The organism is Achromobacter veterisilvae, assembly GCF_900496975.1.
Classification (GTDB): domain Bacteria; phylum Pseudomonadota; class Gammaproteobacteria; order Burkholderiales; family Burkholderiaceae_B; genus Achromobacter; species Achromobacter veterisilvae.
In genome coordinates this window covers 55,301-99,551 of the sequence record NZ_UFQC01000023.1, presented here as the reverse complement: position 1 = coordinate 99,551, position 44,251 = coordinate 55,301, and the positions used below count along the sequence as shown (strand labels likewise).

Here is a 44,251-nt window from a genome sequence, read left to right as displayed (position 1 = left end):
GGCGCCGGCCGCGCGCGCGGAACAGCGCCCGGCCAGGCCGGCCGCCGCGCCCGCCAAGCGCGCCAAGCCGCGCGCCCAGAACGAGCCGCGCAAGCTGTTCGTCCTGGATACGAACGTGCTGCTGCACGATCCCAGTTCGCTGTTCCGCTTCGAAGAGCACGACATCTTCCTGCCGATGATGACGCTCGAAGAACTGGACCACCAAAAGAAGGGCATGTCGGAAGTGGCGCGCAACGCGCGCCAGGTCAGCCGTTCGCTGGACGCGCTGGTGCAGGATGCCACGCAGCTCGACGAAGGGCTGGAACTGGCCAAGCTGGGCAACAAGGACGCCACCGGGCGCCTGATGTTCCAGACCACCGCCATCCACAGTACCCTGCCGTCCGACCTGCCCATGGGCAAGGCCGACAACCAGATCCTCGGCGTCGTCCGGGCCCTGCAGGAAAAGTACCCGCAGCGCGAAGTCGTGCTGGTGTCCAAGGACATCAACATGCGCCTGAAGGCGCGCGCGCTGGGCATGGCCGCCGAAGACTACTTCAACGACCACGTCCTCGAAGATTCGGACCTGATGTATTCGGGCGTCATGCAGTTGCCCGAGGACTTCTGGAACAAGCACGGCAAGGACGTCGAATCCTGGCAGCAGGGCGGCACCACCTTCTACCGCATCCACGGGCCTTTGTGCTCGCAGTTCGTCGTCAACCAGTTCGTCTACTTCGAAGGCCAGATGCCGCTGTACGCGCAGGTGCGCGAGGTCAGCGGCAAGATGGCGGTGCTGGCCACGCTGCGCGACTATACCCACGGCAAGAACAACGTCTGGGGCATCACCGCGCGCAACCGCGAGCAGAACTTCGCCATGAACCTGCTGATGAACCCGGAGTGCGACTTCGTGTCGCTGCTGGGCCAGGCGGGCACCGGCAAGACGCTGCTGGCGCTGGCCGCGGGCATCACGCAGGTGCTGGAAACCAAGCGCTACACCGAAATCATCATGACCCGCGTCACGGTGCCGGTCGGCGAAGACATCGGTTTCCTGCCCGGCACGGAAGAAGAAAAGATGCTGCCCTGGATGGGCGCGCTGGAAGACAACCTGGACGTGCTGAACATGGGCGACGGCGAAGGCAACGGGGACTGGGGCCGCGCGGCCACCATGGACCTGATCCGTTCGCGCATCAAGGTCAAGTCCCTGAACTTCATGCGCGGCCGCACCTTCCTGAACAAGTACCTGATCATCGACGAGGCGCAGAACCTGACGCCCAAGCAGATGAAGACGCTGGTGACGCGCGCCGGCCCGGGCACCAAGGTGATCTGCCTGGGCAACATCGCCCAGATCGACACGCCCTATCTCACCGAAGGCAGCTCCGGCCTGACCTTCGTGGTCGACCGCTTCAAGGGCTGGCCGCACTCCGGCCACGTCACGCTGCAGCGCGGCGAACGCTCGCGCCTGGCCGACTACGCGGGGGATGTTCTGTAACCCCTTGCCCGCAAAGGGAAAAGCCCCTTGGAGCAATTGCTTCAAGGGGCTTTTTTTATCGCTGGCGACGGTTATTTGTCGGCGGCGTTGGTGATGGCGTTGCCGGCCTTGGACATGTCCTTGCCCATGCCCGCGACGGTGTTGCAACCGGCGAGGACAAAGCCGAACACGACGAAGGCGGTCAGCACGATCTTGCTGCGCATGCTGGCGCTCCTGTAGTGGTGAAACGGTTCCGGCGCGTACTTTAGACGATTTCGACGCGGAGTTCACCCAGGCCTTCGACGCCGCCGGTGATGACGTCGCCCTGCAGCACGGCGCCCACGCCTTCCGGCGTGCCGGTGAAGATGATGTCCCCGGGCTGGAGTTCGAACAGGCCGGACAGGTAGGAAATGCTCTCCGGCACGTTCCACAGCATCTGCGAGATGTCGCTGGACTGCTTGCGCTGGCCGTTCACGTCGAGCCAGATGGCGCCCTTGTCCAGGGTGCCGACGACGCTGCGCGGGTGGATCGGGCCGAGCGGCGCGGACAGGTCGAACGCCTTGCCGATTTCCCAGGGGCGCCCCTGCTTCTTCATTTCGCCCTGGAGGTCGCGGCGGGTCATGTCCAGGCCCAGCGCATAGCCCCACACGCATTCGTTGGCCTTGTCGACCGGAATGTCGCGGCCGCCCTTGCCCAGCACCACGACGAGTTCCATCTCGTAGTGCAGGTTGGAGGTCTTGGGCGGATACGGCATTTTGCCGGTTTCGCCGTCGGCCACGCTCAGCACCGCGTCGGCGGGCTTGCAGAAGAAGAACGGGTCTTCACGGCCGGTGAAGCCCATTTCCTTGGCGTGCTCGGCGTAGTTGCGGCCGACGCAATAGACACGGCGCACCGGGAACAGCGCGGCGCTGCCGGCAACGGGAACCGCGATGGGCGGCTGGGGGGGCAATACGTAGTCCATGTTCACTCAACCTATGACGAATACGTGACCGGAAACCGGAAAAGCAAGTTACCCCGGCGCCGCGCCCGCTTGCGTGGACGGGGCTGCCCCCCAAGGAGGCGGTTTCCCCCAGGGGCGGCCCGGCAATGAAAAACCATTCGCGAGTTTATCCCTTTCCGCGCGGCGCGGCGCGGCCCACGCGCGTTCAGGCGAACGTAGGGATTTCCCCGTCGTACACCACCAGGCGCTCGATGAAGCCGGCCATGTAGGCCTTCATCTCCTGGTGCGCCGGCGACACCTGGTAGCGGTCGTGCGCGGGGCTGTCCGCGAATGCCGCCACCACGGCGTGGGTCAGGCCGTCCGAGCGGCCGGCCTGGTTCGGCCGGAAGGCGTATCCCTTCACCCCATCGCACTCGGCCAGGATCCGCTGGCAATAGCCCTGGACCCGGTCATGGAACCGCGCGTCGGCGGCTTCGGATAGTTGCAGCATTACGACATGCAAGAACATCAGGATTCCTTTTTCGCGCGGGTAAGGGCCAGCCAGGCGCGCGCGACCAGCCCCATGATGCCGTCGCGGAACAGCAGAACGCAGAGGACGAAAATCGCGCCCTGGACGATGAGCACCCAGGATCCCAGCGGCGCCAGGTAGTTCTGCAGCGACACGAAAGTGAAGGCGCCGGCCAGCGGGCCGAACACCGTGCCGATGCCGCCCAGCAGCGCCATCAGCACCACCTCGCCGTTGGCGTGCCAATGCACGTCCGTCAGCGACGCCACGCCGAACACCAGCACCTTCAGGCCGCCGGCCAGCCCCGCCACCGACGCCGACAGGGTGAACGCCATCAGCTTGTAGCGCGAGGTGGAATACCCGAGGGAGCGGGCCCGCTGCTCGTTGTCGCGCACCGAGCGGATCACTTCCCCGAACGGCGAGTTCAGCACGCGCAGCACGAAGGCATAGCCCAGCGCGAACACCAGCAGCGTGAAGTAGTACATGGGCATCACGCCTTCCAGGTCGAACAGGCCGAACAGCTTGCCGCGCGGCACGCTCTGCAGGCCGTCCTCCCCGCCGGTGAAGCCGGCCTGGACGGCGATGAAGTACACCAGTTGCGACAGCGCCAGCGTGATCATCGCGAAGTAGATGCCCTGGCGCCGGATGGCGATGGCGCCGAACGCCAGGCCCAGCAGGCCGCCCGTCACCACGCCGGCCAGCAGGCCGAGTTCGGGCGTGGCGCTCAGCAGTTTCATGACGATGCCGGTGGCGTAGGCGGCCGCGCCGAAGAACGCGGCATGGCCGAATGACAGCAGGCCGACGTAGCCCACCAGCAGGTTGAAGGCGGCCGCGAACAGCGCGAAGCACAGCACCTTCATCAGGAAGGTCGGGTAGATGAACCACGGCGCCACCAGCGCCGCGACCGCCAGCGCCGCCATCGCCACGCGCATGCCGCGGCGGCCCAGTTGGACCGGTTCGCGGGTCGCCTCGGCGGCCAGCACGTTCTGCACCTGCAGGGGCTTGCCGAACAGCCCGGCCGGCTTGCACAGCAGCACCAGCACCATGATGATGAAGATCGCCAGGTTGGCGGCCTCGGGATAGAACACCTTGGTCAGGCCTTCGATGATGCCCAGCCCGAATCCGCTGACGATGGCCCCCATGATGGATCCCATGCCGCCGATCACCACCACCGCGAACACGATCACCACCAGGTTGGAGCCCATCATCGGGCTGACCTGGTAGATGGGCGCGGCGATCACGCCCGCCACCGAGGCCAGGGCCACGCCGAGCGCGTAGGTCAGCGTGATGAGCAGCGGCACGTTGATGCCGAACGAACGCACCACCGTGGGGTTTTCCGTGGCGGCGCGCAACATGGCGCCCACGCGGGTCTTCTCGATCAGCACCCAGACGGCCAGGCACAGCACCAGCGACACGGCCACGGCCCAGCCGCGGTACCAGGGCAGGAACATGAAGCCCAGGTTGATGCCTCCCGTCAGCGCCTTGGGGATGGTGTAGGGCAGCCCCGACACGCCGTAGGCCTGGCGCAGGCCGCCTTCGATCAGCAATGCGATGCCGAAGGTCAGCAGCAGGCCGTACAGGTGGTCCATGCGGTAGGTGCGCGAGATCAGCAGGCGCTCGACCACGATGGCGAACGCCGCCATGATGAGCGGCACCAGCACCAGCGCCGCCCAATAGTTCACGCCCAGGTAGTTCAGCAGCATCCAGGCCAGGAACGCGCCCGCGGTGTACTGCGCGCCATGGGCGAAATTGATGATGTTCAACAGGCCGAAGATCACCGCCAGCCCGATCGAGAGCAAGGCGTAGAACGAACCGTTGATCAGGCCGAGCAGCAACTGGCCGAATAGTGCCGTGGACGGCACGCCGAAAATTTCGAACACGTGGATTCTCCCCTCAGACACCCAGGCGGCGCGTGATCCGCTCGGGATCGTTGCGCGCCTCTTCCGCCGACAACTGATCGACCACGCAGCCATGCTCCATGACGTAGTGGCGGTCGGCCACCTTGGTCGCGAACCGGAAGTTCTGCTCGACCAGCACGATGGTGAAGCCCCGCTCCTTCAGGGTGCGGATGGCCTGCCCGATCTGCTGCACGATGACGGGCGCCAGGCCCTCGGTGGGTTCGTCCAGCAGGATGAGCTGGGCGCCCGTGCGCAGGATGCGCGCGATCGCCAGCATCTGCTGTTCGCCGCCGGACAGGTTGCCGCCGGAACTGGCGCTGCGTTCGCGCAGGTTGGGAAAGAGGGTGTAGATCTCGTCCAGCGACATGCCGCCTTCGGCCAGGCGCGGCGGCAGCATCAGGTTTTCGGTCACGCTCAGGCTGCGGAACACGGCCCGCTCTTCCGGGCAATACACGACGCCCAGCCGCGGAATGCGGTGCGGCGCCATGTTCACGGTCTCCTGCCCGTTCAGCCGGATGGAGCCGCGGCGCTTGTCCAGGATGCCCATGATGGCGCGCAGCGTCGTCGTCTTGCCCGCGCCGTTGCGGCCCAGGATGGTGACGAGTTCGCCGCGGTTCACGTCCAGGTTCACGCCGTGCAGCACGTGCGATTCGCCGTACCAGGCGTTGAGGTCTTTGATCGACAGCATCTCAGTGCGCCTCCTCGTCCGAGCCCATGTAGGCCGTGATGACGCGCTCGTCGCGCGATACGGTGGCGTAGTCCCCCTGCGCCAGCACCGCGCCGCGCGCCAGCACCGTGATCGTGTCGGACAGGTCGGCCACCACCGAGAGGTTGTGCTCGACCATCAGGATGCTGCGGTTGGCCGACGCGCTGCGGATCAGCGCGGCGATGCGCGTCACGTCCTCCTGGCCCAGCCCCGCCATCGGTTCGTCCAGCAGCATGATTTCCGGCTCCAGCGCCAGGGTCATCGCGATTTCCAGCGCGCGCTTGCGGCCATAGGGCAGCAAGGCGGCGGTGGTGTCCGCCAGCGCGGACAGGCCGACCGCGTCCAGCAGTTCCATCGCGCGCCCGTTCAGCCGGTCGATGCTGCGGCGGCTGCGCCAGAAGCGCCAGCCATCGCCATGCTGGCGCATCAGCGCCACGCGCATGTTCTGCAGCACCGTCAGGCCCAGGAACACCGCCGATATCTGGAACGAACGGACGATGCCCAGCCGCGCGATCTGCTCCGGCGCCAGCGCCGTGATGTCGCGGCCCCGGTAGTGGATGGCGCCCGCGTCCGGCGTGAGGAATTTGGTCAGCAGGTTGAAACAGGTGGTTTTGCCCGCGCCGTTGGGGCCGATCAGGGCGTGGATGGAGCCTTCGCGCAGGGACAGGGACACGTCGTCGACGGCATTGAAACCGCCGAACCGCTTGACCAGCCCCCGGGCGGACAGGACCGCTTGGGTGTTCATGGCGGCGCTCCTACATGCGGGCCAGCAGGCCGCCGTCGATCGCCAGGACGTGTCCGTTGACGAACGACGCGCCCGGCGACGCCAGATAGACCACGGCCGGCGCGATGTCTTCCGGCGCGGCCCAGCGGCCGGCGGGCACCGCCGTGGACAGGAAGGACTGGAACTGGGGGTTCTCTTGCAGCCCTTGCGTGAAATCGGTGCGCACGAAACCCGGGGCCAGCGCATTGCAGGTGATGCCGCTGGCGCCGTGCTCCACCGCCAGCGCCCGGGCGAAGGCCGCGATCGCGCCCTTGGCGGTCGCGTAGGCGGCGATGTTCGGCATGGTCGCCTGCCCCGCCACGGACGACATCAGGACGATGCGGCCGAAGCCGCGCTTGCCCATGCCGGGCAGCACGGCCCGCGCGCAATGGAAAGCGCCGTTGACGTGGACGTTCTGCAGCGCCTGCCATTCGGCGGGGCTCATCTCCACCACCGGCTTGCGGTTCTGGTTGCCGGCGTTGCTGACCAGCACGTCGATCGCCAGCCCCGCGTCCTCCAGCCTGGCCACGGCCTCGGCCACCGCGCGGCCGTCGGCCACGTCGAAAGGCGCGCCGTGGGCCTTGATGCTCTCTTGCGCCAGGCGTTCGCAGGCCGCCTCGCAGGCGTCCGCGGAAAGGTCGTTGATCACCACCTGCGCGCCCGCCCGGCCCAGGGCCTGCGCAATGGCGTAGCCCAATCCCCGTGCCGCGCCGGTCACCAGCGCGACGCGCCCCGCCAGACCGAACGTCCGGTCCAGATAGTCGTGTTTCAAGCTTGTCTCCTAGATCTCGTATGCGACCGGATCTCTGGGCCCGGCCTGTGTCGCTTCGCGTTTCCCCTTCGTGAAAACGCAATTGACATAAATCTCAATATACGCGACTATTTGCTAATACTCAATAACAAGATTTTTTCTTGATCTCTTATAAAGAGTTTTGGTTAGGAGACAATCATGGCCCTCGAAACCCCCGGCTGCCCCGCAGCCAACGCGCTGCCGCCCTTGGCCTCGCGCTTCCTGAAAGTCGCCGACCTGCCGTGGAAACCCACGCAGGTCGAAGGCATCGATATGAAGATCCTGATGCAGGACAAGGAGTCCGGCCTGCTCACCGCCCTGTTCCGCTGGCAGCCCGGCACGGAACTGCCGCTGCACGAGCACGTGGAGGTCGAACAGACCTACGTGCTGGAAGGCTCCATCGTCGACGCCGAAGGCGAGGTATGCGCCGGCGACTACGTCTGGCGCCCGCGCGGCAACCAGCACGTGGCGCGCTCGCCCAACGGCGCCCTGGTGCTCAGCTTCTTCCTGAAACCCAACCTGTTCATCGACGCCTACGCCGGCCAGACGCTGGAATAAGCCCTTTTTTGCCGCCAGGCCGCCCTAAGGCAAAAAGCGCCCCTTCGGGGGCGGCAAGCCGAAGGCGCGGCGTGGAGGCACTTTTTCGCGCGACCGTCCGGCACAGGCCGGCGCGCAGGAACCGAAGCCCCCCGAGGAGACATCCCCCATGAAGACCCGTTTGAAGAACAGCCTTGCCGCCTGCGTGCTGGGCGCCCTGTCCGTGTCCGCCCAGGCGCAAGTGTCGGATGACGTCGTGAAGATCGGCGTGCTGGGCGACCAGTCCGGCATGATGGCCGACCTGTCCGGCAAGTTCGGCGTCGAAGCCGTGAAAATGGCCGTCGAGGATTTCGGCGGCACCGTGCTGGGCAAGCCCATCGAAATCGTTTCGGCCGACCACCAGAACAAGGTGGACATCGGCGTGTCGACCGCCCGCCGCTGGTACGAGAACGACAAGGTCGACCTGATCCTCGACGTGCCCAATTCCGCCATCGCGCTGGCCGTGCAGGACCTGACCCGCCAGATGAAGCGCGTGGTGATCTTCACCAGCGCCGGCTCGGCCGACCTGACCGGCAAGGCCTGCTCGCCCAACGGCATGCACTGGACCTACGACACCTATGCCTATGCCACCGGCGTGGCCAATGGCGTCATGGAGGACGGCGGCAAGAGCTGGTACTTCATCACCTCCGACTATGCGTTCGGCCATTCGCTGGAGCGCGACGCGATGGCGGTGGTCAAGTCCAAGGGCGGACAGGTGGTGGGCAGCGTGCGCCACCCCATCGCCAGCGCCGACTTTTCTTCCTTCCTGCTGCAGGCGCAGGCTTCCAAGGCCCAGGTCATCGGCCTGGCCAACGGCAGCGGCGACACCATCAACAGCATCAAGCAGGCGTTCGAGTTCGGCATCATGGGCAGCAAGCAGCGCGTGGCGGCGCTCTTCATGAGCATCGTGGACGTGCGCAGCGTGGGCCTGGAGTACGCGCAGGGCCTGAACCTGGTGGAACCTTTCTACTGGGACCAGGACGACAAGGCCCGGCAATGGTCCGAGCGCTATTTCAAGCGCACCGGCCGCATGCCCTCGATGGTGCAGGCCAGCAACTACAGCGCGACCATGCACTACCTGAACGCCATCAAGGCGGCCGGCACCGACGGCTCCGAGGCGGTCCTGAAGAAAATGCATGACACCCCCATCAACGACTTCATGACCGAGAACGGCCGGATCCGCGAAGACGGCCGCGTCATGCGCGACCTCTATCTGTTCCAGGTCAAGAAGCCGTCGGAATCCAAGCGCGACTGGGACTACTACAACCTGGTCCGCAAGATTCCCGCCGAACAGGCGTTCCGTCCGCTGAAGGACGGCGGCTGCCCGCTGGTGAAGCCGTGATGGACGGCGCGCCTGGACTGCTGGCCGGCAAGCGCGCCATTGTCACGGGGGGCGCCAACCCCCGGGGCATCGGCGCCGCCGTCGCGGAATTGTTCATCGCCCAGGGCGCGGCCGTCGCCGTGCTGGACCGGGCCTATCCCGAAGGCGCCGCCGCGGCGCTCGCGGCGGGCCGGGTCGAGCTGCATTGCGACGTGTCGAGCGCGGCATCCTGCAAGGCGGCGATCGAGCGGGCGAAGGCCGCGCTCGGCGGGATCGACGTGCTGGTCAACAATGCAGGCATCGTCGCGGCCACCCGCATCTGGGACCTGCCCGAAGACGAGTTCCGCCGCATGGTCGAGGTGAACCTGACGGGCACCTACAACATTACCCACGCGGCGCTGCCGGCCCTGCTGGACAGCCCGCGGCGCCCCGCCATCGTCAACCTGGGCTCCACCGCCGCGCTGCGCGGCGGCGGCCTGCTGGGCGGGTCGCACTATGCGGCCTCCAAGGGCGGCGTCATCAGTTTCACCAAGGCGCTGGCCCGCGAACTGGGCCCACGCGGCATCCGGGCCAACTGCGTGGCGCCGGGCATCATCGAAACCGATATGACGCTGGGCAAATTCGGCGAAAATTGGGAACAAGAACTCAAACAGGGCATTCCGCTGCAACGTTTCGGCTCGCCCGCCGAAGTCGCCCAGGCCATTCTTTTCCTGGCCTCGGACCTGTCCTCCTATTCAACCGGCATCGTGGTCGACGTCAATGGCGGCTTCCACATTCACTAGGCGCGCCATCCCGCAATGAGCACTCCAGACCGCATGTTGTCCATTCTCGACCTCTTTCGCGACGACACCACCGCCGCGTTCCAGGAAGACGTCATGGCGCATCTGGAGTGTTCGCGCGCCACGGCGTACCGCTACCTGAAGTCGCTGACCGAAAGCGGCCTGCTGGCGCCCACCGCGGGCGGCGCCTACGTGCTGGGATCGCGCATCATCGAACTGGACCGCCACCTGCGCCAGCACGATCCCCTGATGCGCGCGGCGCGCGGCGTCATGCGCGCCACCGGCGACGAGCTGCACGCCAACCTGATGCTGTGCAGCTACTACGGCGACAAGGTCATGTGCGTGGACCGCTACTGGACGGACGATTCCATCGAGTCCAGCTATGCCCGCGGCCGTCCCTACACCATGTTCCACGGGGCCACGGCCAAGCCCATCCTGGCCAACCTGCCCCCCTACCAGCTACGCAACCTGATGCTCTGGCACAGCGCGGAAATCCGCGAAGCCGGACTGGGCGAAGACTGGGACGAATTCCGCGCCAACCTGAAGCGCCTGCGCAACGCGGGCGTATACGTATCGCACGGCGAGATCGATCCCGGCCTGATCGGGATAGGCTCGGCGATCTTCAGCCCCGAGCAGAAGGTGGTCGGCAGCCTGGTGTTCATCGCCGCCGAGGCGCGCACCTCGGCCGAGCGGCTGGAAATCCTGCGGGCGCGCATCCAGGTCGCGGCCGCGGAGGTTTCGCTGAATTTGCAGGCCCCGCAAAGCAACGGCGCGGCGGCGATCGGCATCATGCCGTCGCGGCCGCGCCGCCTGAAAGCGCCGGCCGGCACAGCGCCGGCTCGACAAAAGAAATAGCCCCCACGCTGCGCCTTCGGCTTGCTGCCCCCCGAGGGGGCGCTTTTTGCCTTGGGGCGGCCCGGCGGCAAGAAATAACCTGATCAGCCCTTGGCGTAGCGCTCGGCGCTGCGGACGATTTCCTCGTGCGCGGCGTCCAGGCCCTTCCAGCCCTTGACCTTGACCCACTTGCCCTTTTCCAGGTCTTTGTAGTGTTCGAAGAAATGCTGGATGCGGGCGATGTCTTCCGCCGGCAGGTCTTCGTAGGACTTGATGTTGCGGTACGGGGGATACAGCTTTTCGATCGGCACGGCCAGCAGCTTGGCGTCGCCGCCCGACTCGTCGTCCATTTCCAGCACGCCGATGGCGCGGCAGCGCACGACCGCGCCGATCTGGATCGGGAACGGCGTCAGCACCAGCACGTCGGCGGGGTCGCCGTCTTCGGACAGGGTTTGCGGGATGTAGCCGTAGTTGCACGGATAGTGCATGGCCGTCAGCATGAAGCGGTCAACGAAAATCGCGCCCGAGTCCTTGTCGACCTCGTACTTCACCGGGTCGGCGTTCATGGGGATTTCGATGATGACGTTGAAGTCTTCCGGCAGCTTCTTGCCAGGGGAGACGCGATCGAGACTCATGATTCAACCTTGTTGTTTGTCTGAAGGAATATTCAAATCGAGCCGTCGTCCTTGAACGGCGGCTTGGTCGCCGGCACGGGCGCGGCGGCGGGCGCGGGCTTGGGCCCGGCGGGCGGAGCCGGCGCGTACGTGGGCACGGGCTCGTCGAAAGCCGCCGCCGGGATCGGGGCGCTGTCGAAGTACTCGTCGATATCGGCGGTGCTGCCGCCGGCCAGCGGCGCATCCTCGGGCGCGAGCGCGCGTTCGCGCTGCTCTTTGCTGACGCGCGCGTCCGGGTCCAGCACGTAGTCGGAGGCGGACGCCGCCACGGCCGGTGGCAGCGCCGGATAATCGCCGCCGACGTCGGTATCGCTGTCGGTGTCGGACAGGCCCACCGCATAGCCGCCTTCGGCATCCACGCGGTAGGGATCCGAACCGGTGTCCGCGGCCGGCAGCGCGGCGTCCGACGCCAGGACCGGCAGCGCCATGCTGGCCGCCGTCGCAAGGCGCCAGTGGCGCACGGCGTCGGCGGGACGGTCCAGGCGGTCGTACAGGCTGCCCAGCAAGGCATGCGTCTGCGCGTCGCTGCGGCGGCTGAGGGCGCGCAGCAGATAGCGTTCGGCCTGGCCCCACAACTGCCCGTTCAGGCACAGCATGCCCAGCGCGGTGAGGAGGTCGGGGTCGGTGGGACGCTGCTGCAGCCAGGTCTCGGCGCGGGCCAGCCGGCGCGACACCTGATCGGCCTCGCAGCGCGCATAGGCCGCCACCAGGGCCGGGTTGAACTTCACGGCGATCGCGGCTTCGAGCACGCGCGCCGCCTCGTTGGCTTCGCCGGCGGCCTCGAAGGCCGCGGCGCCGGCCAGCGCGATCTCGGGCAGGAGCCGCTCTTCGGCCTTCAGGTCCTTCCAGATGGCGCGCCAGGCCTCGCCGCCGGCGGCGCGCAGGCGCGCCGCGCCCGAGGCGTCGACCAGATGGTCGGCTTCGGCGCGGGCCAGGGCATTGCGGCGCACGAGGCCGCGGGCCAGCGTGAAGACCTGTTCGTCGTGGTGCAGCGCGGTGTGCGCGCGCAACAGCAGGCGCATCGTGTGCAGATGGCGCGCGCCGCCGTCGGCCAGGGGTTCCAGCACCGTCAGCGCGCGCTCGGCGCGGCCCTGGTCCAGGAGCATGTCGGCGGAGACGGTGGCGGTGGCCTCGACCAGGCCGGGATCGGCGCCCGCCTGTTCCTGCGCCATCGCCAGCAGGCGGTCGCGGCGGTCGAACTCGCCCAGGCCGTGCGCGGCGCGGGCGGCGGACAGCGCCGCCAGCACGCGGCGGGTCTGGACCTTGGTCTGCTCGAGCAGCTTGGTCAGATCCTTTTCGGCGGTGGTGTAGCGGCCTTCCAGCAGGCCGATCCAGCCGCGCTCCAGCAATTCATGGTCGCGCGCCTGCGCGCGCTTGCCGCGCCAGGCCCGCACGCGGTCGGGGATGGCCAGCAGCCATGCCAGCAGGCGCAAGCCCACGTACAGCACGATGAAGGCCGCCACGATCAGCAGGACGGCCAGCGTCAGCGACATCCCGATGCGCCACGGCCAGACCAGCAACAGCACGTTGCCGGAATGCGTGCGCAGCACCACCGCCAGGGCGACGGCGACAACGGCCAGCAGCAGAGTCCAGAACCAGGTACGCATAGGCCTCAGTCCTGCTCGCTAGTCTTGAAACCCGCCGCCCGCAGCGCGGCCACGGCAGCCAGGCTGTCGGCCACGTCCGGCAGGCGCACGGCAATGTCGGTCTGCGCCAGTTCGTGCGCCAGCCCCTGGGCGGCGACGGTGTCGGGAGACCGGTTGTCGTAGTACTTGGCCAAGGTCGTGCCGACGTTGTCGAGTTCGCTCTTCCAGACCGCGGACTGGCGCATCAGCATGGCCAGTTGGGCGGTCAGCAGGCGCTGGCGCAGCGCGCCGCGCACCAGATCGGCCTGTTCGGGCGACAGCAGCAGGGCCGCGGGCTCGTCCACGCGCTGGATCGTGATCAGGCCGCCCAGTTCGTGCGCCAGGGCGGAACCGGCGCGGCCGGGCCACGAGGCCATCTCGGCGCGCCAGCGCTGCCACCAGGGCGCGTCGGCGGGCAGGCCGGCCTGCGGGTCGATCGCGGGCGCGGGGGCGGCGGGCCGGGTCTCGCCGGCGGGCGTGACGCCCGGGGCGGCGGCATCGGGCACCAGCAGCGGCGCCTTGCCGACCAGCGCCACGAGGCGCTCGATGCGGGCCGATTGGGCGGGGATGTCCACCGTGGACACCGCGCGCAGGCGGTCCAGGTCGCCGTTGATGGATTGCTGCAGGCTGGAGAAGCGCGGCCGGTCGGCGCGCGCCAGGCGCGATTGCGCGGTTTCGAGGGCCACGATGGCGTTGGAGACGTTTCCCGCCAGGCGCAGTTGCTGGCTGGCGATGGTCAGCAGGCGTTCGACGTCGTTGGCCAGCAGTTCGTCGCTGGCGCTGTCGTTGAAGTTCTGCCAGGCCAGTTGCAGCGCGTTGTACTGGCTTTGCGTTTCGCGCACGGTGTCTTCGAGCTCGGCCACCCGGCCGGCCTGCGCCTGCGCCAGGGCCAGGGCTTCGCGCGTGTCCTTGCGGGCCTGCGCCACGTCGGAGGCCAGCGTGTCGAGCCGCGAGGCGACCTCGCGGCCGGCGGACACGAACTGCGTGCGCTGCTTCCACAGGGCGTAGCCCAGGCCGACAGCCAGCAGGACGACGATGATCAGGGCGGTGACCAGGGGGCCACTGCCGCGTTTGGCCGGACGGGCCTTGACGGGGTCGGCCGGGGCCGATGCGGGCGCGCTTGCGCCCGGAACGGCCGTCGGAACGACCGGATCGGTAGCGGGAGTCTTGTCTGTCATGACGCGATTGTATTCGGTGTCGGTCCGAAGCAACGAATCAAGCAGCAACAAAGGCCTGGAATATCGACTCGTCGTTGGGCAAGCAGATTTTTACCATTGCGGAGGCGCCGGCGTCATGACGGACCGCCGGCACGCGCCGCGCCAGGGAGGGATGCGTCAGCACGAAGCCGCACTGCTCCCACCAGGCCGCCAGGCCGGCCTCGTCCAGGCGGGCCCGCACCGCGTCCGCGCCCTCCCCGCTGGTGATCAGCCAGGTGGCGCGCAGCCCGGCGCCGGCCCACTGCCGCAGCAGGGCCACCTGGCCGGCGTCCCAGTCGGCAGGACGGCGCAGATAGGCCGCATGGCGCGTCACGGCCGCGCCGTGCGCCTCGAGCTTGTCGCCCAGCCAGTCCCTGCCCTGCGTGCCGCGCACCAGCAGCACGCGGGCCGGCAGGCGGGGCAGCCCCCGCAGCACGTCCCACAGGGCCTCGGAATCATGGCTGGGCGCGCTTTCGGGAGGATGCAGAACTGTTGTATTCGCGCCAAAACAGGGGGATTCGCGCAGCGCCTGGGCGCTGGCCGGACCCACGGTGGCGGCGATGACGCCCGCGGGCCAGGCGAAAGGGCCGTCCGCCTGGACGCACTGGTCCAGGTATTGCCGGGCCGCGTTGCCGCTGACGAATACGACCATGTCGTAGTCGGCCGGACGGGGCAGCGCCTGCACCGCGGCCGGCAGCGCCTGGATTTCCAGGGCGGGCAGGATGCAGGGAAGCCAGCCGGCGGCGCGCAGGCGGGCGGCAAGCGCCTCGTTGCGCCCTTCCGGCCGCGTCAGGACGGCGACTCGCGGCGATTCGGCGGCTGCGGACGCCATGGCCATCAGTCCGGCCGGGCGTCGTCTTGCAGCAGTTCGCGGAGGATGGCCTGCGCGCCCGCGTCCAGCAGTTCCTGGGCCGCGGCTTCGCCGATGGCCAGCGCATCGGCCACCGGACCGCTGCGCGCGGCATGGACCATGCGCGCGCCATCGGGCGACGCCACCAGCGCGCGCAGCGACAAGGTGCCCGCCGCGATCTCGGCATACGCCGCCAGGGGCACCTGGCAGGAGCCGCCCAGCTTGCGGGACACGGCGCGCTCGGCCACGACACAGGACGTGGTGTCCGCGCTGGCCAGCGGCGCCAGCCAGGCGCGCACGTCGCCGCGGTCTTCGCGGATCTCGATGCCCAGGGCGCCCTGCCCGGCGGCGGGCAGGCTGTCGGCCGGATCGAGCAGGCTGCGGATGCGCGAGCCCAGGCCCAGGCGCTCCAGGCCGGCGGCGGCGAGCACGATGGCGTCGTATTCGCCCTTGTCCAGCTTGCCCAGGCGCGTGTCGAGGTTGCCGCGCAGGGGCTTGACCGCCAATTCCGGGTAGCGCGCGCGGATCTGGGATTCGCGGCGCAGGCTGGACGTGCCGACCACCGCCCCGGCGGGCAGGTCGGCCAGCGTATCGTAGCGGTTGGAGACGAAGGCATCGCGCGGATCCGCGCGGTCAAGGACGGCGCAGAGTTCGAACGGGGCCTGCAGATCCACCGGCACGTCCTTCAGGGAGTGGACGGCGAGATCGGCGCGCCCGTCGAGCAGCGCGTTTTCGAGTTCCTTGACGAACAATCCCTTGCCGCCCACCTTGGACAGCGTGCGGTCGAGGATCTGGTCGCCCCGGGTCGTCAGGGTAAGGAGTTCAACCGCGCACGCCGGGTACAGCGTGCGCAGCCGGTCGCGCACATGCTCGGCTTGCCACAGGGCAAGCCGGCTGGCGCGGGTCGCGATGACCAGGCGTTGCGGTAGGGACACGAGGCGTCATCAAACGAAGTTGGAGACGATGACCGTCGCGACGACACCGAGGATGGCCAGCACGAACAGGCCCTGGAGCAGGCTCAGGCCCGATTCGGATTGCTGGGGATCGGCGGATCTACGCAGACTCATGTGCTGATTCCTTGGAGGTGGTTTTGCGGCTTGCCAGCCACCGTCCAACGACAACAACGAGCAAGGCGCCAATGATTTCTGCGCCGATTTTAACCGCAGTCGGCTGAACGCCGAATTGACGTTCGACAATAACGTCGGTGACCAGCATGCCGCCGGCGATCCAGCCGAGCAGCGCCGCGCCGAAGGTGACGACCAGCGGATAGCGGTCGATCAGCTTGAGGACCAGGGTGCTGCCCCAGATGATGATCGGCACGCTGACGATCAGGCCGAAGGCGACCAGGCCGATCTGGTGGTCGGCGTGGGCGTTCTGGGCCGCGCCGGCAATGGCGATCACGTTGTCCAGGCTCATCACGAAGTCGGCGATGATGATGGTCTTGATGGCGGCGACGATGGACGTGCCGCCCTTCACGTTGCCATGCGCATCGTCTTCGGGAATCAGGAGCTTGATGCCGATCCAGAGCAGCAGCGCGCCGCCCACGACCTTCAGGAACGGGATCGACAGGAGCGTCAGGGCGAAGGCGATCAGCACGACGCGCAGGATGATGGCGCCCGCGGTGCCCCACAGGATGCCCTGCATGCGCTGCTTGGGCGCCAAGTTGCGACAAGCCAGGGCAATCACGACCGCGTTGTCGCCGCCGAGCAGGATATCGATGAGGATGATCTGGAATACCGCTGCCCAACTCAGCGTCTGGAAAAACTCAAGCACTATGAACCCCCGGAGAACATTATGAAAAGAATGGCCGGTCCCGAGCCGGCCAGCCCGCCGCGCAGGGCGCGGCGGGGTCATTCAATACAACGTATTAGTATAATTCAGCTTTCAGTCAGCTTTCTGGCGCATCAGCAAAACTTTGCCGATGGCCAGGACCAGCACCGCGCCCAGCGCGCCCGTCATCAGCGCGAAACTGTGCTGCGTCACGCCCAGGGCCGCGTCGATGCGCGCCACCGGTTCCTGCAAGGCCGGGTCGCCCACCAGCAGTTCGCCGGCGATGAAACCCAGCAGCGCCGCGCCCACCCAGACGATGACCGGGAAGCGCTCGATGACCTTCAACAGCAGCGTGCTGCCGAAAATGACCAGCGGAATACTGATGGCCAGGCCCAATACCAGCAAGGTCGTGTCGCCCATCGCGGCGGCGGCGACAGCCACCACGTTGTCCAGGCTCATGACCAGGTCGGCGATCATGATCGTGCGGATTGCCGTCAACAGATTGCCCTGCGTCTTGCCCGCGCCGCCTTCCTCGCCTTCCGGCAACAGCAGCGTCACGCCGATGTAGACCAGGAGCAGCGCGCCGATGAGCTTGAGCCACGGCAGCAACAGCAGCTTGGCGGCGACGAGCGTCAGCACGATACGCATGATGATCGCGGCGGCGGAGCCGATCACGATCGCTTTCTTCTGTTGGGCCGGGGGCAGCGAACGCGCTGCCAGCGCAATGACCACGGCGTTGTCGCCCGATAGCAGGATGTTGACCCAAATGATCTGGAGCAACGCTATCCAGAATGCCGCTGAACTAAGTTCCATGCCTCTCTTTCCTAGGTGTGATCCCCCTAGGACGAACCAAATGAATGGGTGAATAAGATGAAAACGTACTGACCGTCTTGGTGCGAGCCCGACGGCATTCTTGCTGGGTACGCGATGGATTTGCTGTCATTATAGTTTCGTTCAGCTTTCCGTATGGTTTCCAGGCCGCGACATGGACACGGGATTACCCTAGGATTGCCGAAAAAAAAGCCCGCCGAAGCGGGCTTTTTCTTGCGCGAAACCGAGAATTACAGCACCGACTTGAGCAGCTTGCCCATTTCGGAGGGGTTGCGCGTGGTGCGGATGCCGCAGGCTTCCATGACTTCCAGCTTGGCGTCGGCCGTGTCGGCGCCGCCCGAGATCAGCGCGCCGGCGTGGCCCATGCGCTTTCCGGGAGGGGCGGTGACGCCGGCGATGAAGCCGACGACCGGCTTCTTCATGTTGTCCTTCGCCCATTGCGCGGCGTTGACTTCGTCCGGGCCGCCGATTTCGCCGATCATGATGACGGCGTCGGTGTCGGGATCGTCATTGAACATCTTCAGCACGTCGACGTGCTTCAGGCCGTTGATGGGGTCGCCACCGATGCCGACGGCGCTGGATTGACCCAGGCCCAGCTCGGTGACCTGCGCCACGGCTTCGTACGTCAGGGTGCCGGAGCGGCTGACGATGCCGATGCGGCCCTTGCGGTGGATGTGGCCGGGCATGATGCCGATCTTGATTTCGTCGGGGGTGATCAGGCCGGGGCAGTTCGGGCCCAGCAGCAGGGTCTTGCTGCCCTTGGCCTTCATGCGGTTCTTGACTTCCAGCATGTCGCGGACCGGGATGCCTTCGGTGATGCAGATCACCAGATCCAGTTCGGCCTCGACGGCTTCCCAGATGGCGGCGGCGGCGCCCGCGGGCGGCACGTAGATGACCGACACGGTCGCGCCGGTGTCGGCCTTGGCGTCTTTCACCGAAGCGAAAATCGGCACGCCTTCGAAGTCTTCACCCGCCTTCTTGGGGTTCACGCCGGCCACGAAGGCAGCTTTACCATTGGCGTACTCACGGCACATGCGGGTGTGGAACTGGCCCGTCTTGCCCGTGATGCCCTGGGTGATGACTTTGGTGTCCTTGTTGATCAGAATCGACATTTGTGAATCCTTGGAATTTTTACTTGACGGCTGCTACGACGCGGGTGGCGGCTTCGGCCATCGTGTCGGCGCTGATGATCGGCAGACCCGAGTCGGCCAGCATCTTCTTGCCGAGTTCTTCGTTGGTGCCCTTCATGCGGACGACCAGCGGCACGTTCAGATTGACGGCCTTGCAAGCAGCGATCACGCCTTCGGCGATGACGTCGCAGCGCATGATGCCGCCGAAGATGTTGACCAGGATGGCCTTCACGCTCTTGTTGCCGAGCATGATCTTGAAGGCTTCCGTGACCTTCTCGGCCGTGGCGCCGCCGCCGACGTCCAGGAAGTTGGCCGGCTCGCCGCCGAACAGCTTGATGGTGTCCATGGTGGCCATGGCCAGGCCGGCGCCGTTCACCAGGCAGCCGATGTTGCCGTCGAGCTGGATGTAGGCCAGGTCGAACTTGCTGGCTTCGATTTCAGCCGGATCTTCTTCGTCCAGGTCGCGGTAGGCGACGATTTCCGGATGGCGGAACAGGGCGTTGGAGTCGAAGTTGAACTTGGCGTCCAGGGCGATGATGTTGCCCTTGCTGTCGCGGTTCAGCGGGTTGATTTCGACCAGCGAGGCGTCGGTGTCCATGTAGCACTTGTAGAGCTTCTGGAACACGTCCACGGCCTGGGCGGTGGAATCGGCGGGCAGGCCGATCGCGTTGGCGATCTTGGTGGCCTGCTCGGCCGACAGGCCGGTCAGCGGATCGATGTATTCGGTGATGATCTTTTCGGGCGTGGAGTGGGCCACTTCCTCGATGTCCATGCCGCCTTCGCTGGAGGCGATGAAGGCGACCTTCTGGGTGGCGCGGTCGGTGACCAGCGACACGTAGTATTCCTTCTGGATGTCGGCGCCGTCTTCGATGTACAGGCGGCGGACCTTCTGGCCTTCCGGACCGGTCTGGTGCGTGACCAGTTGCATGCCCAGGATCTCGGAGGCCAGCTTGCGCACGTCGTCGATCGAGCGGGCCAGCTTCACGCCGCCGCCCTTGCCGCGGCCGCCCGCGTGGATCTGCGCCTTAACGACCCAGACCGGTCCACCCAGCTTTTCAGCGGCAGCCACGGCCTCGTCGACGGAAAGAGCGGGAATCCCGCGCGGCACGGGGACGCCAAATTGCTTCAGCAGTTCCTTGCCTTGATACTCGTGGATTTTCATGTGTTACCTGTCAGGACGTATGAGTAAGAGAAGGTGAATCGGTAGACGAATCGGCCGATGCCTCAGCGCTATCCCCCGTGTACCACTTGGGATAGTGCTCAGCCACCACCGGGCCGCCGGTGCTGAGCGCATGGCAGCCGTCCAGTTGGAATGGACGCCGGTTCGGGTTGTTTTCCTGCCGCCGGCGATTGGCCATGGTCTGGACCGCCGCGGTGGGAAGCACCTGCGACAGCTCGGTCATGTGCGTACAGCCCTCCACGTGCCCGAACCGCTCCTTGACCTGCTGGCGGAACCCCTTGAGCAGGTTCATGCCGATGAGATCAGTGTAAGCCGGCTCGATGGCCATGCAATGCGCCCCATAGGGGGCGGCGTCATAGACGGCCTGCGCGGCCACGATCGAGAAATTCTCGTCGATGGTGATGCGCAGGTGCATATGGTGGATGGGTTGGCCGGCCTTGAACATCTCGCCGTCGCGCTTGGGAAAATCGTACGCCTTGACGTCGATCAACTCGGCTTCCAGGTCCCATAGGCCATCATCACGCGCATACGATTGCACGCGTATGGAACGCGTATGCAGTGGCTGGCGAGGATAGTCCGGCGGTGGCAAGGGCATGCTGGGGGGCCTGCGAGGCGAAGAGGGCCTGCGCATGGTGCGCGGCAACAAAACCTTGAAAGTATAGCGCAGGCGGCTCTTCATCGACCGCCAGGGCTTGCCGCCTCCGGAGGGCCGGTTTCCGCCCCGCGGCTCTCTCAAGGCAAAAAAAAGCTTGCGCCACGATGGCGCAAGCCGGTCTTGCATGGCCGCCGCCCGGCGCCGCGGCGCCGGGCGTATCGGCTAGGCCGCCTGGCGCAGGGCGCGGGCCGCCTGCACCATGCCGATCAGCGCGGCTTCGGTTTCGGGCCAGGCGCGCGTTTTCAGGCCGCAGTCAGGATTCACCCACAGGCGTTCCTTGGGCAGGCGCGCGGCCGCCTTTTCCATCAGGCCGACCATCCAGTCCACCTCGGGCACGTTGGGCGAGTGGATGTCGTACACGCCGGGACCGATGTCGTTCGGGTAGCGGAAGTCCTCGAACGCCTTCAGCAACTCCATATTGGAGCGCGAGGTTTCGATGGTGATCACGTCCGCGTCCATGGCGGCGATCGACTCGATGATGTCGTTGAACTCCGAATAGCACATATGGGTGTGGATCTGCGTTTCGTCGCGCACGCCGGCGGTCGACAGGCGGAAGCAATCCACGGCCCAGTCCAGGTAGGCCTGCCAGTCGGCCCGGCGCAGCGGCAGGCCTTCGCGGATGGCGGGTTCGTCGATCTGGATGACGCTGATGCCGGCGGCTTCCAGGTCCACGACTTCATCGCGCAGCGCCAGCGCCAGTTGGCGGCAGGTCTGCTCGCGCGGCTGGTCGTCGCGCACGAAGGACCACTGCAGGATGGTGACCGGGCCGGTCAGCATGCCCTTGACCGGCTTGTCGGTCAGCGACTGCGCGTAGGACGACCAGCCCACCGTCATCGGCGCGGGGCGGGCCACGTCGCCGAAGATGATCGGCGGCTTGACGCAGCGCGAGCCGTAGCTTTGCACCCAGCCGTTCTTGGTGAAGGCGAAACCGGCCAGCAGTTCGCCGAAGTATTCCACCATGTCGTTGCGTTCGGGTTCGCCGTGCACCAGGACGTCCAGGCCCACCTTTTCCTGGAAGCGGATGACTTCCTCGATTTCCTTGCGGATGGCGGTCTCGTAGGCCGAATCGGTCAGCGCGCCGGCCTTCCAGTCCCGGCGCAGGGCGCGGATTTCCGCGGTCTGCGGGAAAGAGCCGATCGTGGTGGTCGGATAGGCGGGCAGGCCCAGTTGCTCTTGCTGGCGGGCGATGCGGCCGGCGAACGGTGCGCGGTCGCGCGACACGCCGGCGGCGGCGGCCATCCGCTGGCCGACCACCGGATTGTGGATGCGGGCGGAGGCACGCCGGGCGGCCAGCGCGGCGCGCTGTTTCGCCAGGCCGTCCTGCACGGAAGCGTCCGTCGCGCTGTCCAGCGCGCGGCCCAGCAGGCTCAGTTCATCCAGCTTCTGCGCGGCGAAGGACAGCCAGCTCTTGAGTTCGGCGTCCAGTTCGGTTTCATGGGCCAGGTCCACCGGCACGTGCAACAGCGAGCACGACGGCGCCAGCCACAGGCGGTCGCCCAGTTGCTGCTTGATCGGGGCCAGCGTGGCGATGGCGGCATCCAGGTCGGTGCGCCAGATGTTGCGGCCGTTGATGATGCCGGCCGACAGCACCTGGTCGCCGCGCAGGCCGGCCACCACTTCCGCCAGTTGCTCCGGCGCGCGGACCAGGTCCACGTGCAGGCCGGCGACGGGCAGGCCCAGCGCCGTGGGCAGGTTGTCCTTCAGTCCGTCGAAGTAAGTGGCCGCCAGCAGCTTGACCGGGCTGGCCGACAGCGTGGCGTAGACCTCGCGGAAGGCGTCGCGCCAGGCTTGGGGCAGGTCCAGCGCCAGGATGGGTTCGTCGATCTGCACCCATTGCACGCCCTGCTTGGCGAAGCGCGCCAGCACGTCCTGGTAGACGGGCAGCAGCGCGGCAAGCAGCTTCAGCTTGCCGGCGTCGGCGGCGCCTTCGGCGAACGCGTCGCCCTTGCCCAGGTACAGCCAGGTCAGCGGGCCCGGGATCACGGGCTTGACCGCGTAGCCCAGCGCCTGCGCTTCCTGGATCTGTTCGAACAGCGATTCGCGGGCGATGCGGAAGGTCTGGCCGGGGACCAGTTCCGGCACGATGTAGTGGTAGTTGGTATCGAACCACTTGGTCATTTCGCAGGCGGCGGCGGGCTTGCCGGACGGCGCGCGGCCCCGGCCCATGCGGAACAGGGTGTCCAGCGACACCGGCTCGCCGTCCTTCTGGCCGAAGCGCGCGGGCACGGCGCCCAGCAGCGTGGTCCATTCCAGGATCTGGTCGTACCAGGCGAAGTCGCCGGCGGGCACGAACTTCAGGCCGGCGTCGGCCTGCAGCTTCCAATGCCGGGCGCGCAGTTCGCGGCCGGTCTGTTCGAGCGCTTCAGCGGTCTGCTTGCCCGCCCAGTAGGCCTCGACGGCGCGCTTCAGTTCGCGCTGGGCGCCGATGCGGGGGAACCCCAAATTATGAATCGTAGTCATGTGAATACCGTCGTAAGACAAAATTTGTTCAAGTGACGGCTATTCTGAGGCCAAACCAACATGAATCAAAATCAATGTCTACATCCATAACATGAGAGAATCTCATAAAATATAAGCTCATTTCCCAACCCTGCAATCCCATGCTCGAAATCCGCCACCTAGAAACGCTGACGGCCATCCGCGAAGGCGGCAGCCTGCAAGAGGCCGCCGAACGCCTGCACCTGACCCAATCGGCCCTGTCGCACCAGTTGCGCGACCTGGAAACCCGGTTGGGCACGCCCCTGCTGAACCGCCGCACCCGGCCGGCCCGCCTGACCACCGCCGGCCTGCGCGTGCTGGCGCTGGCGGACGAAGTGCTGCCCCGCATCCGCGCGACCGAACGCGAACTGCAGCGGCTGGCCGCGGGCCGCACGGGGCGGCTGCACCTGGCGATCGATTGCCATTCCTGCTTCCAGTGGCTGATGCCGGCCCTGGACGCCTTCCGCGCACAGTGGCCGGACGTGGCGCTGGACCTGTCGGCGGCGTTTTCGTTCGCCCCCCTGCCCGCGCTGGTGCGCGGCGACCTCGACCTGGTCATCACCTCGGACCCGCAGCCGCTGGACGCCGTGGAATACCTGCCGTTGTTCAGGTACGAACTGGTGCTGGCGGTATCGGACTCCAATCCGCTGTCCGGCAGCAAATTCGTCACGCCCGAGCAACTGGCCGACCAGACGCTCATCACCTACCCGGTGGACAAACAGCGCCTGGATATCTTCACGGCCTTCCTGGACCCCGCCGACGTGGAGCCGGCCGCCGTCCGCAAGGCGGAGCTGACGCCGATCATCGCGCAACTGGTGGCCAGCAACCGGGGCGTGGCGGCGCTGCCCAACTGGGCGCTGACGGAATACATGAACCAGGGATGGCTGCGCCTGTGCCGGCTGGGGCCGCAAGGCGTGTGGCGCACGCTGTACGCCACGGTGCGCAGCGAGGACACGGACGCGTCGTACATCGACGAATTCCTGACCATCACCCGCGACGTCTGCTTCAAGACCTTGTCGGGCATCAAGTCCGCGAAATAGAAAGGTCTAATCGAGGGATGATGGCGCCTCGGGGTGAAGGTGTCTGGTGGCGAAGGTGTCTGACACCCGTGAAGCGTACGGACAAATTGAAGCGCATCTCGCCTGGGTGTCAGACACCCGGGGGAGACCGCAGGCGAGGTGTCTGACACCCGTGAAGCGCACGGGCAAATTGAAGCGCATCTTGCCTGGGTGTCAGACACCCGGGGGAGACCGCAGGCGAGGTGTCTGACACCCGTGAAGCGTACGGGCAGATTGAAGCGCATCTCGCCTGGGTGTCAGACACCGGGGGGAGACCGCAGACGAGGTGTCTGACACCCATGAAGCGCACGGGCAAATTGAAGTGCATCTCGCCTGGGTGTCAGACACCCGGGGGGAGACCGCAGACGAGGTGTCTGACACCCATGAAGCGTACGGGCAAATTGAAGCGCATCTCGCCTGGGTGTCAGACACCCGGGGGAGACCGCCGGCGACTCGCCCCCCGGCGCCGAAACGCTCAGTCGTCGTCGCCTTCGCCCAGGATGCGGCGGATAACGTCGTGCGCAAAACCGCGGCTGGCCAGGAAGCGGGCCTGCTTGGCGTAGGCCGCGCGGTCGTCGGGCCTGGCGTCGAAACGTTTCTTCCAGACCTCCAGCGCGCGGTCGTATTCGGTGGCGCGCAGTTGCTCACGCAATTCGGCGACCTGGCCGTCGTCCACGCCGTGCTGGCGCAGTTCCTGGACGATGCGCGCCGTGCCCTGGCGCGATGCGCGCCGATGGACCAGGCCCTGGGCAAAGCGTTCATTGGACAGCCAGCCCTCTTTTTCCAGGGCGTCGAGCACGGCCTCGACTTCGGACGGGTCTTCCGCATGGGCGGCGAGCTTGCGGGCCAGTTCGCCGCGGGCGTGTTCGCGCCGCGACAGATAGCCCACGGCCCGCATCTTCAGCGACGGGCCTTTGCGGGCGGACTTGCCGTCGTCGCCGGCCTCATCGCCTTCGGCGGCGGCGGCGCGGCGGCCGCGCCCCGCGCCGCGCTCTTCGGAGCTGCGCTGCCATTGATCCCGCGGGCCGGCGGGCGCCGCCGCCTCCTGCTCGCGGCGCGCATCCGAACTGCGGCGCAAGCCCTGGGGCTTGGCGACGGTTTCGAACTCGTCATCCAGCTTGGCGCGAAGGCGGTCGGCTGACGCGGGGGGCGGTTTCCAGCTCATGCGTTTCCTGCTTGCTATGCACAACGGCAGGCCCATCGAGGCGCCTGCCGCAAGCGGTCGGGCCAAGCCCGCGCGATGTGCGGGCCGTCGGCGGAAACCCGCGGGCGGCCCGAGACCGTCTCGATTACTCGGCGGTGTCTTCCGCCGTGGGCACGAACTCGGCCGCGCGGCTGACGATGCCCTGGTTCTCGCGCACGCGGTTCTCGATCTCGATGGCCATGCTCTTGTGCTCTTTCAGGTATTCGCGGACGTTGTCCTTGCCCTGGCCGATGCGGTTGCCGTTGTAGCTGTACCACGCGCCGGACTTGTCCACCACATTGGCGGCCACGCCCAGGTCGATGATTTCGCCTTCGCGCGAGATGCCGGCGCCGTACATGATGTCGAACTCGGCCTGCTTGAACGGGGGCGCCACCTTGTTCTTCACGACCTTGACGCGGGTTTCGTTGCCGACCACCTCGTCGCCCTTCTTGATCGAGCCGATGCGGCGGATGTCCAGGCGCACGGACGCGTAGAACTTGAGCGCGTTGCCGCCGGTGGTGGTTTCGGGGTTGCCGAACATGACGCCGATCTTCATGCGGATCTGGTTGATGAAGATGACCATGCAATTGGTGCGCTTGATGGTGGCGGTCAGCTTGCGCAGCGCCTGGCTCATCAGGCGAGCTTGCAGGCCGGGCAGCGAATCGCCCATTTCGCCTTCGATTTCGGCCTTGGGCACCAGGGCCGCCACCGAGTCGATGACGATCAGGTCGACCGAGCCCGAGCGCACCAGCGCGTCGGTGATTTCCAGCGCCTGTTCGCCCGTGTCCGGCTGCGAGATCAGCAGGTCGGTCAGGTTGACGCCCAGCTTGGAGGCGTACTGCACGTCCAGCGCGTGTTCGGCGTCGACGAAGGCGCAGGTGCCGCCGATCTTCTGCATTTCAGCGATGACCTGCAGGGTCAGCGTGGTCTTGCCCGACGATTCCGGACCGTAGATCTCGACCACGCGGCCCCGCGGCAGGCCGCCGACGCCCAGCGCGATGTCCAGCCCGAGCGACCCCGTGGAAACCACCTGGATGTCATGCGAGACCTCGTTGTCGCCATAGCGCATGATCGAGCCCTTGCCGAACTGCTTTTCGATCTGCGAGAGCGCGGCGGCAAGCGCCTTGGCCTTTTCCGATGCGGCGGCCTTGGTGGTTTTGTCGTCCATGTAGAGTCCTGTCTGTAACGTATCTGGTGTCGAAGGGGATTGCGGTCTGGCTGGCCGGGTTTGGCTGACCGGGGCTGGCGAATGCTTTGAGCTACGGATCAGATTATGGCACCGGATTATACTGTATAAAAAACCAGTGTGCCAGTATTTTGCACGTATACCCTGAGTGGCAAGTGCAAGGCCGTATGCCAGAATGCCAGACGAATCCGGCGCTTCATCCCCTTTTTGCGCCGCGGCGTTTCTTCTTACTGTAGCCCATGCGTATCCTGATCGCCGAAGACGACAGCATCCTGGCCGACGGCCTGTCCCGCTCGTTGCGGCACAATGGCTACGCCGTGGATGCCGTGCGCGACGGGCTGGCGGCCGATTCGGCGCTGGCGGCCCAGGCCTTCGACCTGCTCATCCTCGACCTCGGCCTGCCGCAACTGGCCGGCCTGGAAGTCCTGCGGCGCCTGCGCGCCCGCAACTCCGCCCTGCCCGTGCTCATCCTGACGGCCGCCGACAGCATCGAACAGCGCGTCAAGGGCCTGGACCTGGGCGCGGACGACTATATGGCCAAGCCCTTCGCCCTGTCGGAACTCGAAGCCCGCGTGCGCGCGCTGACCCGGCGCGGCGCCGGCGGCGGCGCCACCCTGCTCAAGCACGGCCGCCTGCTGTTCGACCAGACGGGCCGGGTGGCCATGGTGGACGACCAGACGCTGGACCTGTCGGCCCGCGAGGTCAGCCTGCTCGAGATCCTCCTGACCCGCAGCGGCCGCATGGTCAGCAAGACCCAGCTCGTCGACCACCTCTGCGAGTGGGGCGAGGAAGTCAGCACCAACGCCATCGAGGTCTATGTGCACCGCCTGCGCAAGAAGCTCGAGCCCAGCGGCGTGAAGATCGTGACCGTGCGCGGCCTGGGCTACTGTCTTGAGCGTGACCAGGGTGCGGCGTACCTCGCAAGCTGACCCCGCGCATCCAGAGGCGCTCAATCAGGAAGCACTGGATGTCATGCAGGCCGGGTCCAGGGGCCCGAGCTTCGCGCCGCCCCAGCGCTCCCTGCTGGGCGAGATCCTCGACTGGATGCTGGCGCCCCTGTTCCTGCTGTGGCCGATGAGCGTCGCCATCACCTACGTGGTCGCGCAGAACATCGCCAACGTGCCCTACGACCGCGCGCTGGCCAACAATCTCCACGTGCTGACCCGGCAGGTCCATGCGCAGGACGGGCGCGCCATGCTGAAGATGTCCGACGCCGCCCGCGAAGTGCTGCACGCCGACGAAACCGACAGCGTGTTCTGGCTGGCGCTGGGCAGCCGCGGCGAGTACCTGGGCGGCGACCGGGCGCTGCCCCTGCCCTCCACCGTGGGCCAGCCCCGGCCCGGCGAAGTGCAATACGAGGACGCCACCCTGCGCGGCTTCGGGATCCGGCTGGCGTTCACCTGGGTCGACCTGCACCTGCCGAACACGCAACCCGCGCTGCTGATCGCCGCCGAGACGGTCGAGAAGCGCACCCAGTTGGCCAACGACATCATCAAGGGCGTGATCATTCCGCAGTTCGTGGTGCTGCCCATCGCCGTGCTGCTGGTGTGGTTCGGGCTGTCGCGCGGCGTCGCGCCCCTGAACGCGCTGCAGCAGCGCCTGCGCGCGCGCCGGCCCGACGATCTTTCCCCCATCGACGAGCGCGCCGCGCCGTCCGAGATCGCGCCGCTGGTGGCCGCCATGAACGACCTGCTGGACCGGCTGTCCTCCAACGTGCAGGCGCAGCGCCGCTTCGTCGCGGACGCCGCGCACCAGTTGAAGACGCCGCTGGCCGGCCTGCGCACCCAGGCCGAACTGGCGCTGCGGGACGCCAGCCCCGAGGAAATGCAGTCCAGCCTGCGCCAGCTTGTGACCGGCTCGGAACGCGCCACGCGCCTGGTGAACCAGTTGCTCCTGCTGGCCCGCGCCGAGAACCCCAGCGCCATCGGACTGACCCGCACGGACATCAACGCCATCGCCTACGAGCAGGCCATGCACTGGGTGCCGCAGGCCCTGTCGCTCAATACCGACCTGGGCTTCGAAGGCGCGGACGCGCCCGTGGAAATCAGCGGCAACCCCTTGCTGCTGGCCGAACTCCTGAACAACCTGGTGGACAACGCGCTGCGCTACACGCCGCGCGGCGGCCACATCACCGTGCGCGTGCGGATCCTGCACGGACACGCCGTGCTCGAGGTGGAAGATTCCGGCCCCGGCATCCCCCCCGAGGAGCGCGAACGCGTGTTCGACCGCTTCTACCGCGTGCTGGGCACGATGTCCGACGGCAGCGGCCTGGGCCTGGCCATCGTGCGGGAGATCGCGCAGAAGCACCAGGCCAGCGTCGAAATCCACGACCATCCCACCGCGCATTCGTCCCTGCCGGGCATGCGGGTCCGTGTGGTTTTTCCCCTCTACGCGGAACCGCCGGAGCCATCGGAGAGCTAGGGCTATCCCTAGCGCCCCCCGGGAAAGAAACGTTTTGTTTCAATTTTAAGATTCAAGTAAGTATCCCGTCAGAACCTCGTCAGCCTCGCCCCCCAATGTTGCGTATAGCTCTCGATGTCGGTGTCGCCGGCGGAGGGCGGTGCACGGCGGACCACCGCCGGCAACAAAAACGAGGAGACATCATGAGCACAACAACCATGGCAGGCCGCGGCCCCTCCGCGGGTCCGCGCCCGATGACCAAGGATGAACGCCGCGTCATCTTTGCGTCGTCGCTGGGCACGGTTTTCGAGTGGTACGACTTTTATCTCTACGGCTCGCTCGCGGCCATCATCGCGCAGCACTTTTTCTCGGGCGTGAACCCGACCGCCGGCTTCATCTTCGCGCTGCTGGCCTTCGCGGCGGGCTTCGCCGTGCGGCCCTTCGGCGCGCTGGTGTTCGGCCGCCTGGGCGACCTCGTGGGACGCAAGTACACCTTCCTGGTCACGATCGTGATCATGGGCCTGTCGACCTTCCTCGTCGGGGTGCTGCCCAGCTACGCCAGCATCGGCCTGGCGGCGCCGGCCATCCTGATCGTCCTGCGCCTGCTGCAAGGCCTGGCGCTGGGCGGCGAATACGGAGGCGCCGCGACCTACGTCGCCGAGCACGCGCCCCACGGCCGCCGCGGTTTCTACACGTCCTGGATCCAGACCACCGCGACGCTGGGCCTGTTCCTGTCGCTGCTGGTCATCCTCGGCATCCGCACGTTCATGGGCGAAGACGACTTCAAGGCCTGGGGCTGGCGCATCCCGTTCCTGATCTCGGTCGTCCTGCTGGGCATCTCGGTGTGGATCCGCCTGCAACTGAGCGAATCGCCGACCTTCAAGCGCATGAAGGAAGAAGGCAAGGGCTCCAAGGCGCCGATCGCCGAATCCTTCGGCCAGTGGAAAAACCTGAAGGTCGTGATCCTGGCCCTGCTGGGCCTGACCGCCGGCCAGGCCGTGGTCTGGTACACCGGCCAGTTCTACGCCCTGTTCTTCCTGACGCAGACGCTGAAGGTCGACGCGAACACCGCCAACATCATGATCGCGCTCGCGCTGCTGATCGGCACGCCGTTCTTCGTGATCTTCGGCGCGCTGTCGGACAAGATCGGCCGCAAGCCCATCATCATGGCGGGCTGCCTGATCGCCGCCGTCACCTACTTCCCGCTCTTCCAGGGCCTCACGCACTTCGCCAACCCCGCGCTGGAAAAGGCGCAGGCCACGGCGCCGGTCACGGTGATCGCGGATCCGGCCACGTGCTCGTTCCAGTTCAACCCCGTGGGCACCTCGTCGTTCACCAGCTCTTGCGACGTGGTCAAGTCGTTCATGGCCCGCAACTCGGTGAACTACAAGAACGAAGCCGCTCCGGCGGGTTCGGTCGCCAAGGTCAAGATCGGCAATGACGAGTTCGCCTCGTTCGACGGCAAGACCATGCCGGCGGCCGACTTCAAGGCCAAGGCCGCGGAACTGGACAAGGCGCTCACCAGCGCGATCCGCAGCCACGGCTACCCCGCCAAGGCCGATCCGGCGCAGACCAACAACGTCATGGTCGTCGTGCTGCTGACCGTCCTGGTGATCTACGTGACCATGGTGTACGGCCCGATCGCCGCCATGCTGGTGGAAATGTTCCCGACGCGCATCCGCTACACGTCGATGAGCCTGCCCTACCACATCGGCAACGGCTGGTTCGGCGGCTTCCTGCCCCCGGTCGCCTTCGCCGTGGTCGCCGCAACCGGCAATATCTACGACGGCCTGTGGTACCCGATCATCATCGCGGTGATGACCCTGGTCATCGGCACGCTGTTCGTGCGCGAAAGCAAGGACAACGACATCAACGCCTAAACGTCCATCCCCCGCCGGACGGGACTGCTGCGCCCGCCCGGCCTTTAAAAGCTCCTTATGGAGCTTTTTTTTTTGCGCCGAGATTCAGGACCATGTCAGACCATCGACATTAGACTGGGCGCTCAGATTACGGCCTTGCGCCAGATCGACCGACGATTGATCCCCCTGTCGGACGATTGCAGGGCCAGTGTTCTGACACCGATACCGCGTTCCCCGCGAGCCTTTTATGACGCGGTATTGTGTGCTCCCGTACCGGCCCGGCCTTCATTGAGCCGGGCCGCTTTTTTTTGCGCGGACGAACGCAAAAATGGCGGCCGCGAAGCGTCCGCCATCCACTGGCCGGCATAGCGGCCGCCAGCGCCCGCGGGAATCAGCGGCGCATGCCCACGCCGATCGCCACCACGCCCGCCACGATGGCCGCGATGCCCGCCCAGGCCGGGATCGGCACCGACTTCTCGGTCTCGGCGGTGGCCTTCACCGAGCCGATCTGCAGCACGGTCTCCTCGGATTTGTAGTTGAAGCCCTTGTAGGCCAGGGCGGCGATGCCCAGGACGATCAGGACGATGCCTATGATCTTCATTTGTTATCTCCAGTTCGACATTGCTGCGGCGGACATTAGCGCATAGGCGGCCGGATGTCAGTGACAGAAGGTGTCGCATCGCGCTCCCGTATTGCAGCACTTCGGCAATATCTCCGCGTCGTATAGAATCACCCCTTTTGGCCGACGCTCATGTGGTTCAAGAATCTCAAGATTTACCGCCTCTCCTCGCCGTGGACGCTGATCGGCGACCAGCTTGAAGAAACGCTGGCGCGGCATGCCTACCAGTCCGGCAACAACCTGGAAATGCAAAGCCTGGGCTGGGTTCCGCCGCGCGAAAACGGCGGCCTGGCCCATGTGATCAATGGCCAGATCCTGCTCAGCCTGCGGGCCGAGAAGAAGCTCCTGCCCGGCACCGTCGTGAACCAGGTCGCCAAGGCGCGCGCCCAGGAAATCGAAGAGCAGCAGGGCTACAAGCCCGGCCGCAAGCAGATGAAGGAAATCAAGGAACGCGTCACGGACGAGCTCCTGCCGCGCGCCTTCAGCGTGTACCGCGACACCCGCGTGTGGATCGACACGCAGAACCATTGGCTCGTCGTCGATGCCGCCGCCTCGGCCAAGGCCGACGAAGTCATCGGCCTGCTGGCCAAGTGCATCGACCCCTTCCCGCTCGAGAACCTGTACGTGGCGCAGTCGCCCGCGTCGGCGATGACCGGCTGGCTGGCCGAAGACGAGGCCCCAGTCAACTTCTCCATCGACCAGGACACCGAACTGCGCTCCTCGGGCGAAAGCGGCGCGGCCATCCGCTACGTCAAGCACTCCATCGACGCCGACGACGTGCGCCGCCACATCCAGTCCGGCAAGCAATGCACCCGCCTGGCCATGACCTGGGCCGACCGCATCTCGTTCGTGCTGACCGAGGGCCTGGACATCAAGCGCGTCGCTCCCCTGGACGTGCTGAAGGAAGGCAACGAAGGCGTGGCCGCCAACGACGACGAGAAGTTCGATTCCGACATGATGCTGATGACGGGCGAGCTGGCCAAGATGATGGCCGAGCTGGTCGACGCGCTGGGCGGCGAAAAGAAGGTGTAAGCCGCCGGCGGCAAGGCAGCCGCCTTGCGCCCGCCGATGAAAAACGCGCCACGAGTGGCGCGTTTTTCATTGCCCGGGCGTTTGCTAGGCGGCTTCGCTGCGGTCCCGGCCCGCCTGCTTGGCGCGGTACAGCGCCTTGTCGGCGCGGTCGATCAGGTAAGCGTAGTCCGGGTGCCCGTCGAACGTCGCGACGCCGATGCTGGCCGTGATGTGCAACGGGCCGGCTTCGGTCAAGGTGAACACCTGGCGGCGGATCTCGGCGCCCAGTTTCTGCGCCGCGGCCAGCGCCGCTTCCCGCCCCGCGTCCACCAGCAGCACCAGGAATTCCTCGCCGCCATAGCGGAACACGAAGTCGCTCGAACGGCACGACTGGTGTAGCACCTGGGCGAACTGGCGCAGCACCTGGTCGCCGCCGGAGTGGCCGTGCCGGTCGTTGATCGCCTTGAAATGGTCGATGTCCAGCAACAGCACGGAAAACTCGGTGCGCTGCCGGCGCGCGATCGAAATCTCGCGGCCGACCACCGACGGCAGGAACCGCCGGTTCAGCACGTTGGTCAGCGGATCGCTGCCGCTCTCGATCTCGGCCACCATGTCGAACAGGCCGTTGAGCAGATGCTTGATGCGCGCCACCAGCTCCTGCAATTCACGCACGTGGTCCGGGATGGAGGAAACCTGGCCTTGCGTTTCGCCCCGCAACAGCCGCGGCAGCACCTCCTCGTCCAGCCGCGCGACGGCTTCGGTGATCTGTTGCAGGGCAGGCGCGCTTTCGAACATCGCCGCGCCCTTGTGCTGCAGCCACAGCCCGAATTCCGACGCCGCCAGGCGCGGCAGCGCCTGCCCGGGCGCGCGGTAGTGCAGGCCGATCAGCACGGCCTGGCTCCATTCCAGCAACGCCGCGCGCTGCCGCTCGCGTTCGGTGGAAATGTTCTGCCCCAGGGCGAAAAGCCGGTAGGCCTCGTCGTTGCGGGCGCCGCGGCTGATGTCGCGCATGAACGCGCGGCTCATCTGCTCGACGGCCAGGTCGAACAGATTGCACACGTACTGCGTAGCGACGGACGCGGCGGCGCCGTCCAGGTCGCTGGCGCGCAGGCGCAGGGCGATCTCGTTCTTCAGGATGCGCGCCCCGGCCATCACCAAGTGCATGGGGATATGGACGCGGGCGTGCACCTCGCCCACTTTCTTCTGCGTGGCCATCAAGGTGGCAACGTCGCCCTGCTCGCGCACGCACAGCAGCCCCTTCAGCCAGCGGGTCATGCCGCTGTGCAGGCGGGTGGCCACGATTTCGTGCGACAGGCGCGGGCCCGCCTCGGCGTCGGCCAGCAGGACGGAATAGAACGTATCCACCAACTGCGACACGCTGTCCGCCACCACCGCCGCGACCTGCCCGCGGGTATAGGCGTCGACCGAACGGTAGACGGCCTCCCAGGCCTGTTCATTGGATGCGCTCAGGTAGCACGCCCGGCCGGACGCGTCATCGGACCGGCCAGCAGAAGACGGAATGCCAGGACTGCTTGAAGACATAGATAATCCGCCCGAAGGCTCCAAGGCGTGCCCCGGGAGCGACACGCGACACGCGACAGAAAAAAGCCAGCGCGGATTATGCTTCAAATCCCCCTGCCCGGGCCGGCTGGGCGCCGCCGCAGCAGGGGTATTCGGACCAAGTCGCGATCAATCCAGGCCGTGGAAGGTCGAATCGTCCGGGCCGACGTGGGACGGATGCTGCCACGTCACGTCGCGCATCGAGTGCTGGACCAGGCCTTCCACGCCCAGCAGCACCGCGAAGATCGCCATGCGGATGGGAATGCCGTTGTCGGTCTGGCGGAAGATTGCCAGGCGCGGATCGTGGTTGAGGTCCACGCTCAGGTCGTTGGCGCCGGGACGGCTGTCGCGCGGCAGCGGGTGCATCACGATGGTCTCGGGGCTGCAATAGGCATCGATGATGGCGCGGTTGATCTGGAAGTCGGGCGTATAGCCTTCGTTCTCTTCATTGGCGAAGCGCTCTTTCTGCACGCGGGTCGCGTAGATGACGTCCGCGCCGGCCAGCCCTTCGGCCAGCGAGCTCTTCTGTTCGATCACGTTGCCGTTGCGGCTGGCCTGGTCGACGATGTAGGACGGCATTTCCAGGCCCCGGGGCGACACCAGCGAGAATTTCACGTTCTTGTACAGCGCCATCAGCTTGATGAGCGAATGCACCGTGCGTCCGTATTTCAGGTCGCCGACCATGGCGATGTGCGCGCCGTCCAGCAGCTTGCCCAGGCGCGAGAACTCGGTCAGGATCGTGTACAGGTCCAGCAAGGCCTGGCTCGGGTGCTCGCCCGGGCCATCGCCGCCGTTGACCACGGGGATGTTGGTGGCGCGGGCGAATTCGGCGACCGAGCCCTGGTCCGGATGGCGGATGACCATGGCATCGACGTAGCCGCTCATGACGCGGCTGGTGTCGTAGATGGATTCGCCCTTGGCCATGGACGAGAACGTGAAGCCCGTGGTGTCGCAGACCGAGCCGCCCAGGCGGCAGAATGCCGAACCGAAGCTCACGCGGGTCCGCGTGCTGGCCTCGAAGAACAGATTGCCCAGCACGGCGCCTTCCAGCACGCGCGACACTTTCTGGCGGCGCGCGATCGGCTGCATCATGTCGGCCACGCGGAACAGGTCCTCGACCGACTCGCGGGTGAACTGGTCCACCGACAGGAGCTGGTGCTTGCCTTCCACGGCGATGCGTTCGCGCAAGGGGCCGTCTTGTACGCTCTGCGTATATTTTTCCAGCAGCACCCCGTTCTGCACGATTTCGTTGACGAAACGCTGCACCACCTCCGGCATCGCCCGGAACTCCTGCGAGCCTTCCGGCAGCAGCCAGGTATCCAGCGCCCGGCGCTTGACGCCGATGCGGGTGGCGAAGACGTCGCGCGTGAGGTTCAGGCGCCGCATGGCGTCGCGCAGAAAGGCTTGCTGGGAGATGGTCATGACGGGCCCCAAAGAGGAGGATTTATATACGCAGTGCGCATATTATTCTCAACACAAACGCAAGTCCAACATTTTTGCGCACATGGGTTTACCCGCAGAATCAGCGACTTGTGTAGGCCGTCATCTGGGGCGGATCCGTGACCGCCTGCCCGGCCGCCAGCCAGCAGGCCGCGCAGAACGCCAGCGCGCCAAGCACATAACACAACGCGGCCAGCACCTGCGCCGGCCAATGGGCGCGCGTCAGGTGCCCGGTGTAGCCTTGGCGCAACAGGCTCACCTGGGCCAGATAGGCGAACAGCGCGCCCAGGCAGCTTGCCAGCAGGCCGGCCAGCAGCAATTCCAACGGCCACTGCAGATCGGGCGCGGCGACGTCGCCGCCCACGATGCCCAGCGAAAACCCGGTCAAGGCCAGCGCGGCAACGCCGTTGAGCCAGCCCAGGAAGCGGAACGCCCCGGCGAACAGCGAGAACGACAGGGCGCCGGCGCGGATCTGCTGGGAGCGGGCGTCCATGGATCAGCCTTCGGCGCCCTTGCGGCACACGGGCGTGGCGCTCTGGATGGACGCCTTGGCGGCGGCGATCTCCGCCGCATCCCATTGCCCTTCGCCCAGCACCGTGATGGTCACCTTGGACGTGGAAGGCGTGTCGGTTTCGGCGGCGATCAGTTCCAGCACCTTGGCCGGCTCCGTCACTTTATAGAGTTGCACTTCGTCGGGCGCGCCCTTTTCACCCTTCACGTGGCGCCACGCGTAGGCCACGTTGTAGGCATGCTGCACCTGGACGTGGCAGACGCGCACGTATTCGCCGGCGCGGCGGAAAGCGGCCTCGTAGTTGGTATTGACGCTGAAGGTCTCCTTCAAGACGGCATCGGACTCGTAGACCCCCCTGCTCGCGCAGCCGGCCAACACAGCCGCGACCGCCATTCCCACCCACACAGACTTGCGCATGACACTTCCCGCTTCGAGATTCGGATTTTCGAGATTATGCCCCAGCCGTACCTTCCGTTCCCGAACGGCGCGGCAATGAAAAAAGCCGCGCGCGAAATGCCTGGGCATTCCACGCGCGGCCTCGAGCCGGGGTCGCGGCTGACGGCGCTGCCTACTTGGTGGCCGCGCCTTCTATCTTTTCCCCGCCCCGCTGGATGTCCTTGCCGGCGCCCGCAACGGTATTGCAGCCGGCCGAAAGCGCGGCGATCGAAAGCAGCATGACGAGAAAAATCTTGTTTTTCATGAACATCTCCTGTCTGGCCGAGGAAAGCGGAACCCAGCATACCGCAAAGTCCCCGATTTGGGCATCCTCGGCCAGCGCGTTTCATGGCGCCGGCCGCCCCGCTCGGCCGCGGCGCAGCGGCGCCCGGACCGGCCCGCGCCTGTCGCGAAATTGCCGGCAATGGATTAGGATGCGCAAATGATCAAGAAACACGTACCGCAGAGCAATGGTTCCACCCCTCAAGGCTGGGGCTGGGAACAGCCTCAATGTCGCGGACAGGCGGCTTTGGCGCTGTTCATCGACGATCTGCATCGAATTTTGCAGGCTCACGCCGCCGGCAAGCTGGCGGACAGCAGCACGCTGGCCGACGCCCAACGCGACGTGAACGAACTGGTGGCCCGCTACAACGAAATCGGCGCCGCGCCGGATATTTTCCTTGGACAGTCTGTCGAACTCAAAGAAGGCGTGGACCGTAACGGCGTATCCCATACGGTGCCGATTTTTTCGCCACGTCTGAAGCAGTCATTGGTGTCGATGCTGGGCCAAGCCGGCTGAAGCACCCAGGGACCAGAACAGCCATGGCAGGAGACCCACAATGAATACCGACAATGTCGTAGAGTTTCTCCGTCTGCTGTCGCTGGATGTCACGCTGGGGGCCGCCGCCCAGCAAGCCGCCAGCCAGGCCGACGCGCCCCAGGCCCTGGCCCGCCTGGCCACCGCGCACGGCCTGCCGTGCAGCGCGGCCGATTGGTCCTCTTTCGCCCGTAGCTGTCTGGACACCACGCATTCGGCCGACCAGGAATCCGGCATGGCGGAAGCCGCCATCTGGCAATTGGTGCAGGATCCCGCGCAGGGCACCGGCATCCCGGCCAGCGCCATTACCCGTGTCATCGGCATCATCACGCAACCCGAAGGCGGCCCGCCGGTGGTGGGTCACGTCGTCGGCGACTTGGCGCCGCGCGCGCCCGCGGGCATGGCGCCCTACCCGTCGAGTTCCTGACCTGGCCGCCCGGCCGCCAGGAAATCCGTGACACCGGAGGCGGCGGCGACGCCGCTCGCCATGCAGGCCGTCAATAGATAGCCGCCCGTCGGCGCCTCCCAGTCCAGCATCTCGCCGGCGCAGAAGACGCCGGGCGCCGAGCGCAGCATCAAGCCAGGCGTCAACGCATCGAAGGACACCCCGCCCGCCGTGCTGATCGCCTCGTCGACGGGGCGCGGCCGCGTCAATGTCAGGGGCAGCGCCTTGATGCGCAGGCCGAGGCGCGCCGGATCGCGGAAATCTTCCGCCGTCGCGCATTCGCGCAGCAGGCCCGCCTTGACTCCCTTGAGCCCCAGGCGGCTCTGCAGATGGCTGGACATGGAGCGCGCGCCACGCGGATGCGTCACCGCCGCCAGCACCTTTTCCCGGGGCCAGTCCGGCAACAGATCGAGCATGGCGGTCGCCTCGCCGGCGGCCTCGATCCGGTCCCGCAAGGGCGCCGACAGCGCATAGACCAGGCTGCCTTCTATGCCGGTTTCCGAAATGACGAATTCCCCCTGCCGGGCCAGCCTTTCGCCCGCGGCGGTTTCGCAGGCCATGGCCACGGACTTCACGGGCAGCCCCGCGTTGCGCTCGCGGAAGTGATCCGACCACGCCACGTCGAAACCGCAATTGGCCGGACGCAGCGGCGCGACTTCGATGCCGTGCGCCCGCAGGCCCGCCATCCAGGCGCCGTCCGATCCCAGCCTGGCCCAGCTTCCCCCGCCCAGCGCCAGGACCACGGCGTCGGCCGCATACGTCTGCCCGCCCTCGGGCGTATCGAAGCGCAGCGCCGCGGCGCGGGGCCGGGAACCGGCCGGCCATCCCAGCCAGCGATGCCGCATGTGCAGCCGCACGCCGCGGGCGCGCAGCCGGGCGAGCCAGGCCCGCAATAGCGGAGCCGCCTTCATTTCCTCGGGAAACACGCGCCCGGACGACCCCACGAAAGTCTGGATGCCGAGCCCATGGGCCCATTCCCGCAAGCCGGCGGCGTCCAGCGCCTCCAGCCACGTCGCCACCTGCGGCGCGCGGGCGCCGTACCGGGCCAGGAACGGCCCGGCCGGCTCGCTGTGGGTCAGGTTCAAGCCGCCCCGCCCGGCCATCAGGAACTTGCGGCCGACGGAAGGCATCGCGTCGAACACGTCCACCTGCACGGCATGCCCGCTCAGGCTTTCGGCGGCCATCAGGCCCGCCGGACCGCCGCCGATGATGGCGACGCGCTGGGCGGCCGGACTCATGGCGCCGGCGCCTTCAGGCCGACGGGAGGGACAGGTGAGGCACGGTGCATGGGAAAGAAATCGAGAGGGAACGCGGGCGCGGCACGGGCAAGGATTGTCGCACAGCCGGCCGGCCGCCCCGACGCAATAAACGCCCCGAAGGGCGTTTATTGAGCGCAAGCGCCAAGTGCTTGTTATGGCGGGGAAAAGCGGACATGCGCAAGGGCTATCCCAAGGCTTGTCCACAATCGCTGTGGGCAACTTTGCCCCGGGCGGCCCGGGGCGCCGCTTTGCGCACTAGGCGCGGACCGCCGCCTGCATCGGCCCCGACCAGGGCTCGGAGTCCAGTTCGAACCGCAATTCCTGGAATTCGCCGTCCACCGCCACCGAAGGCAGCAGCCCCGCGCCCATCGCCTGGCCGAGCGCGCGGCGGCAGAGGGTTTCGGGATCGTCCGGCAAGGACTGGAAGACGCCGTCCGGGATGCGCAGCCGCAGCAGCGCCTGGGGATCGCCGCGCTCCGCGGGGCGGCCGATATGGATATGGGCGGGATAGCCGTGGGGGCACCAGATGCCCACGTGGTACTTGCCTTCAGCGCCGGTGTCGGCGACGTAGCCGGGATGATCGTATTTTGCTGTTCCCATGGACCCTCCTCGAATGCGGCAACCTAGCGCGCGTGCCCCATCGTAGCGCAGGGCCGCCACCGTGTGCGGCCGCGGCGCACCCGGGAAAGCCCGGGATGGAACAAAGGTTTGACCCAGGGCAAGGCTTCCGGCGGAAAGCCGCGAGCCGGGCGGTGGCAAAGACAGAAAATGCCGCCACGCCGCGCACGCTACACGCGCTGGCGGCCCCCCCGAGGGGGCGTTTTTTGTCTTGGGGCGGCAGCAGCAACAAAAAAGCCGCGATATGAATCGCGGCTTTTTTCGAGGAAGGGCGCATTGGCATGCGCCGCCCGGGTGCCCGGGTCCTGCTTGAAACTGGTTGCGGGGGCAGGATTTGAACCTACGACCTTCGGGTTATGAGCCCGACGAGCTGCCAGACTGCTCCACCCCGCGTCTGATGTGTGAATCATACATCATTTTGAAATCTTGTGCAGCGCACCCAGGACTTTTTTTTGGTTTTCCGCCATGCCGGGCCAAAAAAAAGCGGTCATATGGCGCAGCAGGCGGCTTGCCAGGCCCGGCCGGTCCAGGCAAATCACCTCCGCGGACACGATGGCCGTTATCCGCGCCACGCCCCCGTAGGCCAGGCCGTGCCCCTCGCCCGCGTTGACTCGCGCGGAGACCGCGCCAGGCAATCCTCCCGCGGCTTCCAGGCCGATCACCGGTTCGTCGACTCGCACGCTGCCGTCGACGCAGACGATGGTAGCGCCGGCGCGCAGGACGAGTTGCCGGCTGGCGCCGGCGGCAAGCGCCAAGCGGCGGGCGCGGATATCGGGGGCGAAATTCGAGTTCATGGCCATCTCCTGTCGGACAACTACAGGCTACCCGCCCCCTGCTATGCGCAACAGCCACACAATTCTGCTTTCTGTACCGATGCAGATCCTCGATTTTCAGGCTGTTATGGTGTACTTTGCATGGATCTGTGCCTAGTCTCATTCCAACCTCGGGGAGCATGATCGGCGCATGGATCCGCAACCGCTCTATCTACGCCTGGCCAACCACTACCGGCGCGCCATCCAGGCGGGCGTGCTGGCGCCGGCGCAGCGCATGCCCTCCGTGCGCACGCTGGTGCGCACCCATCACGTCAGCCTCTCCACCGCGCTGCAGGCCTGCCGCCAGCTCGAGGACGACGGGCTGATCGAAGCCCGGCCGCGTTCGGGATACTTCGTCCTGAAGCCGCGGCGCAACAGCATCCCCCCCGTCGGCGAGCCCGACATCCGCCAGACGCTGGGCGCCGCCCAGTACGTGGGCATCCACGACCGGGTGTCGGACTTCGTGGCCAAGTGCGACGCGCATCCGGTCAGCGCCAATTTCGCGCTGGCCGCGGCGATGCCGGAGGCCTATCCCATGGAAGCGCTCAAGCAGGCGATGACGCGCGCGCTGCGGCAGTCGCCCGAGGTGCTGGTCAGTACGGTCCCGCCGCAAGGGCATCCGGCGCTGCGCACCGTGCTCGCGCGCCGGGCGCTGGCCAACGGCATCAATGCGGCGCCCGACGACGTCATCGTCACGCACGGCTGCATCGAAGCGCTGAACCTGGCGCTGCGCGCCGTGGCCCGGCCCGGGGACACCATCGCCGTCGAATCCCCCGCCTACTTCGGCCTGCTGCAGGTTCTGGAAAGCCTGGGCATGCGGGCGCTGGAAATCCCCACCAGTCCTCAGCACGGCCTGTCGATCGAGGCGCTGGACCTGGCCTTCCAGACGCACGGCGATATCCGCGCCGTGGTCGTGGTGCCCAATTTCCACAACCCCCTGGGCTGCGTCATGCCCGAGGCGGAAAAGGCCCGGCTGGTGGCGCTGTGCGAACGCCAGCAAGTGCCGCTGATCGAAGACGACACCTACGGCGCGCTGACCGACGACGACACGCCGCTGCCCGCAGCCAAGTCCTGGGACGCGACCGGCAACGTCATCTATTGTTCGTCCATGCACAAGACGCTGGCCCCGGGCATGCGCCTGGGCTGGCTGATCGGCGGCCGCTGGAAGGCGCGCATCGCCATGCTGAAATTCGCCCAGAGCCGCCCCAACGAACCGCTCGCGCAAATGGCCGTGGCGGAATTCATGGGGTCCCGCGCCTACGACCGCCATCTGTCGCGGCTGCGCCGCTACCTGAAGGCCCAACGCGACCAGACCGCCGAGACCATCGCCGCGCATTTTCCGGCGGGCACCCGTTTGAGCGTGCCCCAGGGCGGCCTGCTGCTGTGGGTGGAAATGCCCGGCGGCCGGTCCGGCCTGGACGTCTTCGAGACTGCCCTGCGCCAGGGCATCCGGGTCGCGCCGGGCTCGATGTTCTCGAACGGCACCCGCTACGACCACTTCCTGCGCATCAGTTGCGGGCAGCGCACCACGCCGGACATCACCATGGCCTTGCAGACCCTGGCCCGCATCGTCGGCGAGCGGCCCAGATGAATCCGACGCTGCACCAATTCATCGTCGACTACGGCCTGTGGGCGGTGCTGGCCGGCACCTTCCTGGAAGGCGAAAGCGTGGTCGTGCTCGCGGGGTTCCTGGCGCACCAGCGCCTTCTGCACCTGCCCGACGTCATGCTGTTCGCATTCGCGGGGTCGTTCGCGGCGGACCAGTTGCTGTTCTACCTGGGCCGGCGCTATCGCGACAACCGCTACGTCAGGCGGGTCCGCGGGCAGCCCGCCTTCGCGAAGGCGCTGGCGCTGGTCGACCGCTATCCTCACGGCTTCATCCTGGCCTTGCGCTTCCTCTACGGCCTGCGCACCGTCGGCCCCGTGGCCCTGGGCGTGTCGCGCGTGTCGCCGCTGCGGTTCCTCGGGCTCAACGCCATCGCGGCCGTCATCTGGGCGGTGTGCTTCAGCGCGCTGGGCTACGCTTTCGGGCAGACGATCGAATCCCTGCTTGGCCGCCTGCATGGCGTCGAGACCAAGCTGGCGGTGGCCGCCGCGATCGGCGCGGCCATCGGGCTCGCCTACCATCTGTACGCCAGGCGCCGCAAATAGCCCCGGCGGCGTCAGAACACCAATTGGCCGCTGGCCAGCAATACGTGGCGGCGCCGCGCCTTGCGGTACCAGGCGCCGACCAGCGGCAAGCGGGCCAGGCGGCGCAGGATGGGATGGCGCTGATCGAAGTCGTGCCAGGCCTTGAAGCCGTGCCCCATGCGCTCCCAGCTCTGGCGCGCTTCGGGCGAGAGTTTGCCGGGGTCGAATGCCGCCAGCTTTGCCGCTTCCGAAACGCGCGCCATCATCGATCCGTCCCGGCCTTCCAATGAATACTGATTCCGCATGGGGGCGCATATTACCCGGCTTGGACGCCCCGTGACGGGCGGGGCGGCCAAGCCTCGGCATGCGCGGCTGGAGCCGCCTTTGACCGCCTCGGCCAAGCCCTTGTAATCAAAGGGATTTGCGCAGCTATGCCCGCGCTATCCCAAGGCTTGTCCACAGAAGTTGTGGGTAACTTACCGGTTTGCCGCGCCTACTTCAGGGCCGCGGCGATCATGTCGCGCACGCTCTCGAATCCGGCCACGTACTGCGGGTTCTCGGAGCGGGCCAGCAGGCTGGAGTAGTTCTGTTCCAACTGGGCTTCGATCGCCTCGCGCAGGCCGGGCGAGGCCTTGACCAGGTGCAGCATCGACAGCAGGGTCGAATTCAGCGCGTCGATACGGCCGCCCTGGTGCGAAATGGTATGCACGATGACGGCGATTTGTTCCTGGATGTCCATGGGTAAGTCTCCTGGCAATGAAAGTCGGCGCAAATCCTAGCACGGGCCCCGCCGGCGCTAGGCAAGCCCGGCGCGGCGCGCTAGCATGAAAGCGTAGCCGCAAGGGCGCCCCGGCGCACGCCGCCGGCCCCGTTTCCGCGGCGCCCGGAGCAAAACGGAGCGCGCTCATGAAGACGATCCAGAACTATGCCCCCCCGGACGCCCTGTCCATGCGACGCTTGCAGGACAGGCTGGGATACAGCGACGCGCGCATGGCGGAGCTGGCCGGGCTGGACGCCGCCACCCCCTGGTCCAGTTACGTGGGCGGCCCCGAGCCGCGCTCGCTGGGCCGGCAACGCCTGTTCTTCGTGGCCGCCCGCCTCGCCCTGGACGAAGAGGCGTGGCAGCGCGTGCTGGCCGCCATGCACGAATTCGGCGCCCGCTTCGACTATGCGGAACCGCCGGCCGCCGACGCTGCCCCCGCCCCGGAACCCGTGGCGGACGAGGAACGCAAGTTCGGCATGCTGCTCGTCAGCCGCAACGGCTCCTTCCACGAAATGGAACAGTTGCGCGAGTTCGCGCATTTCGCGCACGAACTCGACGTCAGCCGCTTCGTGCACTCAGCCTTCTACGACAGCGACATCGACCTGTGCCGCTTCAGCTTCGCCGACCACGACGGCCTGGACGCGGCGAGTCGCGACCGCATCTTCGACGCCGCGCGCAAGACCATCACGCGCTTCGAATTCGACGGGCGCGTCTACCAGGGCGGCATTCCTCCGGAATCGGACGGCTAGGGCGTGTCCGCGTCAAAAAGCGCCGCGCCTGGACCCCGCATTGACGCGGGCCGGCCGGGGCCTGTACCGTCGGCTCTCGCGCCCTCGCGCTCAACGCCACGGCCTACCGCATGAACGAAAGACTCGACGCCATCGACCGGCAACTGCTCAGCCTGCTGCAAGCCAATGCGCGCGAACCGGCGGCCATCCTGGCGCGCAAGCTCGGGCTGGCCCGCACCACCGTGGTGGCGCGCATCGCGCGGCTCGAACGCGAGCACGTCGTGGCCGGCTACGGCGTGCGCCTGGGGCGCCTGCTGGAAGAAGCCGCGGTGCGCGCCTATTGCTTCATCAGCGTGCTGCCCAAGACGCCGGCCGCCGTGATCCGCGAACTGGAGAAAATGCCGGAGGTCGAGGAAGTGTCGTCCGTCAGCGGCCCCTACGACTACCTGATCTTCCTGCGGTGCGAAACCCA

Annotated in this window: 48 protein-coding genes and 1 tRNA gene (1 of these 49 only partly in view); 16 read left to right on the top strand and 33 right to left on the bottom strand. The window is 66.9% G+C overall.

Annotated features, from left to right (window positions below; translation table 11 throughout):
- Positions 1-1,465: PhoH family protein (locus AVE30378_RS20640; protein ID WP_244235111.1), on the top strand; the 1,465-nt coding region annotated here is incomplete at its 5' end.
- Between the two features lie 71 nt (positions 1,466-1,536).
- Here the strand turns inward: AVE30378_RS20640 and AVE30378_RS20635 are convergent.
- From AVE30378_RS20635 to AVE30378_RS20605, 7 genes are all read right to left on the bottom strand, one after another.
- Positions 1,537-1,668: an entericidin A/B family lipoprotein gene (locus AVE30378_RS20635; RefSeq protein ID WP_042792660.1), complete on the bottom strand. Its 132-nt coding sequence runs from the start codon at positions 1,666-1,668 to the stop codon at positions 1,537-1,539.
- Positions 1,669-1,709: 41 nt separating this feature from the next.
- Positions 1,710-2,405: a fumarylacetoacetate hydrolase family protein gene (locus tag AVE30378_RS20630; protein WP_129242802.1), complete on the bottom strand. Its 696-nt coding sequence runs from the start codon at positions 2,403-2,405 to the stop codon at positions 1,710-1,712.
- Positions 2,406-2,589: 184 nt separating this feature from the next.
- Positions 2,590-2,892, bottom strand: a complete 303-nt coding sequence (locus AVE30378_RS20625; RefSeq protein ID WP_129242800.1) for a Dabb family protein — start codon at positions 2,890-2,892, stop codon at positions 2,590-2,592.
- Entirely contained in the window at positions 2,892-4,769 is a 1,878-nt protein-coding gene (locus tag AVE30378_RS20620; RefSeq protein ID WP_129242798.1) for an ABC transporter permease, read from the bottom strand. The genes AVE30378_RS20625 and AVE30378_RS20620 overlap by 1 nt, the downstream gene beginning before the upstream one ends.
- A 13-nt stretch (positions 4,770-4,782) precedes the next feature.
- Positions 4,783-5,475 carry an ABC transporter ATP-binding protein gene (locus AVE30378_RS20615; protein WP_129242796.1) on the bottom strand — a complete coding sequence of 231 codons (693 nt, stop codon included), beginning with the start codon at positions 5,473-5,475 and terminating at the stop codon, positions 4,783-4,785.
- A gap of 1 nt (position 5,476) precedes the next feature.
- Entirely contained in the window at positions 5,477-6,238 is a 762-nt protein-coding gene (locus AVE30378_RS20610) for an ABC transporter ATP-binding protein (RefSeq protein WP_129242795.1), read from the bottom strand.
- Positions 6,239-6,248: 10 nt separating this feature from the next.
- On the bottom strand, positions 6,249-7,028 hold the full coding sequence (locus tag AVE30378_RS20605; protein ID WP_129242792.1) for an SDR family NAD(P)-dependent oxidoreductase: 780 nt from the start codon (positions 7,026-7,028) through the stop codon (positions 6,249-6,251).
- Between the two features lie 177 nt (positions 7,029-7,205).
- On the opposite strand from AVE30378_RS20605, the gene AVE30378_RS20600 reads away from it, so the two are divergent.
- From AVE30378_RS20600 to AVE30378_RS20585, 4 genes are all read left to right on the top strand, one after another.
- On the top strand, positions 7,206-7,604 hold the full coding sequence (locus AVE30378_RS20600) for a cupin domain-containing protein (protein ID WP_129242790.1): 399 nt from the start codon (positions 7,206-7,208) through the stop codon (positions 7,602-7,604).
- A gap of 148 nt (positions 7,605-7,752) precedes the next feature.
- Positions 7,753-8,964, top strand: a complete 1,212-nt coding sequence (locus AVE30378_RS20595; RefSeq protein ID WP_129242788.1) for an ABC transporter substrate-binding protein — start codon at positions 7,753-7,755, stop codon at positions 8,962-8,964.
- Positions 8,964-9,725, top strand: a complete 762-nt coding sequence (locus AVE30378_RS20590) for an SDR family NAD(P)-dependent oxidoreductase (RefSeq protein ID WP_129242786.1) — start codon at positions 8,964-8,966, stop codon at positions 9,723-9,725. Before AVE30378_RS20595 ends, AVE30378_RS20590 begins: the two co-directional genes overlap by 1 nt.
- Before the next feature lie 15 nt (positions 9,726-9,740).
- The gene (locus tag AVE30378_RS20585; RefSeq protein WP_129242784.1) at positions 9,741-10,577 is read left to right on the top strand and encodes an IclR family transcriptional regulator; all 837 of its coding nucleotides are present in this window, start codon (positions 9,741-9,743) and stop codon (positions 10,575-10,577) included.
- An 83-nt stretch (positions 10,578-10,660) separates the two neighbouring features.
- Here AVE30378_RS20585 and ppa read toward each other — a convergent pair whose 3' ends face one another.
- From ppa to metE, 12 genes are all read right to left on the bottom strand, one after another.
- Positions 10,661-11,191, bottom strand: coding sequence for an inorganic diphosphatase (gene ppa, locus AVE30378_RS20580; protein ID WP_129242782.1), 531 nt, complete (start codon positions 11,189-11,191; stop codon positions 10,661-10,663).
- 32 nt (positions 11,192-11,223) lie between these two features.
- Positions 11,224-12,837, bottom strand: a complete 1,614-nt coding sequence (locus tag AVE30378_RS20575; RefSeq protein ID WP_129242780.1) for a heme biosynthesis HemY N-terminal domain-containing protein — start codon at positions 12,835-12,837, stop codon at positions 11,224-11,226.
- A gap of 5 nt (positions 12,838-12,842) precedes the next feature.
- Positions 12,843-14,033, bottom strand: a complete 1,191-nt coding sequence (locus tag AVE30378_RS20570) for a uroporphyrinogen-III C-methyltransferase (protein ID WP_129242778.1) — start codon at positions 14,031-14,033, stop codon at positions 12,843-12,845.
- A 37-nt stretch (positions 14,034-14,070) separates the two neighbouring features.
- Complete coding sequence (locus tag AVE30378_RS20565; protein WP_129242776.1) at positions 14,071-14,889, bottom strand: uroporphyrinogen-III synthase; 819 nt, start codon at positions 14,887-14,889, stop codon at positions 14,071-14,073.
- Positions 14,889-15,836 (bottom strand): hydroxymethylbilane synthase, encoded by a 948-nt coding sequence (gene hemC, locus AVE30378_RS20560; protein ID WP_129242774.1) that lies wholly within the window; start codon positions 15,834-15,836, stop codon positions 14,889-14,891. The genes AVE30378_RS20565 and hemC overlap by 1 nt, the downstream gene beginning before the upstream one ends.
- Positions 15,837-15,845: 9 nt before the next feature.
- On the bottom strand, positions 15,846-15,968 hold the full coding sequence (locus AVE30378_RS33030) for a hypothetical protein (RefSeq protein WP_020924500.1): 123 nt from the start codon (positions 15,966-15,968) through the stop codon (positions 15,846-15,848).
- Complete coding sequence (locus AVE30378_RS20555; protein ID WP_129242772.1) at positions 15,955-16,674, bottom strand: TerC family protein; 720 nt, start codon at positions 16,672-16,674, stop codon at positions 15,955-15,957. Before AVE30378_RS20555 ends, AVE30378_RS33030 begins: the two co-directional genes overlap by 14 nt.
- Positions 16,675-16,785: 111 nt before the next feature.
- Positions 16,786-17,484 (bottom strand): TerC family protein, encoded by a 699-nt coding sequence (locus AVE30378_RS20550; RefSeq protein ID WP_129242770.1) that lies wholly within the window; start codon positions 17,482-17,484, stop codon positions 16,786-16,788.
- A 248-nt stretch (positions 17,485-17,732) separates the two neighbouring features.
- On the bottom strand, positions 17,733-18,614 hold the full coding sequence (gene sucD, locus AVE30378_RS20545; protein ID WP_006388410.1) for a succinate--CoA ligase subunit alpha: 882 nt from the start codon (positions 18,612-18,614) through the stop codon (positions 17,733-17,735).
- A gap of 19 nt (positions 18,615-18,633) precedes the next feature.
- On the bottom strand, positions 18,634-19,794 hold the full coding sequence (gene sucC / locus AVE30378_RS20540) for an ADP-forming succinate--CoA ligase subunit beta (RefSeq protein ID WP_129242768.1): 1,161 nt from the start codon (positions 19,792-19,794) through the stop codon (positions 18,634-18,636).
- A 10-nt stretch (positions 19,795-19,804) separates the two neighbouring features.
- Positions 19,805-20,407 (bottom strand): DUF2889 domain-containing protein, encoded by a 603-nt coding sequence (locus AVE30378_RS20535; protein ID WP_129242766.1) that lies wholly within the window; start codon positions 20,405-20,407, stop codon positions 19,805-19,807.
- A gap of 222 nt (positions 20,408-20,629) precedes the next feature.
- Positions 20,630-22,927, bottom strand: coding sequence for a 5-methyltetrahydropteroyltriglutamate--homocysteine S-methyltransferase (gene metE, locus AVE30378_RS20530; protein ID WP_129242764.1), 2,298 nt, complete (start codon positions 22,925-22,927; stop codon positions 20,630-20,632).
- A 140-nt stretch (positions 22,928-23,067) separates the two neighbouring features.
- Here metE and AVE30378_RS20525 point away from each other — a divergent pair, with 140 nt between their 5' ends.
- Positions 23,068-23,985: a LysR family transcriptional regulator gene (locus tag AVE30378_RS20525; RefSeq protein WP_129242762.1), complete on the top strand. Its 918-nt coding sequence runs from the start codon at positions 23,068-23,070 to the stop codon at positions 23,983-23,985.
- 493 nt (positions 23,986-24,478) lie between these two features.
- Here AVE30378_RS20525 and recX read toward each other — a convergent pair whose 3' ends face one another.
- On the bottom strand, positions 24,479-25,168 hold the full coding sequence (gene recX, locus AVE30378_RS20520; protein ID WP_129242760.1) for a recombination regulator RecX: 690 nt from the start codon (positions 25,166-25,168) through the stop codon (positions 24,479-24,481).
- Positions 25,169-25,292: 124 nt separating this feature from the next.
- The gene (gene recA, locus AVE30378_RS20515; protein WP_129242758.1) at positions 25,293-26,354 is read right to left on the bottom strand and encodes a recombinase RecA; all 1,062 of its coding nucleotides are present in this window, start codon (positions 26,352-26,354) and stop codon (positions 25,293-25,295) included.
- Between the two features lie 257 nt (positions 26,355-26,611).
- Between recA and AVE30378_RS20510 the strand changes: the two genes are divergently transcribed.
- From AVE30378_RS20510 to AVE30378_RS20500, 3 genes are all read left to right on the top strand, one after another.
- Entirely contained in the window at positions 26,612-27,301 is a 690-nt protein-coding gene (locus AVE30378_RS20510) for a response regulator transcription factor (RefSeq protein ID WP_062684519.1), read from the top strand.
- Between the two features lie 115 nt (positions 27,302-27,416).
- The gene (locus AVE30378_RS20505; RefSeq protein WP_129242811.1) at positions 27,417-28,793 is read left to right on the top strand and encodes a sensor histidine kinase; all 1,377 of its coding nucleotides are present in this window, start codon (positions 27,417-27,419) and stop codon (positions 28,791-28,793) included.
- A gap of 197 nt (positions 28,794-28,990) precedes the next feature.
- Positions 28,991-30,652 (top strand): MFS transporter, encoded by a 1,662-nt coding sequence (locus tag AVE30378_RS20500; RefSeq protein WP_165360255.1) that lies wholly within the window; start codon positions 28,991-28,993, stop codon positions 30,650-30,652.
- Between the two features lie 370 nt (positions 30,653-31,022).
- Here the strand turns inward: AVE30378_RS20500 and AVE30378_RS20495 are convergent, their stop codons facing one another.
- A complete protein-coding gene (locus AVE30378_RS20495) occupies positions 31,023-31,232 on the bottom strand; it encodes a hypothetical protein (RefSeq protein ID WP_129242754.1) in 210 nt (69 codons plus the stop codon).
- Positions 31,233-31,382: 150 nt separating this feature from the next.
- Here AVE30378_RS20495 and AVE30378_RS20490 point away from each other — a divergent pair, with 150 nt between their 5' ends.
- The gene (locus AVE30378_RS20490) at positions 31,383-32,282 is read left to right on the top strand and encodes a recombination-associated protein RdgC (protein ID WP_129242752.1); all 900 of its coding nucleotides are present in this window, start codon (positions 31,383-31,385) and stop codon (positions 32,280-32,282) included.
- A gap of 84 nt (positions 32,283-32,366) precedes the next feature.
- Here the strand turns inward: AVE30378_RS20490 and AVE30378_RS20485 are convergent, their stop codons facing one another.
- The 5 genes from AVE30378_RS20485 to AVE30378_RS20465 form a co-directional block, all read right to left on the bottom strand.
- Positions 32,367-33,803 carry a diguanylate cyclase gene (locus AVE30378_RS20485; RefSeq protein WP_129242750.1) on the bottom strand — a complete coding sequence of 479 codons (1,437 nt, stop codon included), beginning with the start codon at positions 33,801-33,803 and terminating at the stop codon, positions 32,367-32,369.
- A gap of 147 nt (positions 33,804-33,950) precedes the next feature.
- Entirely contained in the window at positions 33,951-35,243 is a 1,293-nt protein-coding gene (locus AVE30378_RS20480) for an aspartate carbamoyltransferase (RefSeq protein ID WP_129242748.1), read from the bottom strand.
- Positions 35,244-35,343: 100 nt separating this feature from the next.
- Complete coding sequence (locus AVE30378_RS20475) at positions 35,344-35,754, bottom strand: hypothetical protein (protein ID WP_129242746.1); 411 nt, start codon at positions 35,752-35,754, stop codon at positions 35,344-35,346.
- A gap of 3 nt (positions 35,755-35,757) precedes the next feature.
- Complete coding sequence (locus AVE30378_RS20470; RefSeq protein ID WP_129242744.1) at positions 35,758-36,189, bottom strand: BPTD_2524 family lipoprotein; 432 nt, start codon at positions 36,187-36,189, stop codon at positions 35,758-35,760.
- A 151-nt stretch (positions 36,190-36,340) separates the two neighbouring features.
- Positions 36,341-36,472 (bottom strand): entericidin A/B family lipoprotein, encoded by a 132-nt coding sequence (locus AVE30378_RS20465; RefSeq protein WP_129242742.1) that lies wholly within the window; start codon positions 36,470-36,472, stop codon positions 36,341-36,343.
- 177 nt (positions 36,473-36,649) lie between these two features.
- On the opposite strand from AVE30378_RS20465, the gene AVE30378_RS20460 reads away from it, so the two are divergent.
- Both AVE30378_RS20460 and AVE30378_RS20455 read left to right on the top strand, forming a co-directional pair.
- Positions 36,650-37,006: a hypothetical protein gene (locus tag AVE30378_RS20460; RefSeq protein ID WP_129242740.1), complete on the top strand. Its 357-nt coding sequence runs from the start codon at positions 36,650-36,652 to the stop codon at positions 37,004-37,006.
- Positions 37,007-37,046: 40 nt separating this feature from the next.
- Entirely contained in the window at positions 37,047-37,451 is a 405-nt protein-coding gene (locus AVE30378_RS20455; protein ID WP_129242738.1) for a hypothetical protein, read from the top strand.
- On the opposite strand, the gene AVE30378_RS20450 is transcribed toward AVE30378_RS20455, so the two are convergent.
- The 4 genes from AVE30378_RS20450 to AVE30378_RS20435 all read right to left on the bottom strand — a co-directional run bounded on the left by AVE30378_RS20450 (position 37,433) and on the right by AVE30378_RS20435 (position 40,146).
- Positions 37,433-38,707, bottom strand: coding sequence for a TIGR03862 family flavoprotein (locus AVE30378_RS20450; RefSeq protein WP_129242737.1), 1,275 nt, complete (start codon positions 38,705-38,707; stop codon positions 37,433-37,435). The genes AVE30378_RS20455 and AVE30378_RS20450 overlap by 19 nt on opposite strands.
- Before the next feature lie 276 nt (positions 38,708-38,983).
- A complete protein-coding gene (locus AVE30378_RS20445) occupies positions 38,984-39,328 on the bottom strand; it encodes a hypothetical protein (RefSeq protein ID WP_129242735.1) in 345 nt (114 codons plus the stop codon).
- Between the two features lie 334 nt (positions 39,329-39,662).
- A tRNA-Met gene (locus tag AVE30378_RS20440) sits at positions 39,663-39,739 on the bottom strand.
- Between the two features lie 20 nt (positions 39,740-39,759).
- Entirely contained in the window at positions 39,760-40,146 is a 387-nt protein-coding gene (locus AVE30378_RS20435; protein ID WP_244235110.1) for a hypothetical protein, read from the bottom strand.
- Positions 40,147-40,309: 163 nt separating this feature from the next.
- Between AVE30378_RS20435 and AVE30378_RS20430 the strand changes: the two genes are divergently transcribed.
- Entirely contained in the window at positions 40,310-41,749 is a 1,440-nt protein-coding gene (locus tag AVE30378_RS20430; RefSeq protein ID WP_129242733.1) for an aminotransferase-like domain-containing protein, read from the top strand.
- Positions 41,746-42,309 carry a DedA family protein gene (locus AVE30378_RS20425; RefSeq protein WP_129242731.1) on the top strand — a complete coding sequence of 188 codons (564 nt, stop codon included), beginning with the start codon at positions 41,746-41,748 and terminating at the stop codon, positions 42,307-42,309. Before AVE30378_RS20430 ends, AVE30378_RS20425 begins: the two co-directional genes overlap by 4 nt.
- A gap of 11 nt (positions 42,310-42,320) precedes the next feature.
- Here the strand turns inward: AVE30378_RS20425 and AVE30378_RS20420 are convergent, their stop codons facing one another.
- Complete coding sequence (locus AVE30378_RS20420) at positions 42,321-42,554, bottom strand: hypothetical protein (RefSeq protein ID WP_129242729.1); 234 nt, start codon at positions 42,552-42,554, stop codon at positions 42,321-42,323.
- A 227-nt stretch (positions 42,555-42,781) separates the two neighbouring features.
- Complete coding sequence (locus AVE30378_RS20415; RefSeq protein ID WP_043548951.1) at positions 42,782-43,027, bottom strand: hypothetical protein; 246 nt, start codon at positions 43,025-43,027, stop codon at positions 42,782-42,784.
- Between the two features lie 167 nt (positions 43,028-43,194).
- Here AVE30378_RS20415 and AVE30378_RS20410 point away from each other — a divergent pair, with 167 nt between their 5' ends.
- Both AVE30378_RS20410 and AVE30378_RS20405 read left to right on the top strand, forming a co-directional pair.
- Positions 43,195-43,800: a hypothetical protein gene (locus AVE30378_RS20410; RefSeq protein WP_129242727.1), complete on the top strand. Its 606-nt coding sequence runs from the start codon at positions 43,195-43,197 to the stop codon at positions 43,798-43,800.
- A 110-nt stretch (positions 43,801-43,910) separates the two neighbouring features.
- Positions 43,911-44,251, top strand: the 5' portion of a protein-coding gene (locus tag AVE30378_RS20405; RefSeq protein ID WP_129242725.1) for an Lrp/AsnC family transcriptional regulator. 118 nt of this gene lie beyond the right edge of the window; 341 of the gene's 459 nt are visible here — the first part of the coding sequence; the start codon lies at positions 43,911-43,913; its stop codon lies off the right edge, out of view.

Bases quoted from the DNA above. Each gene is read 5' to 3' on its own strand.
- AVE30378_RS20485 (WP_129242750.1), bottom strand. From the start codon at position 33,803: ATGTCTTCAAGCAGTCCTGGCATTCCGTCTTCTGCTGGCCGGTCCGAT.
- recA (WP_129242758.1), bottom strand. From the start codon at position 26,354: ATGGACGACAAAACCACCAAGGCCGCCGCATCGGAAAAGGCCAAGGCG.
- AVE30378_RS20425 (WP_129242731.1), top strand. From the start codon at position 41,746: ATGAATCCGACGCTGCACCAATTCATCGTCGACTACGGCCTGTGGGCG.
- AVE30378_RS20550 (WP_129242770.1), bottom strand. From the start codon at position 17,484: ATGGAACTTAGTTCAGCGGCATTCTGGATAGCGTTGCTCCAGATCATT.
- AVE30378_RS20420 (WP_129242729.1), bottom strand. From the start codon at position 42,554: ATGATGGCGCGCGTTTCGGAAGCGGCAAAGCTGGCGGCATTCGACCCC.
- AVE30378_RS20625 (WP_129242800.1), bottom strand. From the start codon at position 2,892: ATGTTCTTGCATGTCGTAATGCTGCAACTATCCGAAGCCGCCGACGCG.
- AVE30378_RS20510 (WP_062684519.1), top strand. From the start codon at position 26,612: ATGCGTATCCTGATCGCCGAAGACGACAGCATCCTGGCCGACGGCCTG.
- AVE30378_RS33030 (WP_020924500.1), bottom strand. From the start codon at position 15,968: ATGAGTCTGCGTAGATCCGCCGATCCCCAGCAATCCGAATCGGGCCTG.
- AVE30378_RS20635 (WP_042792660.1), bottom strand. From the start codon at position 1,668: ATGCGCAGCAAGATCGTGCTGACCGCCTTCGTCGTGTTCGGCTTTGTC.
- ppa (WP_129242782.1), bottom strand. From the start codon at position 11,191: ATGAGTCTCGATCGCGTCTCCCCTGGCAAGAAGCTGCCGGAAGACTTC.
- recX (WP_129242760.1), bottom strand. From the start codon at position 25,168: ATGAGCTGGAAACCGCCCCCCGCGTCAGCCGACCGCCTTCGCGCCAAG.
- AVE30378_RS20570 (WP_129242778.1), bottom strand. From the start codon at position 14,033: ATGACAGACAAGACTCCCGCTACCGATCCGGTCGTTCCGACGGCCGTT.
- AVE30378_RS20410 (WP_129242727.1), top strand. From the start codon at position 43,195: ATGAAGACGATCCAGAACTATGCCCCCCCGGACGCCCTGTCCATGCGA.
- AVE30378_RS20565 (WP_129242776.1), bottom strand. From the start codon at position 14,889: ATGGCCATGGCGTCCGCAGCCGCCGAATCGCCGCGAGTCGCCGTCCTG.
- AVE30378_RS20445 (WP_129242735.1), bottom strand. From the start codon at position 39,328: ATGGGAACAGCAAAATACGATCATCCCGGCTACGTCGCCGACACCGGC.
- AVE30378_RS20460 (WP_129242740.1), top strand. From the start codon at position 36,650: ATGATCAAGAAACACGTACCGCAGAGCAATGGTTCCACCCCTCAAGGC.
- AVE30378_RS20450 (WP_129242737.1), bottom strand. From the start codon at position 38,707: ATGAGTCCGGCCGCCCAGCGCGTCGCCATCATCGGCGGCGGTCCGGCG.
- AVE30378_RS20455 (WP_129242738.1), top strand. From the start codon at position 37,047: ATGAATACCGACAATGTCGTAGAGTTTCTCCGTCTGCTGTCGCTGGAT.
- AVE30378_RS20575 (WP_129242780.1), bottom strand. From the start codon at position 12,837: ATGCGTACCTGGTTCTGGACTCTGCTGCTGGCCGTTGTCGCCGTCGCC.
- sucD (WP_006388410.1), bottom strand. From the start codon at position 18,614: ATGTCGATTCTGATCAACAAGGACACCAAAGTCATCACCCAGGGCATC.
- AVE30378_RS20585 (WP_129242784.1), top strand. From the start codon at position 9,741: ATGAGCACTCCAGACCGCATGTTGTCCATTCTCGACCTCTTTCGCGAC.
- AVE30378_RS20500 (WP_165360255.1), top strand. From the start codon at position 28,991: ATGGCAGGCCGCGGCCCCTCCGCGGGTCCGCGCCCGATGACCAAGGAT.
- AVE30378_RS20600 (WP_129242790.1), top strand. From the start codon at position 7,206: ATGGCCCTCGAAACCCCCGGCTGCCCCGCAGCCAACGCGCTGCCGCCC.
- sucC (WP_129242768.1), bottom strand. From the start codon at position 19,794: ATGAAAATCCACGAGTATCAAGGCAAGGAACTGCTGAAGCAATTTGGC.
- AVE30378_RS20505 (WP_129242811.1), top strand. From the start codon at position 27,417: ATGCTGGCGCCCCTGTTCCTGCTGTGGCCGATGAGCGTCGCCATCACC.
- AVE30378_RS20480 (WP_129242748.1), bottom strand. From the start codon at position 35,243: ATGACCATCTCCCAGCAAGCCTTTCTGCGCGACGCCATGCGGCGCCTG.
- AVE30378_RS20615 (WP_129242796.1), bottom strand. From the start codon at position 5,475: ATGCTGTCGATCAAAGACCTCAACGCCTGGTACGGCGAATCGCACGTG.
- AVE30378_RS20430 (WP_129242733.1), top strand. From the start codon at position 40,310: ATGGATCCGCAACCGCTCTATCTACGCCTGGCCAACCACTACCGGCGC.
- AVE30378_RS20495 (WP_129242754.1), bottom strand. From the start codon at position 31,232: ATGAAGATCATAGGCATCGTCCTGATCGTCCTGGGCATCGCCGCCCTG.
- AVE30378_RS20490 (WP_129242752.1), top strand. From the start codon at position 31,383: ATGTGGTTCAAGAATCTCAAGATTTACCGCCTCTCCTCGCCGTGGACG.
- AVE30378_RS20475 (WP_129242746.1), bottom strand. From the start codon at position 35,754: ATGGACGCCCGCTCCCAGCAGATCCGCGCCGGCGCCCTGTCGTTCTCG.
- AVE30378_RS20435 (WP_244235110.1), bottom strand. From the start codon at position 40,146: ATGGCCATGAACTCGAATTTCGCCCCCGATATCCGCGCCCGCCGCTTG.
- AVE30378_RS20630 (WP_129242802.1), bottom strand. From the start codon at position 2,405: ATGGACTACGTATTGCCCCCCCAGCCGCCCATCGCGGTTCCCGTTGCC.
- AVE30378_RS20465 (WP_129242742.1), bottom strand. From the start codon at position 36,472: ATGAAAAACAAGATTTTTCTCGTCATGCTGCTTTCGATCGCCGCGCTT.
- AVE30378_RS20595 (WP_129242788.1), top strand. From the start codon at position 7,753: ATGAAGACCCGTTTGAAGAACAGCCTTGCCGCCTGCGTGCTGGGCGCC.
- metE (WP_129242764.1), bottom strand. From the start codon at position 22,927: ATGACTACGATTCATAATTTGGGGTTCCCCCGCATCGGCGCCCAGCGC.
- AVE30378_RS20525 (WP_129242762.1), top strand. From the start codon at position 23,068: ATGCTCGAAATCCGCCACCTAGAAACGCTGACGGCCATCCGCGAAGGC.
- AVE30378_RS20415 (WP_043548951.1), bottom strand. From the start codon at position 43,027: ATGGACATCCAGGAACAAATCGCCGTCATCGTGCATACCATTTCGCAC.
- AVE30378_RS20590 (WP_129242786.1), top strand. From the start codon at position 8,964: ATGGACGGCGCGCCTGGACTGCTGGCCGGCAAGCGCGCCATTGTCACG.
- AVE30378_RS20610 (WP_129242795.1), bottom strand. From the start codon at position 6,238: ATGAACACCCAAGCGGTCCTGTCCGCCCGGGGGCTGGTCAAGCGGTTC.
- AVE30378_RS20535 (WP_129242766.1), bottom strand. From the start codon at position 20,407: ATGCCCTTGCCACCGCCGGACTATCCTCGCCAGCCACTGCATACGCGT.
- AVE30378_RS20470 (WP_129242744.1), bottom strand. From the start codon at position 36,189: ATGCGCAAGTCTGTGTGGGTGGGAATGGCGGTCGCGGCTGTGTTGGCC.